62 protein-coding genes (1 of these 62 running past the window's edge) are annotated in these 57,671 nt (G+C 33.8%); 45 read left to right on the forward strand and 17 right to left on the reverse strand.

Annotated features, from left to right (window positions below; all coding sequences use genetic code 11):
* Nucleotides 1-302: 302 nt before the first annotated feature.
* From EC501_RS07190 to spoIIP, 7 genes are all read left to right on the forward strand, one after another.
* On the forward strand, nucleotides 303-869 hold the full coding sequence (locus EC501_RS07190; RefSeq protein WP_122971623.1) for a DeoR family transcriptional regulator: 567 nt from the start codon (nucleotides 303-305) through the stop codon (nucleotides 867-869).
* Between the two features lie 43 nt (nucleotides 870-912).
* Nucleotides 913-2,286: a PepSY-associated TM helix domain-containing protein gene (locus tag EC501_RS07195; protein ID WP_122971624.1), complete on the forward strand. Its 1,374-nt coding sequence runs from the start codon at nucleotides 913-915 to the stop codon at nucleotides 2,284-2,286.
* Nucleotides 2,279-2,746, forward strand: coding sequence for a FixH family protein (locus EC501_RS07200; RefSeq protein WP_122971625.1), 468 nt, complete (start codon nucleotides 2,279-2,281; stop codon nucleotides 2,744-2,746). Before EC501_RS07195 ends, EC501_RS07200 begins: the two co-directional genes overlap by 8 nt.
* A gap of 249 nt (nucleotides 2,747-2,995) precedes the next feature.
* Nucleotides 2,996-3,685 carry a Dph6-related ATP pyrophosphatase gene (locus EC501_RS07205; protein ID WP_122971626.1) on the forward strand — a complete coding sequence of 230 codons (690 nt, stop codon included), beginning with the start codon at nucleotides 2,996-2,998 and terminating at the stop codon, nucleotides 3,683-3,685.
* 63 nt (nucleotides 3,686-3,748) lie between these two features.
* A complete protein-coding gene (locus EC501_RS18355) occupies nucleotides 3,749-3,901 on the forward strand; it encodes a hypothetical protein (RefSeq protein WP_158599677.1) in 153 nt (50 codons plus the stop codon).
* Nucleotides 3,902-4,107: 206 nt separating this feature from the next.
* Nucleotides 4,108-4,647 (forward strand): RNA polymerase sigma factor, encoded by a 540-nt coding sequence (locus tag EC501_RS07210; RefSeq protein WP_122971627.1) that lies wholly within the window; start codon nucleotides 4,108-4,110, stop codon nucleotides 4,645-4,647.
* Entirely contained in the window at nucleotides 4,637-5,530 is an 894-nt protein-coding gene (gene spoIIP, locus EC501_RS07215; protein ID WP_122971628.1) for a stage II sporulation protein P, read from the forward strand. The genes EC501_RS07210 and spoIIP overlap by 11 nt, the downstream gene beginning before the upstream one ends.
* A gap of 1,130 nt (nucleotides 5,531-6,660) precedes the next feature.
* Here the strand turns inward: spoIIP and EC501_RS07220 are convergent.
* Both EC501_RS07220 and EC501_RS07225 read right to left on the reverse strand, forming a co-directional pair.
* Nucleotides 6,661-7,146, reverse strand: coding sequence for an NUDIX hydrolase (locus EC501_RS07220; protein ID WP_122971629.1), 486 nt, complete (start codon nucleotides 7,144-7,146; stop codon nucleotides 6,661-6,663).
* A gap of 102 nt (nucleotides 7,147-7,248) precedes the next feature.
* Nucleotides 7,249-7,431, reverse strand: coding sequence for a hypothetical protein (locus tag EC501_RS07225; protein ID WP_122971630.1), 183 nt, complete (start codon nucleotides 7,429-7,431; stop codon nucleotides 7,249-7,251).
* Between the two features lie 500 nt (nucleotides 7,432-7,931).
* Here EC501_RS07225 and thrS point away from each other — a divergent pair, with 500 nt between their 5' ends.
* The 4 genes from thrS (at nucleotide 7,932) to EC501_RS07245 (ending at nucleotide 11,747) form a co-directional block, all read left to right on the forward strand.
* Nucleotides 7,932-9,860, forward strand: a complete 1,929-nt coding sequence (gene thrS, locus EC501_RS07230; protein ID WP_122971631.1) for a threonine--tRNA ligase — start codon at nucleotides 7,932-7,934, stop codon at nucleotides 9,858-9,860.
* 147 nt (nucleotides 9,861-10,007) lie between these two features.
* Nucleotides 10,008-10,472, forward strand: coding sequence for a hypothetical protein (locus EC501_RS07235; RefSeq protein WP_122971632.1), 465 nt, complete (start codon nucleotides 10,008-10,010; stop codon nucleotides 10,470-10,472).
* Between the two features lie 23 nt (nucleotides 10,473-10,495).
* A complete protein-coding gene (locus EC501_RS07240; RefSeq protein WP_122971633.1) occupies nucleotides 10,496-11,281 on the forward strand; it encodes a hypothetical protein in 786 nt (261 codons plus the stop codon).
* Between the two features lie 4 nt (nucleotides 11,282-11,285).
* Complete coding sequence (locus tag EC501_RS07245) at nucleotides 11,286-11,747, forward strand: hypothetical protein (RefSeq protein ID WP_122971634.1); 462 nt, start codon at nucleotides 11,286-11,288, stop codon at nucleotides 11,745-11,747.
* A 73-nt stretch (nucleotides 11,748-11,820) separates the two neighbouring features.
* On the opposite strand, the gene EC501_RS07250 is transcribed toward EC501_RS07245, so the two are convergent.
* On the reverse strand, nucleotides 11,821-12,579 hold the full coding sequence (locus EC501_RS07250) for an MBL fold metallo-hydrolase (protein ID WP_122971635.1): 759 nt from the start codon (nucleotides 12,577-12,579) through the stop codon (nucleotides 11,821-11,823).
* A gap of 127 nt (nucleotides 12,580-12,706) precedes the next feature.
* Here EC501_RS07250 and EC501_RS07255 point away from each other — a divergent pair, with 127 nt between their 5' ends.
* On the forward strand, nucleotides 12,707-13,117 hold the full coding sequence (locus tag EC501_RS07255; protein ID WP_122971636.1) for an Lrp/AsnC family transcriptional regulator: 411 nt from the start codon (nucleotides 12,707-12,709) through the stop codon (nucleotides 13,115-13,117).
* A 305-nt stretch (nucleotides 13,118-13,422) separates the two neighbouring features.
* Nucleotides 13,423-13,707, forward strand: coding sequence for a DinB family protein (locus EC501_RS18625; protein WP_241559295.1), 285 nt, complete (start codon nucleotides 13,423-13,425; stop codon nucleotides 13,705-13,707).
* A gap of 196 nt (nucleotides 13,708-13,903) precedes the next feature.
* Here EC501_RS18625 and EC501_RS07270 read toward each other — a convergent pair whose 3' ends face one another.
* Nucleotides 13,904-14,956, reverse strand: a complete 1,053-nt coding sequence (locus tag EC501_RS07270; RefSeq protein WP_122971638.1) for an alkene reductase — start codon at nucleotides 14,954-14,956, stop codon at nucleotides 13,904-13,906.
* Nucleotides 14,957-15,113: 157 nt separating this feature from the next.
* On the opposite strand from EC501_RS07270, the gene EC501_RS07275 reads away from it, so the two are divergent.
* From EC501_RS07275 to EC501_RS07340, 14 genes are all read left to right on the forward strand, one after another.
* Entirely contained in the window at nucleotides 15,114-15,551 is a 438-nt protein-coding gene (locus EC501_RS07275; protein WP_122971639.1) for an Lrp/AsnC family transcriptional regulator, read from the forward strand.
* Between the two features lie 1,463 nt (nucleotides 15,552-17,014).
* Nucleotides 17,015-17,290, forward strand: coding sequence for a hypothetical protein (locus tag EC501_RS07280; RefSeq protein WP_122971640.1), 276 nt, complete (start codon nucleotides 17,015-17,017; stop codon nucleotides 17,288-17,290).
* Nucleotides 17,291-17,803: 513 nt separating this feature from the next.
* Nucleotides 17,804-18,325: a GNAT family N-acetyltransferase gene (locus EC501_RS07285; protein WP_122971641.1), complete on the forward strand. Its 522-nt coding sequence runs from the start codon at nucleotides 17,804-17,806 to the stop codon at nucleotides 18,323-18,325.
* A gap of 205 nt (nucleotides 18,326-18,530) precedes the next feature.
* Nucleotides 18,531-18,905, forward strand: coding sequence for an ORF6N domain-containing protein (locus EC501_RS07290; protein WP_122971642.1), 375 nt, complete (start codon nucleotides 18,531-18,533; stop codon nucleotides 18,903-18,905).
* A gap of 125 nt (nucleotides 18,906-19,030) precedes the next feature.
* Entirely contained in the window at nucleotides 19,031-19,453 is a 423-nt protein-coding gene (locus EC501_RS07295; RefSeq protein ID WP_122971643.1) for an ORF6N domain-containing protein, read from the forward strand.
* On the forward strand, nucleotides 19,450-20,229 hold the full coding sequence (locus tag EC501_RS07300; RefSeq protein WP_122971644.1) for a conserved phage C-terminal domain-containing protein: 780 nt from the start codon (nucleotides 19,450-19,452) through the stop codon (nucleotides 20,227-20,229). Before EC501_RS07295 ends, EC501_RS07300 begins: the two co-directional genes overlap by 4 nt.
* A gap of 44 nt (nucleotides 20,230-20,273) precedes the next feature.
* On the forward strand, nucleotides 20,274-21,575 hold the full coding sequence (locus EC501_RS07305; RefSeq protein WP_122971645.1) for a replicative DNA helicase: 1,302 nt from the start codon (nucleotides 20,274-20,276) through the stop codon (nucleotides 21,573-21,575).
* A gap of 6 nt (nucleotides 21,576-21,581) precedes the next feature.
* On the forward strand, nucleotides 21,582-22,064 hold the full coding sequence (locus EC501_RS07310; protein WP_122971646.1) for a hypothetical protein: 483 nt from the start codon (nucleotides 21,582-21,584) through the stop codon (nucleotides 22,062-22,064).
* A gap of 184 nt (nucleotides 22,065-22,248) precedes the next feature.
* Nucleotides 22,249-23,166, forward strand: coding sequence for a DNA adenine methylase (locus tag EC501_RS07315; protein ID WP_122971647.1), 918 nt, complete (start codon nucleotides 22,249-22,251; stop codon nucleotides 23,164-23,166).
* Nucleotides 23,167-23,316: 150 nt separating this feature from the next.
* Entirely contained in the window at nucleotides 23,317-26,553 is a 3,237-nt protein-coding gene (locus tag EC501_RS07320; RefSeq protein WP_158599678.1) for a sigma factor-like helix-turn-helix DNA-binding protein, read from the forward strand.
* Nucleotides 26,554-26,556: 3 nt separating this feature from the next.
* Complete coding sequence (locus tag EC501_RS07325) at nucleotides 26,557-28,599, forward strand: DEAD/DEAH box helicase family protein (protein ID WP_122971649.1); 2,043 nt, start codon at nucleotides 26,557-26,559, stop codon at nucleotides 28,597-28,599.
* The gene (locus tag EC501_RS07330; RefSeq protein ID WP_122971650.1) at nucleotides 28,583-28,765 is read left to right on the forward strand and encodes a hypothetical protein; all 183 of its coding nucleotides are present in this window, start codon (nucleotides 28,583-28,585) and stop codon (nucleotides 28,763-28,765) included. The genes EC501_RS07325 and EC501_RS07330 overlap by 17 nt, the downstream gene beginning before the upstream one ends.
* 35 nt (nucleotides 28,766-28,800) lie before the next feature.
* The gene (locus EC501_RS07335; protein ID WP_122971651.1) at nucleotides 28,801-30,831 is read left to right on the forward strand and encodes an AAA family ATPase; all 2,031 of its coding nucleotides are present in this window, start codon (nucleotides 28,801-28,803) and stop codon (nucleotides 30,829-30,831) included.
* A 2-nt stretch (nucleotides 30,832-30,833) separates the two neighbouring features.
* Nucleotides 30,834-31,289 carry a hypothetical protein gene (locus tag EC501_RS07340; protein ID WP_122971652.1) on the forward strand — a complete coding sequence of 152 codons (456 nt, stop codon included), beginning with the start codon at nucleotides 30,834-30,836 and terminating at the stop codon, nucleotides 31,287-31,289.
* A 223-nt stretch (nucleotides 31,290-31,512) separates the two neighbouring features.
* On the opposite strand, the gene EC501_RS07345 is transcribed toward EC501_RS07340, so the two are convergent.
* On the reverse strand, nucleotides 31,513-32,799 hold the full coding sequence (locus tag EC501_RS07345) for a type II restriction enzyme (protein ID WP_122971653.1): 1,287 nt from the start codon (nucleotides 32,797-32,799) through the stop codon (nucleotides 31,513-31,515).
* A gap of 388 nt (nucleotides 32,800-33,187) precedes the next feature.
* Between EC501_RS07345 and EC501_RS07350 the strand changes: the two genes are divergently transcribed.
* Nucleotides 33,188-33,514, forward strand: a complete 327-nt coding sequence (locus tag EC501_RS07350; protein ID WP_122971654.1) for a hypothetical protein — start codon at nucleotides 33,188-33,190, stop codon at nucleotides 33,512-33,514.
* A 157-nt stretch (nucleotides 33,515-33,671) separates the two neighbouring features.
* Here EC501_RS07350 and EC501_RS07355 read toward each other — a convergent pair whose 3' ends face one another.
* A complete protein-coding gene (locus EC501_RS07355) occupies nucleotides 33,672-34,046 on the reverse strand; it encodes a GyrI-like domain-containing protein (protein ID WP_338322894.1) in 375 nt (124 codons plus the stop codon).
* Between the two features lie 242 nt (nucleotides 34,047-34,288).
* Here EC501_RS07355 and EC501_RS07360 point away from each other — a divergent pair, with 242 nt between their 5' ends.
* The 8 genes from EC501_RS07360 to EC501_RS07395 all read left to right on the forward strand — a co-directional run bounded on the left by EC501_RS07360 (nucleotide 34,289) and on the right by EC501_RS07395 (nucleotide 43,356).
* Entirely contained in the window at nucleotides 34,289-35,905 is a 1,617-nt protein-coding gene (locus EC501_RS07360) for a M20/M25/M40 family metallo-hydrolase (protein ID WP_122971656.1), read from the forward strand.
* Nucleotides 35,906-35,932: 27 nt separating this feature from the next.
* Nucleotides 35,933-36,442, forward strand: coding sequence for a GNAT family N-acetyltransferase (locus EC501_RS07365; protein ID WP_122971657.1), 510 nt, complete (start codon nucleotides 35,933-35,935; stop codon nucleotides 36,440-36,442).
* Nucleotides 36,443-36,664: 222 nt separating this feature from the next.
* On the forward strand, nucleotides 36,665-37,072 hold the full coding sequence (locus tag EC501_RS07370) for a DUF5412 domain-containing protein (protein ID WP_241559296.1): 408 nt from the start codon (nucleotides 36,665-36,667) through the stop codon (nucleotides 37,070-37,072).
* 30 nt (nucleotides 37,073-37,102) lie between these two features.
* Nucleotides 37,103-37,960, forward strand: a complete 858-nt coding sequence (locus EC501_RS07375) for a hypothetical protein (RefSeq protein ID WP_241559297.1) — start codon at nucleotides 37,103-37,105, stop codon at nucleotides 37,958-37,960.
* Between the two features lie 404 nt (nucleotides 37,961-38,364).
* The gene (locus EC501_RS07380) at nucleotides 38,365-39,867 is read left to right on the forward strand and encodes a malate:quinone oxidoreductase (RefSeq protein ID WP_122971658.1); all 1,503 of its coding nucleotides are present in this window, start codon (nucleotides 38,365-38,367) and stop codon (nucleotides 39,865-39,867) included.
* Between the two features lie 204 nt (nucleotides 39,868-40,071).
* Complete coding sequence (yfmT, locus tag EC501_RS07385) at nucleotides 40,072-41,526, forward strand: benzaldehyde dehydrogenase (RefSeq protein WP_122971659.1); 1,455 nt, start codon at nucleotides 40,072-40,074, stop codon at nucleotides 41,524-41,526.
* Nucleotides 41,527-41,546: 20 nt separating this feature from the next.
* Nucleotides 41,547-42,392: a methyl-accepting chemotaxis protein gene (locus tag EC501_RS07390; protein WP_122971660.1), complete on the forward strand. Its 846-nt coding sequence runs from the start codon at nucleotides 41,547-41,549 to the stop codon at nucleotides 42,390-42,392.
* A 190-nt stretch (nucleotides 42,393-42,582) separates the two neighbouring features.
* Nucleotides 42,583-43,356, forward strand: a complete 774-nt coding sequence (locus EC501_RS07395; protein ID WP_122971661.1) for a PH domain-containing protein — start codon at nucleotides 42,583-42,585, stop codon at nucleotides 43,354-43,356.
* A 135-nt stretch (nucleotides 43,357-43,491) separates the two neighbouring features.
* Here EC501_RS07395 and EC501_RS07400 read toward each other — a convergent pair whose 3' ends face one another.
* From EC501_RS07400 to EC501_RS07420, 5 genes are all read right to left on the reverse strand, one after another.
* On the reverse strand, nucleotides 43,492-44,967 hold the full coding sequence (locus tag EC501_RS07400; protein ID WP_122971662.1) for an MFS transporter: 1,476 nt from the start codon (nucleotides 44,965-44,967) through the stop codon (nucleotides 43,492-43,494).
* A gap of 197 nt (nucleotides 44,968-45,164) precedes the next feature.
* The gene (locus EC501_RS07405; RefSeq protein ID WP_122971663.1) at nucleotides 45,165-45,731 is read right to left on the reverse strand and encodes a DUF2812 domain-containing protein; all 567 of its coding nucleotides are present in this window, start codon (nucleotides 45,729-45,731) and stop codon (nucleotides 45,165-45,167) included.
* Complete coding sequence (locus tag EC501_RS07410; RefSeq protein ID WP_122971664.1) at nucleotides 45,718-46,035, reverse strand: PadR family transcriptional regulator; 318 nt, start codon at nucleotides 46,033-46,035, stop codon at nucleotides 45,718-45,720. Before EC501_RS07410 ends, EC501_RS07405 begins: the two co-directional genes overlap by 14 nt.
* 273 nt (nucleotides 46,036-46,308) lie before the next feature.
* Complete coding sequence (locus EC501_RS07415; RefSeq protein WP_122971665.1) at nucleotides 46,309-46,929, reverse strand: NAD(P)-dependent oxidoreductase; 621 nt, start codon at nucleotides 46,927-46,929, stop codon at nucleotides 46,309-46,311.
* Nucleotides 46,930-47,220: 291 nt separating this feature from the next.
* Nucleotides 47,221-47,805: a GNAT family N-acetyltransferase gene (locus EC501_RS07420; RefSeq protein ID WP_122971666.1), complete on the reverse strand. Its 585-nt coding sequence runs from the start codon at nucleotides 47,803-47,805 to the stop codon at nucleotides 47,221-47,223.
* A gap of 234 nt (nucleotides 47,806-48,039) precedes the next feature.
* On the opposite strand from EC501_RS07420, the gene EC501_RS07425 reads away from it, so the two are divergent.
* The 8 genes from EC501_RS07425 to EC501_RS07460 all read left to right on the forward strand — a co-directional run bounded on the left by EC501_RS07425 (nucleotide 48,040) and on the right by EC501_RS07460 (nucleotide 54,104).
* A complete protein-coding gene (locus EC501_RS07425) occupies nucleotides 48,040-48,918 on the forward strand; it encodes a DMT family transporter (protein WP_122971667.1) in 879 nt (292 codons plus the stop codon).
* 146 nt (nucleotides 48,919-49,064) lie between these two features.
* On the forward strand, nucleotides 49,065-49,949 hold the full coding sequence (locus EC501_RS07430; RefSeq protein WP_122971668.1) for a DMT family transporter: 885 nt from the start codon (nucleotides 49,065-49,067) through the stop codon (nucleotides 49,947-49,949).
* A 194-nt stretch (nucleotides 49,950-50,143) separates the two neighbouring features.
* Nucleotides 50,144-50,653: a YfiT family bacillithiol transferase gene (locus EC501_RS07435; RefSeq protein ID WP_122971669.1), complete on the forward strand. Its 510-nt coding sequence runs from the start codon at nucleotides 50,144-50,146 to the stop codon at nucleotides 50,651-50,653.
* Between the two features lie 247 nt (nucleotides 50,654-50,900).
* Nucleotides 50,901-51,365, forward strand: coding sequence for a DUF421 domain-containing protein (locus EC501_RS07440; RefSeq protein ID WP_122971670.1), 465 nt, complete (start codon nucleotides 50,901-50,903; stop codon nucleotides 51,363-51,365).
* Between the two features lie 242 nt (nucleotides 51,366-51,607).
* Nucleotides 51,608-52,234: a DUF3231 family protein gene (locus EC501_RS07445; protein ID WP_122971671.1), complete on the forward strand. Its 627-nt coding sequence runs from the start codon at nucleotides 51,608-51,610 to the stop codon at nucleotides 52,232-52,234.
* Nucleotides 52,235-52,666: 432 nt separating this feature from the next.
* A complete protein-coding gene (locus tag EC501_RS07450) occupies nucleotides 52,667-53,533 on the forward strand; it encodes a ubiquitin-activating E1 family protein (RefSeq protein ID WP_122971672.1) in 867 nt (288 codons plus the stop codon).
* The gene (locus EC501_RS07455) at nucleotides 53,520-53,843 is read left to right on the forward strand and encodes a hypothetical protein (RefSeq protein WP_122971673.1); all 324 of its coding nucleotides are present in this window, start codon (nucleotides 53,520-53,522) and stop codon (nucleotides 53,841-53,843) included. The genes EC501_RS07450 and EC501_RS07455 overlap by 14 nt, the downstream gene beginning before the upstream one ends.
* 102 nt (nucleotides 53,844-53,945) lie before the next feature.
* Complete coding sequence (locus EC501_RS07460) at nucleotides 53,946-54,104, forward strand: DpnD/PcfM family protein (protein ID WP_122971674.1); 159 nt, start codon at nucleotides 53,946-53,948, stop codon at nucleotides 54,102-54,104.
* A 76-nt stretch (nucleotides 54,105-54,180) separates the two neighbouring features.
* On the opposite strand, the gene EC501_RS07465 is transcribed toward EC501_RS07460, so the two are convergent.
* From EC501_RS07465 to EC501_RS07490, 6 genes are all read right to left on the reverse strand, one after another.
* Nucleotides 54,181-54,564 carry a hypothetical protein gene (locus EC501_RS07465; protein WP_122971675.1) on the reverse strand — a complete coding sequence of 128 codons (384 nt, stop codon included), beginning with the start codon at nucleotides 54,562-54,564 and terminating at the stop codon, nucleotides 54,181-54,183.
* A gap of 119 nt (nucleotides 54,565-54,683) precedes the next feature.
* Nucleotides 54,684-55,016: a hypothetical protein gene (locus EC501_RS07470; RefSeq protein ID WP_122971676.1), complete on the reverse strand. Its 333-nt coding sequence runs from the start codon at nucleotides 55,014-55,016 to the stop codon at nucleotides 54,684-54,686.
* Nucleotides 54,970-55,296, reverse strand: a complete 327-nt coding sequence (locus tag EC501_RS07475) for a hypothetical protein (RefSeq protein WP_122971677.1) — start codon at nucleotides 55,294-55,296, stop codon at nucleotides 54,970-54,972. The genes EC501_RS07470 and EC501_RS07475 overlap by 47 nt, the downstream gene beginning before the upstream one ends.
* A gap of 324 nt (nucleotides 55,297-55,620) precedes the next feature.
* A complete protein-coding gene (locus EC501_RS07480; RefSeq protein ID WP_148037808.1) occupies nucleotides 55,621-56,274 on the reverse strand; it encodes a hypothetical protein in 654 nt (217 codons plus the stop codon).
* 198 nt (nucleotides 56,275-56,472) lie between these two features.
* On the reverse strand, nucleotides 56,473-57,156 hold the full coding sequence (locus tag EC501_RS07485; RefSeq protein WP_122971679.1) for a hypothetical protein: 684 nt from the start codon (nucleotides 57,154-57,156) through the stop codon (nucleotides 56,473-56,475).
* A complete protein-coding gene (locus tag EC501_RS07490; RefSeq protein WP_122971680.1) occupies nucleotides 57,143-57,538 on the reverse strand; it encodes a hypothetical protein in 396 nt (131 codons plus the stop codon). Before EC501_RS07490 ends, EC501_RS07485 begins: the two co-directional genes overlap by 14 nt.
* Between EC501_RS07490 and EC501_RS07495 the strand changes: the two genes are divergently transcribed.
* Nucleotides 57,525-57,671: the beginning of a DUF3231 family protein gene (locus tag EC501_RS07495; RefSeq protein ID WP_206613374.1), read on the forward strand. It continues 234 nt past the right edge of the window; only the first 147 of its 381 coding nucleotides appear in the window; its start codon is at nucleotides 57,525-57,527; its stop codon lies off the right edge, out of view. The two genes, EC501_RS07490 and EC501_RS07495, sit on opposite strands and share 14 nt — an antisense overlap.

The following is a 57,671-nucleotide window of genomic DNA, read 5'->3' on the forward strand; positions in this document are numbered from 1 at the left end:
TCTACTGGATAACTAACTCTTGTTCCCATAGAAAAAACACCTCCACGTTGGATTTATAGGTTTAATACCCGTTTTTCAACGAAAGGTGTTTTTATTTGTCTCATTTTTTTAGGTCAGTGCGATGCGTAACGCGTTTGTTGTTAGGTTTTTTTATGTTTTAAGGTGTGTGAAAAAGGATATTTTATTGTAGATTTGTTAAAGTTCAACATTAATTCACAAAAATCATCACATATCCCATTAAATTCACTCTATAATGGTGATGAAGATATTGATATTACAATAAAAGTAGGTGTTGGAGATAAATGTTACCTATCAAAAGACAACAACAAATTTTAACATGGTTAGAACAAGAAGGAATATTGCGAGTTTCTGAAATTAGTGAAAGATTAGGAGTTTCAGAAATGACGGTTTACCGGGATATTAAACCTTTAATCGATGAACACAAGGTTTCTAAAACATCCAAAGGGATTACCCTTGTTGCACAAACTCCCAATTTATTAAATCGATGTGTGTATTGTTTGAAAGAACCGAATTCAAGAATGTCCGTGCAATTAATCAAAAAAAACCAACAAATTGAGCAAGCTTGTTGTCCCCATTGTGCTTTATTGCGATATAAAGATATCGAGCAGGACGTCTCTCAAATGATTTGTCGGGACTTTTTAAAGGATACGACGATCAGTGCAAAAACAGCTATCTATCTTTTGAATGCGGATATCCAACTGAATTGTTGCCAACCACAGGTCATTGTTTTTGAATCAAAGAAACAAGCAAAACAATTCCGAAAAGGGTTTGGTGGGACGATTTATAACTTTGATGAAGCCATTCAAGCAATAGTAGATGAAATGCACCCGAAAAATGGGTGCTGTTAAAGGACAAATCCAAAGATAGCACAAAAAGTAAGGAGGGCTAGGTATGGATGAAGCAACGAACAATGTAGCAGAAAAGAATGAAAAATCAATGAAAGCGGCCCTATATAAAACGGTATGGCGGTGGCATTTTTATGCCGGGATTATTTTTGCACCTTTTTTAATCATTCTCGCCGTTACCGGTTCGATTTATTTATTTAAGCCACAAATTGAACAAGTCATTTATAAAGATTACTACGAGGTGAACCCACAAGGGGAGAAAATATCCGCTTCTGCGCAAATAGAAGAAGTGAAAAGACTGCACCCGGATGCCGTCGTAACTCAATATCGTCTTGGAGAAAGCGAAGACCGTTCAAGTGAAGTGGGCATCATTTCCAACGATGAGTCGTTAACGGTTTTTATAGATCCGTATACGGGGAAGTCCCTTGGAGAGTTAAATAATGATGATCGAATTATGGATCGAATTGAAGAATTTCACGGGGAATTAATGGCAGGGACAATCGGAGATCGAATCGTAGAATTGGCAGCTTGCTGGGCGATTGTACTCATTGTGACGGGTCTTTTTTTATGGTTTCCTAGGAAGAAAAAGGACTTGTCTGGAGTACTGTTTCCAAGGTTGACGAAAGGGAAAAAGATTTTCAGAAGAGACATGCATGCGGTGCCTGCCTTTTGGATTACGGCAGGGATGTTATTTCTCATTATGACCGGATTACCTTGGTCCGGATTATGGGGTAGTCAATTTCAAACAATCGTTACGAATACAGGAGAAGGATATCCACCATCTGTTTGGATTGGTAATGCCCCAACTTCCAATGTGAAAACAAAGGAAATTGCAGATGTCCCGTGGGCAGCTGAAAATTTAGAAGTACCGAAGTCTGAAGTGGAAGGGTATGTACCGATTTCCATTGACGATGTAGTAGATGTCGCAAATCGAGTAGGGATGCATCCAAGTTATACGGTCATTTTCCCAAATGGCAAGGAAGGGGTATTCACATTATCCGCCTTTCCTCCAAAGGCACAGGATGAAGCAACGATTCATATCGACCAATATTCCGGTGCGGTGCTTGCTGATTATCGTTACGATAACTACGGTGTAATGGGGAAAATCATTGCGTGGGGAATCACATTACATAAAGGAACTCAATTTGGTTTGATCAATCAACTTATTAGTCTCGCAATTTGTTTAGGGATTATTTTCGTTGTCGTAAGTGGATTTTACCTTTGGTGGAAACGAAAACCGAAACATAGTTTAGGTGCTCCAAAAGCCATTAGTATGAAGAAAATGAAACTCTTCCTTCTATTGATGATTGGGCTCGGCATACTGTTTCCTTTAGTTGGTTTGTCTCTCATTGTTGTTTTCCTAGTAGATTGGCTCATTATTAAAAGAATTCCAAAAGTTAGGATGTTTTTCAATGCATAAGAAAAAAATGATATGGATGTTTCTTTTCATTGTTGTGCTTAGTGGATGTTCCCTGAAACCGGACGTTGCAAAGCTGTATAAAGAAGAATCACCCCTTCAATCAGAAATTATCATTCCTAACACATTTTCAGCCAATGAAAAAGAAACAATCAAAGTCATTCTGACGCAAAATGGGGAAAGAGTAGAAGGGGCAGACTTTGTTCATTTTGAAATATGGAAACAAGATGGAACGGTCACGTACTATATGGAAGAAGCTTATGATTTAGGAAACGGTGTTTATGGAATTAGTAAAGATTTTGATAGTGAAGGGCTCTATTTTGTGAAAGTACATGCTGGCAATAATGGATCGATTATCGTTCCACAAAAACAATTTGTCGTAGGTGAACTTTCTGAAAGTGAGCTGGACTTCTTGCAAAAAGGGCAACAAAGCCAAATCGAAGGACATGAACATCATCATTAATAGAAGAAGAGACAACTTTCACAAATAGAAAGTTGTCTCTTTTACTTATTTTTTCAAATGATAAGGTGAACGTATAAGAATGCCTCGTTCGTTGTGAAGGATATTACGTCACATTTTCCTTTATTTCCAAGTTTTTCCGACCGCTTAGGGTGAATCGTGATAAAATTTAACTATGCAGCGTGAAAATAGAAAAATGAAATATAAGATTGGCACATAAAAACTTCATGTGAATATAGGGGTGTGATGTAAGTGGTAGAATTAAAGGATTGGAAAAATAATGTTCACGGGCATCGGTTTATCGCTTCTTTTAGCGGAGGGAAGGATAGTACGTTAGCTCTGTTTAAAGCAATGAAAGCGGGAGAAGCAGTTGGACTTATTGTTATGATGGAGGAAGAAGGGAAACGGTCTAGATCCCATGGAATGCCTCCGGAAATCATCCGTGCACAAGCAAGTTCTATCGGTTTGCCTATCTATGCAGCAGCTGCAAGTTGGACAGATTATGAAAAGGTATTTATCGGTCTTTTAGAAAAGGCGAAAAAACAAGGAGCAGAACTGTTAGTAACGGGAGACATTGATATACCTGAACATGGCTGTTGGCATGAAAAGGTTACGAACGATGTTGGATTAAAGCTTGGAATGCCCTTATGGGAAATGGACCATCGTGCAGTTGTCGAAGAATTCATAGATTTGGGATTTGTATCGGTTGTTGTAACGGTTAATTTATCTCTTGGCATGCGAGAGGACGATTTAGGACGAACGTTTACGCATGAATTTGTGAAGGAGCTTGAAGCTCGTGGTATTGACCCTTGTGGAGAAGGGGGCGAGTTCCATACTACAGTAATAGATGGCCCCATTTTTAAACATCCGATTCCAGTCCGTAAATGTGACGTTATAAAGGACGGAGATTATGCTTTTTTACCTTTGGAGCTAGGTCAGTAGCTTAATAAAAGTGCAAAGCCTTTGGTAGTTAGACGTAACTATTGAAGTGTTGGGGGATTAAGGATGAAAATTAATAAAAGAAAAAAAACTAAGAAAAAGCGAGTTTATAGTGATACATTAATCGAAATGATTTTTGAAATGATTTTAGAAATCATTTGGAATGTCATATTGTTTTTACCAAGAATGGTGGCTCGTCTTATTTCGAATATATGGTAAAAGGGAGTTTAACTAGGTGGTAGCGTTTATCCGAGTAAAGGATAAACGCTTTTTTATTGTATAACTTGCAGGGGAGAAGATGGATTTATAAGTTTAGATAGGAATAATTGGTAATTAACTAGAAAGGTACATAAATAAAAAAACATTGTAACTTTTTAATGTCCTTAAACGAATAATACGTGAATGCATAATGAGGGGGGAAATGATTGGTCGATTTAAAAAACTTAGAGTCTAGTATCGTTAATATTTACAACAATTACTATTTAGACGTGTTTCGATTTCTTGTTTATTTTTCAGGCAATCAAAATGACGCCGAAGATTTAACACAGGAAGTTTTTATTCGTGTTTTAAAAAACCTACCCCATTTTAAAAGTGGAAGCAATCTAAAAACATGGATTTTTTCCATAGCAAAACATGTAGCAGTAGATCATTACAGGAAAAAGAAGTTTATTTCGATTTTTAAGGAAGGCTTTTTCACACAACTAGAATCAAAGGACAAGAGGCCAGATGAAGAGTTTGAAATTACTGAAATGGAACAGTTTATTCACGAGGCGATTTCCAAATTAAAACCTAACTATCGAGCGGTCGTAATACTTCGTGGTATTCATGAATTTTCCATAAAGGAAACTTCAGAAATTCTACGATGCAGTGAATCTAAAGTGAAAGTAGATTATCACAGAGCCTTGAGAGAGTTAAAAAGGAAACTAAATTTTGATGCAAAGGAGGTTTTGACAAATGCAAAATGATAAAGAAATATTTGATATGATCAAGGGAAATTATCCTCAATATCCAAGTGAAAACTTCATTACATCAACTGAAACAAAACTTAGACAAAAGGCAAGACGTATGAATCGAAATTGGAAAGTAAAAAGGATATCTGCCATATCAAGTGGGCTTTTATTTTTTACATTATCTTTATCATGGCTATTCTTATTTGATGGAAAAGAGACTCTAACAAATGTCCTTACTTCTAATGAAAATGAAATGTTGTCATCTGTAGTTAATGAAAAGGATCCTTTAGTATTTATTTATCACACACATAATACGGAAACCTATAATGTTAAAAATTCTAAAAAAGCTGAGGATACTTATAGTGAAACGAAGAATGTTACATTGGTTGGGGAAGAGTTAAGTAAAGCGTTGAAGGAAAATAACATTAGCAATATACATGATAATACGGATTTTTTAGGAATCTTAGAAGAACAAAACTTATCTTTTTCCAACGCTTATAATGTATCAAGGTTAAAATTACAAGAAATATTAAATGAATATAAAAGTATAAAAATGGTTTTGGATATACACAGAGATTCCCAAAAAAGGTCTTATACAACGGTAAACATTGACGGGAAAGATTATGCGAAGATTTCATTTTTTGTATCAAAAACTACTGATAATTATGAAGCGAATAAAGCCTTTGCAGAACGTCTTCATGAAAAGATAGAAAAATTATATCCTGGTTTATCCAAAGGAGTATTTGAAAAAGGAGAGAATCCTCGGAACACATACAATCAAGATCTTCATGAGAATTCTTTATCGTTAAACATAGGTGGACATGAAAATACATTTGAAGAAGCCTATAGGACTGCGGATGCTTTAGCTGAAGCGATTAAAGAAATTATTAACGAATAAATTTTTTCGATGGTTTTCCTATTTAAAAGGAAGCCATCTATTTTTATTATCATTGTAAATTCACAAAAATAGTAAGATAACTCTATGGAAAATACTTTTCTGAAGAATAATCAGATTTATGACTAAGTATAGGAATAGAAACATTCGTATACTAAGGTAAGTAATTTAATAGGGTTTTGTGGGCGGTCAGCACTTGTTTATCCTCTACTCTTTTAGGAGAGGAGGTGCTGTTATGACAATGACGAAAACCTAATCTACATCATCTCCGAAAGGGTTCGATTAGGAGGTGGATAGATTTATGAGTATAGATGCATTGTCGGTTACGATTGATGTGGCTGTTCTAGTAGTGATGATTCTTACATTGTCCTATGCGTTTACACAAAAAAAGTAAACCGCCCGCCTTCCCAAGCCAACGGTTTACTTTAACCATGGTGCTGATTGCCCTTAAAGCAATCTGTTAAATTGCTAGGACTACTTGATGGCACCCATCAAGTAGTCTTTTTAATGTACTCGTAAATTAACTAGATTATAACATGGCGAATAGCCATTTAGAAAAAATATCATTTTTGTGCATCGGAAACGGGATAAGAAACGTTCCATTTTATAAACAACGAAGTAGTATATTTTATCTAAATTGAGAATAATCTGATTTTTGATGAAGTATTATACTAGCAATAATGGTATAATAAGGTTAGCGATTTAATAGGGTTTTGTGGGCGGTCAGCACTCGTTTTTCCTCTACTCTTTGAGGAGAGGGGGTGTTGCTATGACAATGACTGAAACATGATCGATATCATTTCCGAAAGAGTAATCGATTAGGAGGTGATATCGATTGTTGAGTATAGAAGCGTTGTCTCTTACGATTGATGTGGCTGTTCTTGTAGTGATGATTCTTACATTGTCCTACACGTTCACACAAAAAAAGTAAACCGCCCGCCTACCAAGCATACGGTTTACTCTTTACTGTGATGCTGATTGCCCTTGAAGCAATCTGTTAAATTGCTAGGACTACTTGATGGCACTCATCGAGTAGTCTTTTTTAATGTACTCTTAATTTAATTAGATTATAACATGGGAATTTTAATTTGGAAAATAAAAGCATAAATCTTTAAACAGAATTTTAAAAAAATCTATTGGAATGTACAGTCCAAAATATGCTGATAAAGTATGTTCCACTCGTGATGGTAGGCGGAAATGTCTTGAGGGTTTATGAACATACGCTTTGAAGATTCAAATTTTCCTTCAAAAGGGAGCAGTTTTGTAATAGTCATTTTGTAAAACAGTTGGTAGCCAATTTTAGGATATGGGCTACTCTCTGTCCAAAAAAGATTTTCACTATGATCAACGATTATGTATCCTAACAATTGGCTTTCGCCTTCTACATAACCTTCTTCTAACACCTCTCGTTTAAGGCAATTTTCCGGTGATTCACCAGATTCGATATGTCCTCCTGGAAAATCCCATCCTCTCTTATTTAAATGAACTAATAATAAGTTGCCACCTTGAAAACAAAAGCCATGGACACTTGTGATTAGATGCCTTTGAGGAAGTACCTCACTTTTCTTCCATGTTAATTTAACCTTTGATTCTCCCCAATGGACATAAGTAGTTGTCATGTTTCCCCTCCAAATTGATATGGGATAATGGTTTGGTTTAATCTAGAAAATCAGTTTTGCATATGTATCATGAGCGCGGATAAAAAAATGATCTTGTTCAAACTAATGCTTTGCTTGCTTTTGTATTCGATAGGTTGAATAGATGGAAAAACCCATTAAAAGACCTGATATTATAGGAATTCCTGTTTTTAATTCCACATGCGCAGAAAAACTATAAACCATTAAATAAACCCCTATACCAAACAAAATAATGAAATTCAAAACGAGAAAGCCATTAGTTTTCATAATAATACCTCTTTTTCCCATTTATTAATAATTTAACCTATTCTCATCTTAAGTAATTTGTTTTATTTTTTCATCTATTAGGCATTAACTTTTCAAGGGGACCTTAAATGGCAGTATCATCAAACATGGTTTTTAGACAAATGAAATATATTTAGAATATTAAAAGTATTGACATATTGAACCGGATGATTTAAATTTGATACTAATTTTATTTTAAAAAGCGATGAAGAGGATACGAATCATTTTAGAGAAGATGAAAAGAGAGGGAAATCACCGGCTGAAAGTTTCCTAATTGGACGAAATGATTTACTACCTTAGAGCTGTGCTAGGAAACTAGTGACGTGTGCAGGCGTTATCTGCATTCAATGAGCTACTGATGCATTTGCATAGGTAGGAATTTGGGTGGAACCACGGGTAATCAACACATGCTCGTCCCTTAGTGGACAAGTATGTGTTTTTTATTTGCCTTAAAGGCAACAAATTAGAAAAGGAGTGTTAGGATGTCAAATCAACAAGTGTTAATTCAATTTCCAGATGGCAAACAAGCGCAGTTTGCAAAAGGTGTAACACTAACCGATATTGCAAAAGCAATTAGTCCGAGTTTAGTGAAAAAAGCCATTGTAGGAAATGTAAATGAAACCACATATGATTTGGCGAGACCGATTCTAACCGATGCTCAAATTGCTATTTATGAGGCACATTCAGTAAAAGGTATGGAAGTCATTCGCCATTCGACAGCCCACTTATTCGCACAGGCTATAAAACGTTTATATCCAGATGTTCATTTAGGGGTAGGTCCCGTTATAGAAAATGGGTTTTATTATGATATAGAGATGGCACATTCATTAGTGCCGGAAGATTTAATTGTTATCGAACGAGAAATGCAAAAAATAGTTAAGGAAAATCTTAAAATTGTTCGTAAAGAGGTCACAAGGGAGGAGGCAAATCAACTTTTTGTACATGATCCATTAAAGTTGGAATTACTAGATGCAATCCCATTGGATGAACCGATAACAGTGTATGAACAAGGAGAGTTTTACGATTTATGTAGAGGTCCACATGTACCTTCCACAAATAAATTACAGTATTTTAAATTAATGAATATTTCGGGTGCTTACTGGCGTGGAGATAGTCATAATCAAATGTTACAACGCATTTATGGTGTGGCATTTGCCAGTAAAGAAGAAATGCAAAATTATTTCAACTTCCTTGATGAGGCCGAAAAACGAAATCATCGAAAGTTAGGAAAACAACTCGAACTATTTATGTTTTCAGAAGAAGCTCCAGGTATGTCATTTTATTTAGCAAATGGACAGATTATACGCAATGAACTTGAATCATTTCTTCGGGATTTACAAACAGCATATGATTATAAAGAAGTTCGAACACCTTTGATGATGAATCAGCGATTATGGGAACAATCCGGACATTGGCAGCACTATAAAGAAAATATGTATTTTACACAAGTAGATGAACAAAAATTTGCTTTAAAGCTAATGAACTGTCCCGGTCATATGCTTATTTATAAAAATGATTTGCACTCTTATAGGGATTTACCGATTCGCATGGCTGAATTTGGACAAGTCCATCGTCATGAATTTAGTGGGGCATTAAATGGTTTGTTACGTGTTCGAACATTCTGTCAAGATGATGCACATATTTTTGTAACACCTGAACAAATTGAAGACGAAATCACGTTAGCATTAAAGATTATTGATCATGTATATCAAGTATTTGGGTTTGATTATGAAAGTGAGTTATCGACACGACCAGATGACTACATGGGTGATTTAGACTTATGGAACAAAGCTGAGCGGGCATTAGAAAATGTTTTAAACAATATAGGTTCAGCATATAAAATCAATGAAGGGGACGGTGCATTTTACGGACCGAAAATTGACATCCATATTAAAGACGCGATTAACCGTAGCCATCAATGTGCAACAGTACAACTTGATTTCCAACTCCCTGAAAAATTTGATTTAACTTATGTAAATGAACAAAACGAAAAAGTAAGACCTGTTGTCATTCATCGTGCAGTATTTGGTTCAATTGATCGATTCTTAGGTATTTTAATTGAACATTTTGGAGGAGCATTCCCACTCTGGTTAGCGCCAAAGCAGGTTGAGATAATGGGTGTTACCGAAGTGCATAATGAATACGCGACAAAAGTATATAAGCTCTTGCAAAAAGCAGGAATACGAGCTTCTATCGATAGTCGTCATGAAAAGCTTGGAAGAAAAATTCGAGATGCACAAATAAAGAAAGTCCCTTACTTGATTGTTTTAGGTGACCAAGAGCAAAAAGACCAAACAGTTACAGTTAGGGGATATAAGCAGAGCGTACAAAAAACAATGTCCGTAGAGGAATTTTTACACGAAATATTAAAAGAAATAGATGAAAAGTCTCTACCAATGAATATGCGTTAAAAATAGTAATCCTAATTATCAAAATAAGAACGCCTTAAACCCTCTTTCATTTTTTGAAAGAGGGTTATTGCATTTGAAAGAAAGGTGCGGAATACTTAATAAAGTTTTAGTAAAGAATAGTGTCTAAAGAGGTGATTCTTTTTTGCTATGATCGGACTTATAATTGCCGTTATCCTTTTAAACACGGTTGCGTTTATTACGGTTAAGCGACTAACTAAAAATCAAATCGTCCATATGTGGACATTTACCGTCTTATTTCAACTAATTGTTGATCTCTATTTAGGTACTAAATATAACGCTTATTGGTATTTTAGCGATAGTGAAATTGAATGGTCTGATTTACCAGTGCGAATTATGTTGACGCCGCCTTTTATACTCATGTTTTTAAATTTTTTCCCGTTTCGCACTTCTTTTTTAAAGCGTTTCCTTTATATTGTATTTTGGTCTATAGTATGTGTCATTTATGAAGCACTAGCTTTGCTTCCAGAACCTTGGGGCTATTTCCATTATGGATGGTGGAAATTAGTTTATTCAGTACCTATTTATCCGATTTTACTTATCATTGAGTTGGCTTTTTATAAATGGATTTGTAAATTGGAAAAAGCGTTATAAGATAACTAAGGGGTTGCAGCGGTATGAGGAATTTTACTAATAATAATACAGCCAGACGCTATAAAGCCCATGTCAGTTTAGTTGGAACTACCCAACTCCATTTGCGAAACCCTTATATTATTGCTTGGTGGTCAGCTGCTTTTCCTGGTTTTGGCCATCTTCTATTATCGAAATATTTGAGAGGCTATGCCCTCATTTTATGGGAACTTCTTGTGAACAATATGGCCCATTTAAATTATGGAATTATTTATTCTTTTACCGGGAATTTTAAAATGGCGAAGGAAGTGCTAGAACCAAGATGGCTCCTTTTGTATCTTCCCGTCTATATTTTTGGTATTTGGGACAGTTACCGGAGTGCAGTGGATATGAACAAAGTCTACTTATTAGCGGAAAGGGAAAATGCTAATTTTAATTCTTTTATTATTGGGGCTGTAGAAGTGAATTATTTAGATAAAAGAAGACCGAGTATGGCGATATTTTGGTCCTTTTTAACACCGGGATTAGGTCAATTGTATATCCATCGAGTAATTACAGCCACTTTTATGGTGTCGTTTATGATTGTCTTTGTCTACTTTTCCAATGTCCTTGTCGCGGTTCATTTCCTCTTCATGGGTGAAATTAGCAAAGCGACTGAAGCACTTAACCCACAATGGTTTTTATTTATTCCATCACAAATTGGCTTTGGCGTGTATGACGCATACGTAAATACAGTGGAAAATAATAAACTATTTGATAGTGAACAACGAACATTTTTGCGAAAAAATTACAACCAATATCGTATAAAAATACCAACATCTGCTGAGGTGTGATCCATTGCAAATAATTTCTACCTTTGAGCATTCCACATATCTTGAGTTAGCGATTACGGCTATAGAACAATTAGGGGTACACAAAAGTCAAATTCTTGCTGTCCCGCTTGTGAATCGCACCCAAGAAAGAAGATTATTTGATACACTTCATCGAGCTGATGGTATTAGTTTGTTTGATAAGGGAGCGGCAATCGGAACGGCATTTGGTGTAATTGGAGCATGTATCGGTTTTCAATTAGAGTGGGGGCCGATTTATTGGGGGTTAATCGGTGGAGCGGTTGGGTTTGTGACGGGCTTTTTGATCGATTTCATCCTTTATAAAGTAATTTATAAAAGAAAAAGGGTGCTAAAAGGGAAGCATTCAGAGGTCGTTTTAGTCATCAATTGTCCGAATGAACTAAGTGAAAAAGTGGAACAATTGCTTTGGGATCACCTTGCATTAGGAGTGGCTAAATTAGAAGATTAATTCCAGGGGGAATGAAAGTATATAAAAAGTGCACGAACCGTAAAAAACGAGTTGATGTGCACTTTTATTGTTCTTAAAATGAGTAAAATTCACCGTCATCTGGCACTAAAACGTTAGAGATGCTTTTTTCTTTAATGAATTGTTTTAATTCCTCCCGAGACAACGTCCAATGATTAACGGCTTCCATATGAACGGAAATAATTTTTGCATTAGGGGCAGCCTTATACACTTCATAAATATCATCTTTCCCCATAACGAGGGAACCGCCTTGCAGGAATTGATTATCTCCACCATTGACAACCAAGATGTCCGGTTCATGTGTTTCGATTACATCTTGAACCGCTTCATACCATACTGTATCTCCTGCAACGTATAAAGTTTTTTCCGTTACATGTTTGAAGACAACACCACACACTTGACCTGCAAGCTTTAAAATTTCTCCTCTGCCATGCTTGCCTTTTGTTTTTATTAATTGGATATCTTCAAAGACCGTATCCTCTTGTAAAACCTCGACATTTTGGAAACCAGCCTTTTGAATTTCCGTAGCATCTTCTTCATTTTGGGAAAAAATTTTGATGTCCTTTGGCAATGATTCCTTAGCTGCATCATCCCAATGGTCTAAATGTAGATGAGTGACAATAACCGCATCGATATTTTGAACGATCTTGTCGATGGTAGCAGGCAGCTCAACTATCGGATTTTTTTGATCTTGTCTTGGTGAATTAGGGAAAGGAGGGTAAGTTCCTTTTTCCGCTAACATAGGGTCGATTAAAAACCTTTTCCCTCCATATTCAACAACCATCGTTGCATTACGAATTTGATGTATATTCATATTCATTAACTCCTTTTTCGGGTATTCTTTAAACTGTGTATAGTTTAAACTATGACCTATTGATGGATACATAGAAAAAATAAAGTCTTTTGCCTGTTTGACTTTATTAATGAAAGGAGTTTGTGACATGTTAGATCGCACGGACAGGCTGATTTTAGAGGAACTATCTAAAAACAGTCGGCTCACTATGAAACAATTAGGGGAAAAAGTTCATTTAACAGGGCCGGCGGTTTCGGCAAGGGTGGTAAAGTTAGAAGATAGTGGCGTTATCGAAGGGTATACGGTTAAAGTGAACCAAGCGAAATTAGGCTGTCCAATCCATACTTTTATAACAATCATTACGCAAAATACGTATCATCAGCCTTACTTATCATTTATAAAAACGCAAGAACAATACATCTTGAATAACTATAAAATTAGTGGAGACGGTTGCTACCTTCTCGAATGTCGCTTCCCTTCAAACGAAGAATTGAATCAATTTTTGACCGCTTTAAATGAACATGCGAACTATAAATTATCCATTGTGATTGATAAATAACGAAAAGGGTGCATTTATAATAATGCACTCTTTTACTGTTGTTAGGGGAAGGAGAGTTGGTTGAGAGTCGAGAACTAGTATAGGGAAAGGGGGATGTGACGTTGGGACGTTATATCAGTATGTTTTTTCTAACGGTATTTACAGGGATACTACTTATGTTTTTAATTTTGTTGGTATTAGGTGATTTAGTTGGCGAAGTTGATATAGCTCTATGTATTCTATTCATTATTTTTGGTTCTTTTATCATCACCCAACTTTTTTACATAATCGAATTAATGAAGAAGGGCAGGAAATGAGGACTCATAATGAGGGAAGTACAATTATTTGAACAAATGAAATTGTGGCGTAAATGGACTCGGATAATACCTGAAGAGATTGCGGACCAAATTCCAGATGGTCATCATAACAATATCCGCTGGAATGTTGGTCATATTTTAGTAGGTTGGGATAATACAATGTTTCCTGCAGTTCACCTGGAAAGACAAATGCCTCTATCTTATCATTTGATGTTTCTGAGCGGGAGTAAACCAAATAATTGGACGGAGCAACCTCCTTCAATGGATGTGCTAATTAAACAGTTGGAACAATAAGTACATGCGATTGAACAAGCTTGTAAAGGACACCTGGACGAACCACTAAAAGAATTCTTTTTAGGTATGAAAACATTAGGGGACATAGTCGTTTTTCATATGAACCATGAAAGTTTGCACATGGGTTCGTTAAAAGTATGAAGCAAATGCTAATAAGCGTTGAACAAATGTAGTCCAACGCTCGGTTATAATCTTTTTAATTCAAGTATTTTAAATCAATTGCTGCTTCATAGGGTTTTAGAGGACGTTCTTCTTTTATTTTTTGAACGAAATCCGGATTTGCAAGTAGAGGACGTCCAAAGGCAGCGAGGTCAATAGTACCTTCCGCAATCGCTTTAGAAGCAGTCTGTGGATTTAAATTACCGACCCCAATGATTATGCCATCCCAATATTTTCTCACCAGTTGATGAAAGGTCATATCATCCGCCATTTTTTCGGTAAAATCATTTGTGGAAGGGTGTATAATTTGGAGTCCTACTTCGTGAAACACCTGAATAAAAGCCTTTATAGTCTCTTCAGGATTAGCCCATCTATAACCTGGAATATCATCTTTTATTTCGGAAAATCGTATAATGGTTTTATCTTTACCAACTTCATTGATAACCGCCATTAATAATTCTTTCATAAAAGATAAGCGATTTTGTAAATTGCCTCCGTACTCATCCGTTCGCTTATTCGTCATTTCACAATTAAATTGATCAATTAAGTAACCATGAGCCCCGTGGATTTCAACTCCATCAAAACCGGCCTTGATGGCGTTTCGAGCAGCTAATGCATATTCTTGAATAACTTCCTTGATATCCATTAAAGTCATTTCTTCTGGAGTATCATATGGTTTTCGCAATCGATGGACAAGTCCATCCGCCTTTATAGGAGAGGGTGCTTGTGGTGGCAATCCTCCAGTCAGTTCTCGATGTGTCAATCTTCCTACGTGCCAAAGTTGGGCAACAATCGTCCCACCTTCTTCATGAACAGCCTCCGTTACTTTCCGCCATGAATCCACTTGGCTGTTCGTATATAGCCCAGGTACACCAAAAGTTCCTTTTCCTCTAGGAGAAGGATTAATACCTTCTGTAATAATTAGCCCAATACCGTCTTTCGCTCTTTTCCGGTAGTAGTGGACAATATCTTCACCAACAGTACCTGTTTCATTATTAGCAAAGCTCCGTGTCATTGGTGCCATTACAATTTTTGTTTTCAAGTGCCAGTTACCAATCTGAGTTGAATTTAATAATTCATTGATCCCCATGTTGTTCTTACCCCTTTATAAAAGTATTAACTTCTTGGTTAATTTTATATAATTTAAAAAAGGAGTTATATAGAAAAATCCAGTTTATAAAGTGTTATTAGTTTGAAATTTATTTTATTTTGAGCATTTTACTTTGAATATAAAGGTGGTAAAGATAATGGATGAATTGGATAAAGAAATTCTTTTGATTTTACAGGAGAAAGGTCGAATTTCCATGACGGAACTTGGAAAAGAAGTAGCCCTCTCTCAGCCAGCGGTTACAGAGCGAGTGCGCAGAATGGAGGAAAAGGGAATTATTGATCATTATCGGGCGATTGTAAGAGCAGAAAAAATCAACAAACCGATATCAGCCTTTCTGTTATTCCATACGAAAAGCTGTGAAAACTTTGTAGAATTCTGCAATCAATCAAAGGATGTAGTGGAATTACATAGAATTAGTGGCCAATATAACTTTTTAGTAAAAGTAGTGACGGAAACCCTTCAATCCCTTGAAGTTGCCATAAACGAAATGGGGATATACGGAGATTCAACAACATTAATCGTACTATCTTCACCAATCGAAAATGATAAATTGATTCCAATAATAAAGAACTGAATAATGAACTGATTTTGTACTCACTGTTTATGCTAAGTGGTAAAATTTAGTTAACGTAGTTGCTTCTGTTTTACCTTTTGGATATTAAGAATAGTTGGTTTTATCTACTAAATCAAATACAGGTCCGATGTCTCTTTAACTCAAAACTGCTTATAGCATTATAGGTTTATCTTTCGAAATAGGGGGGATCTATTGAAAATTATTAAAATAATCTTGTTTATATCAGTTATAGCGATTTCATTATACGGTTTAACTACAGACGACTTTTCATATAGTCCTTTATCGGCAAGATGAAATAAGTCATATAAATCTTCTTCATCTTCTGTTGGTTTTGTGATAGGTTCAAATCTCTTTTCAAAAAATAGAGATCCTAGCAATTTATATTTTTGCTAGGATCTTTTTTTGCTTAAAAAATATAAAAGATTTTATGCAATATACCCCTGGTAATGGATCAATTAACATGCCCTGCTCACTGCAAAGGATAAACTCTCAAGCGAGAGTATTCGTATTTGTTAATCAATTGCCACTTGCTGCAACACGTGTTTAACACACTTCTGTGCTTTTAAGTGTTTATTGTACAACCCAAGTTTTAGTAGTTAAAGAACCTGATGAAAGTACAAATCTAACTCTATGGTTCCATGCAGATGCTCCACTTCTTTTAACATAAACTATTAATTCTTTTGTACCTGCTGTTGGTACAGGACTATATGTTATTTTATTAGAGATGGGCGTAGAAAAAGTTATCATCGCTGTAGCACCAGGAACATAGCTAGTATATGTTTTTATTGTATTTCCATATCTATTATATATTTTTTTAAATATGGTAACTTACCGGAATATTGATATGTCCCCTTTGTAAAATATCCAGAGGTAACTAGTGATGCAACGTAGCCTGTAACCATATTAAACCAACCTTGAGTCCAACCTTGAGTATAATATTCCCATCCTTCGTTCTCAAATAAGATAATTTTACCATCTTTGATTGTATATTCTACAGAATAAGGTGTAGCATAACCACTGCTATTTCTTATCCATAAACGATCCGTATCTATTCGAGCCGGGCTAGATATCGTACCACCACCAGTGTGTTGATATGCAGGTAACGAATAAGTTGAGAAGCCACCAGAATTTGTCGGGTCTGTTGATTGTAAATCTTCATTTTCATGTTTAAATGAATTAATATCTGTAGTAATTTCTTCTCCTGTTTCTACCCAGTTTGCTTCTGTGTTTGGTTCAACGTTTGTTTGTTCTTCAGCACTTGTTTGATGAGCAAATGCTAATAAAAAAATCTAAAAATTGAGATTTTAAAAAAATTATTCATATAAAATTACCCCTCTCTTTTTATTTAGTATATATTTAGTAAAATAGTAGGTAAACAATAAAATAGTTATATATTTCCATAAAATTAAATTATTGTAAAGATAGTGGAGTATAGAGATAGAGTGTTAGAAAGGAGAAAACTTATGAAAATTATTTTATTTGTAATTATTTTAGTGATTATATTAAATAAAGCACATGGCTTTATTTATATTAAAGGGCTTAAAAATAATTGGATAAAATACCTTTTATTTAGTTTTATAGCTAGTGTTATTTTAACGGGCTTACAATTTTATGTATTTGATCATTGGGGAAATATTAAGGAAAATATGGTAAGCGCTTTGATTATGAGTATTTGTCATTTTGCAATTTTTATTTTGTATCCAATTGTGAGAGATAAAGTGAATGCTTTGAGCGAATAATTTTTAAGACACCATAGAATAAAAAAAGCAACCAAATGGCTTACTATTTTTTTATCAAAATATGCAATTTTAATACAAATAGGAAGCTGGATAAAGGGTAACTTCCTCTATTAAAGAAGCCTTTACCGATTTTTCTTCTGTCATTTTTAAATTCATTGAAATATTATATAAGTTGGATTTTTCCATTCGAACCTCTTCTTTGTAAAGCTAATAAATAGTTAAATATTCTTTAGTATCTATTTTATTAGGAATTTCTATAGATATTAAATCTGCTATTTTTTAACCCCGTTCTTATTTGGAACGGGGTTATGCTCGAGTTTTAAAAATAAATTTCTTTATATATTTAGGCTTGTACTGTTACATTTTCAACAATATAACTTTTTTTGTAGAGACGTTGAATAGATTGATTAATATTGTTTTCTCATTTTCAATCACTTTGGTAGTATTCTTTAAAGGTTATTTCTCCCTTTATATCGAAACAAGTATTATCGGAAATTAATTTGGGGGATTGAAATGTACATAACAACAGAGAGACTAATTATACGTAATTTTGAAATCGAGGATTGGCAAGATGTCTACGAATATATTTCGGATCACAATGTGATGAAATATATTCCTGAAGGTGTCTTTACGGGAGAAGAGACGAAAGAATTTATCAATCAAAACATGGGGGATACAGCTGAGAAATTTGCGGTTGTATTAAGAGATGAGAAAGTGGTCATTGGGCACATCGCATTTTTTAAATATTTTGGGGAGCATACATATGAAATTGGGTGGGTGTTTAATCCGAAGTATTACAATAAAGGGTATGCCTCAGAAGCAGCCCAAGCCGTTTTAAAATTTGGTTTTGAAGAAATGAAGTTACATAGAATAATTGCAACATGCCAACCAGAAAATATCCCTTCCTACCGAGTAATGGAGAAGATTGGCATGCGAAGGGAAGGCTATTTTAAAAAATGCATTCCATCGGGAAATGAATGGTGGGACGAATATTATTACGCGATGCTAGATGAAGAATGGGAAAGGAATAAGTGAACTAACAAGAGTTGACGATCATAAATTGAGCGTTAGCTTTTTTATTGCGTTTATCTTACCTAACACAAGATGCCAAAAGCACTTGTCGTTAGGTTTTTTTATTCGCTTAAAAAATTTTTTTAGACAACTTGTCTCCTTTTATGGTTGATAACGGTATTTATATAAGTGAAGACAATTTTACCTCAAGCCAAAGGAGAGATGAAAAATGACATTGAATCTGGAATATCACAAAGAACCCGTTTTTTTAACAAAAGAAGTGGCCGAGATGTACAAAACCACTCCAAGGCATATTGAGAATAACTTCTTGCAACATGAAGGGCGATTTGAAGAGGGAGAGCATTACTATTTAATTGAAAATGAAGAATTCAACATTTTTAAAACGGTGTATCCAAAAGCCGTAAACGAATGGGAAAATCACGTTTATTTATGGACGGAGGAGGGATTGTTTAAACATGCCCAATTAATGAAAGGTATTCAAGCATGGGAAGTGTTTAACTATTATATATCCTATTATTTTAAAGATTCAAAGGAAGTAAAAGATGCCCTCAGCACTATTCAAAAAGCAGCTGATCAAATATAAAAAGAACGCTTCCTTTATTGTTTAGCAAAGGAATTGTATAGCTATGATGTTCCATTTGAGTAAATCGAGATTCATATAAATTAAATAAAATCATTTCACTCAAAAACTAAAGGAGAGAGGAAATCATGATGATGAATATTCGATATAACGAACAACCCGTCTTACTAACAAAAGAAGTAGCAAAATTATATAGCGTTCAACAAAAGGAAATCGGGAAAAATTTTTTGGAACACATTGAGCGATTTGAGGAAGGGGAACATTTCTATTTATTAGAAGATGAGGAATTGGAGATGTTTATAAAAGAATATCCAAAAGCGGTGAGTCAACAAGAGGATTATGTGTTTTTATGGACGGATAAAGGACTCTATGAACATGCACGATTATTAAATGGAAAAAATGTATGGAGAGCTTATTGTGAATATATTTATCACAATTTTGAATATTGGGAGAAAGTACAACGGTTTATTCGTATTGTTCAAAACGCAGCCAGTTTTATAGAAACCCATCCATATAGCAATGAATTAATGAGGGGGTGTAATAGGAAGTGAAGCTACTTTTAAATGAGTCACCACTTCTCGTATTACCGACTCTCGCAGTTAAACTTGGCCTGAATGAAGCAATTGTATTGCAACAACTGCACTTTCGGTTGTTGCAATCCCCTTTAAAATATGACGGATTTACTTGGTACCATCATACGTATACGAAATGGCGGGAGCAGTTTCCTTTTTGGTCCGAAAAGACGATTAGTAGAGCATTTTTAAGTCTTGAAAGAAAGCGGATAATCGTTTCATCTCAAGCTTACAATGCCATGAAAGTAAATAAAACAAAATGGTATCGCATTGACTATGACGTCCTTTCCCATATTTTAGAAAGGCAAATTGACCTTCCCACTGAGACAGTCTGTGAGGAACAAAAGGAACAATTTGGGTGTAACGAAGAAACCAAAATGGCTGATTCAGTTAAAAAAGAAAGAAATAAGGAGAAACAACAAAAGACTAATCTCGAAATCATCACCGGGATTATTCATTATTTAAATGCCAAAGCCCATAAGGAATTTCGTGTAAATAATCAAGCAACGAAAAGATTAATTAATGCTAGATTACAAGAAGGTTATACCGTTGAAGACTTTAAAAAAGTGATCGATGTGAAGGTGAGTCAATGGTTAAACAATAAAGAAATGAGGTCTTATTTGAGGCCAAGCACATTGTTTAGTCCTACAAACTTTGAAAATTACTTAAATGAAGCAAGGGATATACCTAGTCCAGTTAAGAGAACAATTCAACCGATAGTACTAGATTATAATGCCGGTGAAGAAGACGAATAGGACAAGCTAAAGTCGGCTTGTCCTATTAAGAAAGGGGGATTCCAATGGCATCGGAAATAAGTACAGAGCTTATGGAAAAAAGTTTACTTGGTACGATGCTAAAGGAAAATTACTTAATAATAGATGGCGATATACAACCAGAACTATTTCAATCCCAAATCCATCGTTCCATTTATATGTCTATGCAGCAATTAGCCAGAAAGCATCAACCTGTTGACTATATTACATTATTAACAACGGTTAATCCGGAAGAAGTAGGGGGAGCTAACTTCTTAGCTAGTTTACAAACCTATGCCGATTTAGAGAAGTTCGATGTTTATTTAGATTTATTAAAAGAAGAGTGGAGGGAAAAGGAAAAACACAATCTTTTACTGCAAGCATCGATTCACAATTGGTCAGTAGAAGAAATTCAAAAGTCCTTTGATAATCTTCAAATGGAGACAGTGACAGTCGACACAGATATAAACAATGTAATCGCTAAAATGGCAGAACGACCATACATACCAATGAAAGAATCCCGTGTAGTTCCTACAAATTTAAAGGAATTAGAAAAGTTAATTGTAGGCTTTAGACAAGGAGAACTAACGATTATTGCTGGCAGACCTTCTATGGGAAAAACAGATGTCATGAATTATTTTGCTTTAACTGCAGGTTTCGCCGGTTTTCTACCTATTATTTTCTCCCTAGAAATGAGTAAAGGGATGTTGATTGACCGGCTTATCGCGGCTTGTGGAAAAATCAGTCGATTGAAAATGAGAGACCCCTATCAATATTTTTCTGAAAAACAGCGGGAACGATGGATTTCGATTTTAACGGATTTAAGTCAAACGAATATTCAAATCGATGATCGGGCGGGCCTAACCGTAAACCAAATGCGGGCACAAGTAAGAAGACTCATTCATACCTACCCAGAAAGAAAGCCGATCATTTTTATCGATTACTTACAAATCATTCATTCAAGTAATCCAAATGGAAACCCTACAACGATTATTGGACAAATTAGTTGGGAACTTAAGCAAATGGCAAAAGAATTTGATTGTCCGGTTGTTTGTTTAGCCCAGTTGAACCGAAGTGTTGAGTCCCGCCAAAATAAACGCCCCTTTATGAGCGATTTGCGAGATTCGGGAAATATTGAACAGGATGCGGATGTGGTGATCTTGTTATATCGGGATTCCTATTATGAGCAAATGACGGAAATGTTAGGGACAGAAACAAGGGGTGAAGGGGCAGAGGCATTTAATAGTGGAAACGAAAAATTGGAACTCATTGTCGCGAAAAATCGAAATGGCCCGACAGGAACGGTTTTTGTCAATTACAACAAAATGACAGGTCAAATGAAGGAGTAATGCAAGTTGTTGGAGAAGGAGAGAACGATTCAAACGTTATTTGATGAAGCCATTCAATTCGATGAACCATACACAGCCCATTACATTTATTTTGCAGTGTTGAAAGGCAAGGTGACGATGCAAGACAAAGCAGAAAAACTATTTAACCTTTCTTTCACTAAATCAGAAATGGAAGATTTCAGGTTACTAAGAGATTCCGACACCCTTAACATGCGTCCCATCAAAATATTTGCAATTCAACGTTCTGCCAATACGTATGCATTCTACTTTGCCAAATGCTTAGGGGACGCGCGGAAACTCCATCACCAACTGTACGGTGTATGGGAGAATAAAATAACCATCGCCTATAACCAAATGATCGACAAATCCATTTACTTTCCCTATTCAAACGAAACAAAAACTTTTCGACAGTTGTTGAAGGAGACTGTGGTGTTTCCTAGGTGGGTGTGTGAGATGGAGGGGAGGGGAAAATGCAATATTTGTAATTAAATATTTGTTATCGTTTTTTACTATATTTCTTCATGATAATAACTTAAAATAAGTAATATGCTAGCTTAGATATCTCGTAATATACTCTTTCGCTATTTATGATAAATATTTGATATTTATAATATTAAGCTTTTGAATTATAGAATTAGCATTAAATTAACGTACTGCAATTGAGGAGAAAAAAATGAATAACCCATACGAAGCAGGGCCATTTGTAAAATGGGCAGGCGGAAAATCAAGACTTATAGATAGTATTTTACATAAAATTTCCAATCATATTAATCTAGATGAAATGGAGCATTATATTGAACCATTCGTTGGTGGAGGGGCAATGTTCTTTTATTTGGCATATCACTATAACTTTACAAAGATGACGATTATTGATATTAATTTAGAATTAATTAATTCGTATCGTTCAATAAAAGAAGATCCAATTCATTTGATTCGACATTTGGATATATTACAAGATAAATATAATTCTTTACATACATTAGAGGAAAAAGAACTATTATACTATAATATTAGACAAGTATATAACAATTACCAGGATAAAAATGAACTAAAGGAAAAGGTTGATTTTGAAAGAGCAGCTCAATTCATCTTTTTAAATAAATCATGTTTTAATGGGCTATATCGTGTAAATCGTAAAGGAGAGTATAATGTACCTTTTGGAAAGAAAGAAAGAATTAATATCTACAATCAAAGAAATATTCTAAATGTTAATGAAGTGCTTAAAAGAACAACGATTATTCATGGAGATTATACTCAAACCTTTGACCATATCCAAGAACAAGAAAATACATTTGTGTATTTTGATCCACCTTATAGACCAATTACAAGTTCATCTGCTTTTACAGCTTATGCTGAAAGTGGTTTTAATGATGATGATCAGTCAAATCTAGCTAATCTATGTAAGGAATTACATCTACGAGATGTCCATTTTGCAGTAAGTAATTCAGATCCACATAACTCAGATCCAACAGATATGTTTTTTGATAATTTATATGAGGAATTTAATATCTACCGTATTAGAGCTAATAGACAGATTGCAGCAGATTCAAGGAGTAGAAGTGCTATATCTGAAATATTAGTGGTAAAATAATGTAGACGTCCCTTATTAATTAAGGGACGTTATTTGTTATATAAAAAGAAAGATATATAATAAAAAATTCACCTTGATCTAGTACAATAATATCCCCTATTATTGGGATAGAAGTAATAGTTAAATAAAAAACGCAAGGGAATGAGCAATTTGATAAATCAGATAACGGATTTTTTACTTATTCCTTCATATTATAAAAAAGCAAAAAAACAATTTGATTTTGAGAGTTGGGCATTAAAGGATTTTTTTGCTGAAGAGGATTCTCTTGAATTCTTACGTTTTTTGTATAGGGAGGATACACAAAAGTTTTATATTACTAGGGATGAATTATTAATGAGGGGGATATCTTTTAGAGAAGAATATCAAAATAATTTTTTTCCTAAATTAATGTATCAAATACAGAATGTAATTTTTATAGAAGAAAATCAAGAGTTATTTAAAAAAATAAATTTTAAATCTATTGGTTTGGGTAATTTTATTGAACAATATCATGTTTCTTCAGATTTATTCTTCCATTTGATGCCTTTTGAGGGCATATGTAATTTTGCAAAGGATTTTTCACCAACCATAATTAAAACTTTATTTGTGGATGCTGGTTTTAATATCCTATCATTAGAAGAATTGGACAATGTAATGAAAGATAAATCTTTTCTTAATAGAAATGAGAAACATCAATTAGATTTTGATTATTCAATAGAAAATACATTCTCTGAGGAAAAATTCACATATTTTAGAAATTACTGTAATCAAATGAATGTTGTGCTATTTTCTGAACTAACTCTTGACTTTATAACCGAATTTGCAAATAAAGATAATATAAGAAACGATATTGTAAGAGAACTAATAAAAAAATACGAATATAAAAAATTAGAACTTGCAAAAAGTAATATAGAGATAGTGAATGGAAATAATGTAAAAGAAGATAAACAACAGCTAGAAATTACCATGTTAAAAGAGATTGAAGATAATATTTCAACTTTTCAAAAAAATGAATTTAGAAATTTTTTAGAAAGAAATGGATGTTCATATTTTGAATTAATAAATAGTATTTATGAGGATGAAACTTTTGATTACTCTGACAACCAGTTGCCCCTATATAAAATAAAATTTTTAAACAATTCTATAATAAAGAATATAAAAGCTAAGTATGAAGAAAAACTAGAGTTGGAATTTGAAAATATAAGAACGGCTTTGGTTAATAATGAAAAATTTAAGTATATTGCTGAATCAAAAATTAAAGATGTTCAAGATATCTTTAATTTAAAAGTAGAAGATACAATTGAAACAAATTTACGGATAATTGATACATTCAATGATAAAAAGCATTGTAATATTTTGAAAAATATAAATAATGTCCTAAAATCATTCAGAATGCCCAAAGAACATATTGAGGAACTTGTTTCACAATTAAAGCCTAATAGAATACCCATTATAAAAGGTAGACAATTAGGTCTTACATTAGAACAAATTGGGGAACAGTATGAAATTACACGTGAACGAGTAAGACAAATTATTAAAAAAGTTAATTTAAAGTTAAGTGCAAAAAATTCAATCATTAAAATTTCAGTATTCTTCCAATATTATACACAACATTGTATAACTATTACTGCGGAAGAATTTGCTAAGCATTTAGATATTGAAGCAAACAGTAGTAATTATGTTATATTGAAAGAATTACTTTCAATAGATGAGAAAATTTTTTATATTGAAAAATTAGATCTCTATATATTAAGAGAGCAATTTGACTATTATATTGAAAGATTAAATTCTTTAAATTTAAATAGAGCTATTATACCTTTTAATGAAATAAAAGTCATATTCGAGGAAAACATTCAGTTAAAAATCATAAGTAATCTTATAGAAAAATTAATGAGTATTCATGGTTATATTAAAGGAAAGGAAGCCTATATACGGCAATCTCTATCATTAACTTCCAGAATTAATTATTTATTTAGAAATGTCATTAAAGAACCTTTAGTTATGAATGATGAAGGCTACTCATATTTTAATAGTCTTATGAATGAATACTTCCCTCAAGAATTTACTAGTAGTAAAAGGGCTATTACTGCAAGAATTAGTGATGCTGAAGATACTATTTTAGTAGATAACAATACTTATTATTATCATGATGGGTCATTAATTGATAATAAATTTGTTGAAACAATTAAAAATATTCTTAATAGACATTTAGAAAAAATGAATTTTGTAGACCCTCGGATGATTTATCAAGAAAATTTACCATTAATGGAAGAGTATAAAATTTTCAGTCATGTACATTTATACAGTATTATAAATTTATATTTAGATGAATACTTTGATCACAGTCATGGTAATTCACTTTACATATATAAGAAAAATGAAAAAGTACTTGATGCTGAAAGTATTTTAATTGAATATTTGAATGCAAATAGTGGTGAGGCAATCCGTGAGAGTGTATTAGAAGATCTAAAATGGAAAAATTTTAAATTAGATCAACTATTAGAGCGTATTGATTCAATTATACAAGTAGAAGATCGGAAATTATGTTTAATAAGCAAATTTGAATTTACTGATGAAGAAATTCAAAAGTTAAAAGAATATGTTGATATACAATTTCAAAACGGCTATGCGTTTGCATTTGACCTTCGTTTTAATATGAAAAATGAAATTATAAATATATTAAATTCTAGAAATTTATTAGCTGATGAATATTCTTTTATGTCAATTTTAAAATGGTTAAATCCAAATTTAAGAGGTTACCCAAAGTTATTGTATCTAAAAGATAGCCCTATACAAACTATTGAGCAGATCATAAGTATTAATTTTCCAGATACCATAACTAGAAAACAAATTCAGGATTTTATTATAAGTTATGGATATTCAGAACAAACGGTATATAAAGTTATGTTTGAATTAATAGATAAGAACTATTTTTATCAGTACACTGGATTAGAATTTATTAATGCAAATCAATTGAACTTTACAGATAGCATTATCCTCAGCCTGAAAACATACCTAGATGAGCAATTCAGAAACAAAGTATATTTATCAGCTTTAGATTTAGTAGGTATAAATAGCATAGCCCCTATTTATCACCAAGGTTGGTCTTATCACTTGATTTATGAATTAGCTCCAAAAGTAGGATATCGTCAAATTCCTACAAATAGTGATTATAGATATAACAAATTAGCTTTAGTAAAAGAGTCTTCCAATATATCTAATTTTGAAGAATTAGTATATTACATAGTGAAAAATGAATATACTGGACGAAATCATGAAGAGGATTTTGCTGAATTTTTGATGAGGAAAAATTTAATAAATAATCCTAAGAGACTACCAAGCGAGATTTATGAGAGTGCATTGTTTATGTTTGATAGATTTGGTTTCTTTAATTTAAAGGAGAAATAACAAATGGGATTAAACGACTTAAATTTGCAATTTACATACCGTTCTGATAATGACAAAATGCATAGAGATTTTTATGAACCATGCTTAAAACAGAGTATAAAGTACGATCGTGCAGCTGGTTATTTTTCTAGTAGTATACTTAAAGAATTAGCTAGAGGATTCGAACATTTTTTATTTTTCGGAGGCAAAATTCGAATAGTTTCAAATGTACATTTGTCTGAAGAAGACATTGAAGCAATAGACAAAGGATATAAACTAAAATCCAGTGTGATTGAAGAAAATTTACTTCGTGAAATTTATATAAGTAAAGAAGCATTAGAGGATGATACTTTAAATGTATTAGCTTGGTTAATAGCAGAGGGACAATTAGAAATAAAAATAGCACATCCTAACAATAACAGTTTATATCATGAAAAGTTTGGAATATTCACAGATAAGAATGAAATAAGTGTTGCTTTTATTGGTTCAGCAAACGAAACGTTAGGCGGAGTTGTTTCAAATTTTGAGAAGATTGATGTTTATTATGGTGAATATGATATTCATAGAATTAAACGTATGAAAGAAGACTTTGAAAACCTGTGGGCAAATGAAACGAATGGTTTAACTGTTATACCGTTTCCTGAATCAGTTCGTAGAGAAATATTAAAGTGTAAAAAAAGACGTCCTGAACCTGAAGATGAAGAAATAATTATTGAACCTCGTCAATATCAAATAGATGCTATCAATGCTCTTGAAAGTAATAATTGGCAAGGTATTCTTGAAATGGCAACTGGAACTGGAAAAACTATAACTAGTTTGCTAGCTGCAATGAAATATTATAGTAAAGGTAAAAGGATTTTTTTAGTAATCTTTGCGCCTTTTGCACATTTAGTTGATCAATGGAAAACGGAATGTGAGCAATTGGGTTTTAAAAAAATAACTCTTTGTTATCAATCGCAACATAAATGGAGAGAAGAATTAGAGTCAACAATTCAAGACTACAATATCGGATTAATAGACCAACATGTAGTGATCACAACTTATAAAACAGCTACTCTGTCTCCGTTCAAAGATATTATTGTGAAAATTGGAGATAGTGGTTTCTTAATTGCTGATGAATGTCATTATATAGGTTCAAGGTCATTCTATAATATGTTTTTTAATCAATTTAGTGCAAGAATAGGGTTGTCTGCTACTCCAAATAGGTGGTGGGATGAACAAGGTACCGCTTTTATGAAAAGTATTTTTGGAGAAGTTGTTTTCGAATATACTCTAGAACAAGCGATTGATGATGGAAAATTAACCCAATATGAATATAACCCTCATATTGTATCATTAACAGAGTCAGAGTTAGAAAGGTATAAAAAGCTAACATTTCGAATTATAACTTTATTTAATACCCCAGATGTTGAAGAAGAAAAGATTCAAAAATTAAATAGAGAACGAGCGTTGATTTTAGCAAAAGCCTATAATAAAATACCACATTTAATTGGGTTATTAGAAAAAAAGGGGATTAAAAATATATCCCACACCCTTGTATATGTTGCTCAAGGGCAGGTGGATAGTATGACTAGTTTACTATATGAGTTAGGTTTAAGAGTACATCGTTTTGACTCGCATGTACCTAATGCTAAAAGAAAACAAATACTTGAAGCTTTCGATCGTGGAGAAATTCAAGTATTAGTAGCTATTAAATGCTTAGATGAAGGTGTCGATGTTCCAAGTACCAAAGTAGCTTACTTTTTGGCAAGCACTTCAAATCCTAGAGAGTTTGTACAACGGCGAGGTAGGATTTTGAGAACTTATAATGGGAAAATATTGTCGGAAATTCATGATTTTATTGTATTACCCGATGGAGTAGATGATGAAACATTTAGTATGATAGCTAAAAAAGAGTTGCCAAGGTTTGCTGAATTTAGTAGTTCAGCAATTAACGGAGCCCAATCTAAAAGAATTATAAATGAAGTACTGGATTATTATAATTTAAGCTATTTAATGGATAAGAAGCCTTGGGAAGTTTATGAAGAATTAAAGGAGGAGTATGATAAGGATGGCGGTATTGAATAATGAATTATTAAATCGATTAAATACGTTAAAACCTCAAAATAAAGAATTACTAAAAGAGTTTTTACTTAGAATTAACCGAGCTCAAACATCTGCAGAACGAACTGATGCTGTTGCTCAATTACGGGCAAGAATCAGAGAATATGTAGCCGAAGAAATGAAGAATTAATATTAGAATTTTTAAACCAATGGAGGAAATATGAAATGAAAATTTTAGATATGGAATTAAATAATTTCCGCCAGTATTTAGGAGAACAAAGAATTGAATTTGCCGCAGATAAACAAAATATCACGATAGTTTATGGTGAAAATGGGAAAGGTAAAACGGGAATTTTCCGTGCATTAATGTTTGCACTTTTTGGACATACACATATACAGCAAGATAACCCGAAAGAACCTATACATTTAGTAAATTTAAAAAAACTTGAGGAAATGCCCGGAGTACCGGTAGAAGCAAGTGTAAAAGTTCGTTTTCTTAATCATGATAAAACATATGAAATAAAACGTTCGGTGATAGGTATGAAATCTGGAGTTCAAATTTCTCAAAGAGATGGTGATATTAGTTTTGTAGAAATTGATTCACAAGGTAATTATTCTCCCAATCCTAAAACAAACCAACATGAAGTAAACCAGATTATAAATTCTATCCTTGATGAAGATGTAAAAGACTTCTTCTTATTTGACGGTGAAAAAATTGATACTCTTGCAAAAACTAATGAAACCGTTAAAAAAGAAGTTAAAAAAGCTATATTTAAATTACTTCAAATTGATAATGTTGAAGAGGCAAGGGCGTTATTAAATAATCTTAAAATTAATGAACGGCGAAAAGTAATTAATGAAACATCTGATACAAATGTAAAACAAAAAAATGATGAGATTGAGCAATTACATGCAGATTTAAAAAAACAGAAAGTATATCTTGAAAAACATGAATTAAATCTTATTGAAAATAACAAATTAATTGGAGAACTTGAATTTCAGTTAGCTCAAAATGAAGATATTGCTAGAGTCCAAGAACGTTTAGCAAGTGCTGTTAGAACATCTAATAGTATTAAGGATCACATTAATAATATTAGTGAGAATATATTGGATTTTGTATTCTCAAAAGCACCTTATTTATTAATGAATAATGCTTTCTATAATGTGAAAAATTATTTAGAGACAACAATTGCTGAAAATAATACAAATGTACCTGTAGAAGTTTTACGAGAGTCTGCTAGTACGGGAGTATGTCTATGCTGTAATAATGATCTGAAACTACATAAGGAAAACATGGCATATATCGAGACGTTAATAAAGAATTATGTTCGTTCAGAATCTAATACTTTTTCGAATAATATTTTAGGGATGATTTCTAGTTGTTTTGAAGATGCAAATAAAAATGAAGAAGAAGCATTAAAACTATTAAAACTCTATAGAGATAAAGAAAATGAATTACGTGAGATAGAAAATGATATATATGAATTAAAAAAAGAGCTTGGAGAAAAAGCAAGTAAAGAACTAAATTTAGAAAAAACAGCAAAGGCATTAGATGCTCAAAAACTTGAATCTGATTCTATAAAAGAATCAATTGGGAAAACTAAGGGTGAAATTGAGCTGTTAGAGAAAAATATCTTAAAAGCCGAAGATGAACTAAGTAAATTAATGAGAACGATTAGTAATAATAGAATTGAAGAACGTGTTATAAAAATGATAGAAAGTTTAACAGAAGATATCGAAGCTATTGCAACAGATTTTAGTTCTGCTATGCGTGATCAGTTACGCGATGCTACAACTGAAATATTTAAGATACTGATAGATCGAAAAGACATTAATTTAATTAAAGAGATCAATATAAACAGTAAATATGAAATTGAAATAATTAATTTTGATGGTGTGGAAATTACACAAGATATTTCTCAGGGTCAACGTCAAATTGTTGCGCTATCATTTATTACAGCATTAGCAAGAGTGGCAGCTGGAGATGGTAAAATTATTGATTTTCCTTTGTTTATGGATTCACCATTCAATCGATTAAGTGGAATGAATCGTGATCATCTAATTGAAAACATACCAAATTTAACCAGCCAATGGATCTTGTTACTAACTGATACTGAGTTAACCAAGAGCGAAGAACGTGTTTTTAAAAACGGAAATCACTTAGGTAAATGGTATAGAATAAATCAAATTGAAACATATCATTCAGTTATTGAACCAGTGTTACTTACTGAAACGATGTCAACGAGAGGAGAGTAATAATGGATTTTTTCAGTAAAGATCAGAGTTTCCATACAAGTTCCAAATATGAACCCATTTATCAATTTTTTAATACAAAGTATAAGATAGGTTATAAAGATTTGTTTCTCGTTTGTGCTGCTATTGGAGCTAAAAATGATAAGCGTACACAACCTTTGGATCAAAAAGGACGTGAATTTCGTTCATCGTTTTTTTCAGATAAAGAACGAAAATTAGTCTATTCAATAATTTTAAATGATGAGGAGAAGGGAAAAAACTTAGAATCATTTTCTAATAGTGAATTCCCCAAAGTAGCCCGTAAACTACTTCAAGAATATGCAGAAGGTGGGATGGACTTACTTATTGAAAAGGTATTCAAAGAAAAATGGAATGGACATTCTTTAGATGATGACCACGATCGATATGAAATTGATTTACTAAAATATATCTTGGCAGATTATAAAGAAGTACCATTTTAAATATACATTTTTCGAATTCCTTGCTACAGATACTTGTAAAATAGTGATGATTTAAATGGCTCGTATTTTTAATCATGCAGTTTATGTATAATTATTGATCTAATGTTAAATTCTATTTTTTTTCAATTGATTCTCCCAATAGATAAACGCATAATTGTCTATCTATTGGGAGTCTACAATTCTAATTGAAGAATATAATTTGTTTTTAATTTAATTCTAAAATCTATGAATAGATATTTGGTAAAGAATCAATCCATTCTAACCAATTTAAAACAGTAGATGCACGTCTTAAATAAGTAGAAGGAGAATTTATATTATATAGATTACAAGACTTTAAAATAGAAGAAATATGTTCGTTAGAAAGAGAGGGATTCTTTTTAAATGCCTTATATACTTCAAAAAAAGGTCGATGTTCTAAAATAGATTCTGCTAAAAGTAAATATTTTTCTCGTGGTGCTTGGGACATTATAAGATTTCCTTTTTTTGATAATCTATACATTTTCCCAGAATAAGTAGGATATTTTTCAATTAATCCTAAGTATATTGCTGCATTAGTATAATAATCAGATTGTCTCGGATTGAAAGCATAATACCTTGTTATATCTTCTGCATTTAAATCACGCTCTCTCAAAATGCTAAGAAGATCGATGATTTTCGAAAATGAATTAGCTTGCGGAAAAGGTATTTCAGGTTCTGGAACAAAATTAACAATCATCATTAAATCATTGATATCTTCTTTTGTTATAGAACCCGTATTTATACGGTAGTTTTTTTGTTTCACTAAACGGATAGAATTATAGTTGTTTAAATTGATAAATTCATATTCAAAAAAATTAAAAATATCATTTGAAAAAGTAATGAATATAGTGCGTACATTTTTGTTAATTTTAGATGTCCAGTAACGGTAAGGAAAATACATTTGACTAATTAAAAAATCATCTAATCTAGAATTTTTTGCATTAATAATTAGAAAATCTTCTTCAGATTCGAATCCTCCTTGTATATCCATATCGATATCTTTTACGAATAACGGTATTTCCGGACCATTTGAAGTTTTAATAGTATAATTGAATTCTTCTGAAGTAATTCTTCCGAAGATTGTTGGTATTACTTTCATTTCGATAAAATCTTCAATCATCCCCGTAACAAATGCACAACTTAAGACAGAATCATCAGAGTATATATTAGTAGGATCAATCGATTCCAGGTTTCTTGGAATAGGTACTAGAGTTGTTTCGATTTCATCATTATATGTAATATTTTGATAGGCACTAAAATTACCAATTACATAATCGGTACTAGAGTTAGGTAATATACTTAGTTTGTTTTGTTTAAACAATAAAGGTAATCCTGTAGCGTGGTTGAAGGTCGTCATTAAAATAGGATCTCCTAATTCACGAATCTGTTCGGCTGTGATAATATATGAACCCTCAATTTTTACTTTTTCAGTTATGTTATATTTAATGAATAATTGATTCCATGCATCGTCAATATTATATAAATTAACCAAAGTTTTCCTCCTAAGTTTATAATTTTATGTTCTTTTTAATATTATTTAGTTTATAAGGTTTCTTTTTGCTAATTATTTTATACAATTTCAAAATGTACAGTATTGATTTCAATTATAATAAATGTTTTAGTGCTTTTTAAGCTGCAACTGGAATTTATAGTTTAAATTTTAACTCATTTTTATACAATAAGCATCTCTTACTAGTCTGGTTCTAACTATTAACTTTTACTTATTTTAATACTATAAGGTGATGTTTATATTGGTGGATATTTGCATGTTATGATAAATTTTCCTTTGTGTATATCGAATAAGAAGTAAAAATTAAATCCTTTAGAATTGAAATGTGGCAATTTAAATGATTTGGTATAGAAAAATTGGAGTGTTTAATATGAGTATTGAAGAATTATTAAAAAGCATGAATATTGGAGTAGAATTTAAGAAAATAAAATCTTCAAGTAAAATACTTGCCGTTACAAAAAAGGGTATAAAATATTCCCTTGGTAAAAATGGAAACTCAAAAACTGTAACCTTCAAAGAATTAAAAGAAGCAATTGATGAACTAGAGGGTACGGGATGCATTTCAAGAGAATGGTATTCAAAGAAGTTTCCTATTCAATCGAAATCAGCTCCATGTAATTACAGTACTATTGGCGGGTTATTAATGCATGTTTCTTATGTTTCGTATGACAAGGGGAAATATTTAAAGGTGGAATAAATTGACCTTAAAAAAGGTTTCTACAAAAATATTCATACTAGATAGTCAGAAAGGTGAATTTAAGTCTAATTAAATTCACCTTTGTTTATTTTAGTGTATAAACTCTTCTATTACTTGAAATTTTATGTTGAAACAACCTACATTTTAAACAGTTAAATCATTTAATCGCTATAAAAACCTCAATTTCTCCATTAGGATAATATTTCTCAAAATCGTAAGTGTACGCTGTGTTCAGTGTACCTGATTCCTCACGTTCCCAGATGGTTTTCCAAGTGTTTAAAGTGCCTTGTTCATCTGCTGTGTCTACATTAAAGATTTCATATTTTGCGTTATTCGGTATTTCGAGGGAAGGTTGGTTTTGGCTATCTTCTAGTGCAATACTTAATGTGTAATCACCTTTATAGTTACTCTCGTAGGTATGATAGACACCGTAGACAATACTATCTTGCCCCGTTAGACGACTAGATGCGTCCTTCCACAATCCTGAAATCTTTTGTAGCAAAAGATCATCATTAAAATTATTCGTTCGCACACTATTGATTACTGTTAATTTCATTAGGTTTTTCATTCCAAATTAAGTTTTTCAAATCTAATTTGCACAAATAAAATAAGAACATATGTTTCCTTTTTGTTATAATTGAAAATATCACTGGCATAAATACCAAAATTTACCTCGAGTAAATCTTTTATTTTCTTCTTCCCAAAGGTATTTCCATACTATTTGTTTAACTATTACTATAGCCGAATTGAATTAACAGAGGGGAGGAACTGTCTATGAAATGGGATACGCCGGAGAAGTTAAAAGGTTTATTATGTGAACTTGTGAGCTGGGAGAGCCAGACGTTGACAAAAGGAGAACAAGAATTTTCTAAAAAACTATATGCGAAGTTTCAGCTCCTTCCGTACTTCCAAGAAAATCGTGACTATTTACAAACAGTTGAGGTGGAAGGGGGAAGACAGGTAGTATCTGCATTGTATAGGCATCCAAAGGCAAAAAAGACTGTGGTGCTCATTAGCCATTTTGATACAGTTCAAATCGAAGAGTATGGTGCACTCATGCCCCTGGCTACTTTGCCAGTAGAGTTAACTCAAGCATTTAAAGAGGCAAAGGGGATGTTAAATGAACAGGCGCAAAAGGATTTGGATACAGGGGATTACTTATTTGGTCGCGGTGTCATGGATATGAAAATGGGACTTGCCCTTCATATGCAAGTGCTGGAGCGTGCCATTGAAGAACAATGGAATATGAACTTGCTTTTAATAACGGTGCCCGATGAAGAGGTAAACTCAGCTGGAATGCGTCAAGCCGCAAAGCATATTGCAGAAGTATCCAATCATTATGATCTTGACATTAGCCTCTTTTTAAATAGTGAACCTTCTTTTTCCCAAGACCCTTATGACTTGCAAGAATATATTTATACCGGGTCCATCGGTAAGGTGATGCCAGCTGCGTTATTTTACGGAAAGGAAACCCATGTGGGAGAGCCTTTAAAAGGTCTAAGTGCCCCTTTTATGAGCGCCTTTTTAGCAACTGAAATGGAATGGAACGAGGCCTTTGTTGAAACTGTTTATGGTGAGCAAACACCATTACCTGTTGCATTAAAACTACGTGATTTGAAGGAGCAGTATTCTACCCAAACGCCTTACCGGGCAGTGGCGATGTACAACGTTTTTTTAATGAAGCGAAGTGCTGCCGAAATTTTAGATTTATTTGAACAAGTGACAGTCCGGGCAATGGAGAAGTGTCAAGCCCGCTATGATGAAGTGTGTGCAAAAATGAACGTCCATCCGATCGGTCAAATACGTACGATTCGTTATAGTGAACTACTAAACTATGCAAAGCAAAAGCTTGGTGACGATGAAGTAGAACAATTAATAGAAGAAATAATCGCGAAAGCAGATTTAGATGAACGGGACCAATCTTTTTTCATTGCAGATAAACTAATGATTCATTGCCAGGAATTAGCGCCGGCAGTTGTTGTGCTATTCGTTCCACCATTTTATCCTGCGGTTAATTCGAGTGATCATACGTTAGCAAAAAAAGCGATTGATTTCGTATTACAGGCATCGAAGCCTTATGAAATTCCATTGCAGCAAGTACATTATTTTAATGGTATTAGTGATTTAAGCTATTGCCAACTAAGCGAGGATACGGGTTGGCAAGCATATGAAGTGAATACGCCCGTTTGGAAACGCACATACGATATTCCTTTTGACCACATTGCAACATTCAATGCCCCTGTGCTAAATGTCGGGCCATATGGGAAGGACGCCCATCAAATTTCAGAGCGGCTCCATATGAAAAGTGCTTTCTATGAAATGCCTGACTTAATTTATCAACTTTTAAGATTTGTTGAGAAGGAAACAGCAAATGAAATAGATGAAACATGAAGTGTAAAGAAGAAGTGGAGGGTCAACATGAACATTCGTATATTAAAACAAGAAGATGCACAAGTCTATCAATCTTTGCGTTTAAGAGCATTGCAAACAAATCCGGAAGCCTTTGGGTCGACTTATGAGCGGGAAGTGGCCTTTACACAGGAAATGGTGGAAGAACGTATTCGGGCAACAGAAGATAGTTACGGACTAGGGGCATTTGATGAAAAGGGTGAGTTGCTCGGCGTTGTACGATTTGTGCGAGAGACGGGTATGAAAGAAAAACATAAAGGAACGATTTATGGGATGTATGTAGCACCTGAGACGCGCGGTCAAGGAGTCGGTAAGGCGCTACTACAGGAAGTCATTTCACGAGCGAAGGATTTTGAAGGGGTGGAACAAATTCGTCTACAAGTTGTCTCAACCAATGAATCCGCCAAAAAACTTTATCAGTCTCTCGGATTTGAAACGTACGGAGTGGAACCAAGGGCACTGCTCCATAACGGTCAATATCTCGATGAGGATATGATGGTGTTGTTTTTAAATAAATAACCCTCCAAACCCCAGCGGAACCTATGTCTCCCTGGGGTTTTTTAGCTCCATTAAAACTGCGTTTGTTATTTATTGTTAAAATAGCCAAATTCCGAAACTTACCAACTTCCTACAACGTCTCTATACGCAAATAGAACTAATACTTTTTCTTTACTTACTACTCCCTTTTTCATGCCCGAAAATACGGCCGATGCATAAACTACATAACGAAAGGTGATAGGCGTGACAGCAAAGAAGAACGCAAACCAAACAAAAAAACGAATCTTAAAACGGGTGCTCCTCGTATTACTTACTATCTGTTTGCTAATAGCGGGGATAATTGGATATGGGGTTTACTGGCTTTTCTTTGATTGGAGCCGTTTTAAACAAGATTTCATCACAGAATCCACATCTCCTCAAGGCACTTATACTATTCATGCTTATCGATCAGACTCAGGGGCGACGATTTCCTATGCGGTTCTTGGAGAACTCATCTTTAATAAAGAAGAGAGGAAATCGAAAAAAATTTATTGGCAATATCGGGAAGAGGACGCAGAAATCGAATGGATCGATGATGATACGGTTCGCATTAACGATGTGACATTAGAACTACCTGAACAATCTTATGATTATCGAAAAGGAATCAACTAGTCGAAAAAAGAATGATAGGAATGAATTCATATGGAAAAGATAACTGTACATAAGTGGATGGAATACGATTCACAATTCAACTTTGTAGGTGGTCAAATCGCCCATGATGGAACATTATTGCTCATTGAAAGTAGTTTGGAAGAATTGGATTTTTTCAATCGCCCGGTCCCTAAAAATGATTGGACGATTCGCATTATAAACGGAGAAACGATTGAAACGGTGATATTACCTCATGTGCCACTCATGCCGACGGAAGTTGATTTATTTTCTGATGGGACACTTTTACTTGTTCAAGGGCGCTGTGTAAAAGATGGTGATTACGTTGAAAGAAATGCCCGCAGATACAATCAAAACGGTCAATTAATCGACGCCTTTACATTAGGAGATGGCATCAATCAAGTTCAAATCGATGAGAAGGACACAATTTGGGTCAGCTATTTTGATGAAGGCGTATTTGGTAATTTTGGCTGGGAAGAACCGATGGGAAGTGACGGACTCATTGCTTACACTCAGAATGGAGAAAAATTTTGGGGTGCCCAACACTATGACATTTGTGATTGTTATGCGATGAATGTCGTGAGCTCAAAGGAAGTTTACTTCTATTATTATGATGATTTTTGGTTCGTTCAGCTGTCCGATCTGAAAGAAGTCCAACGAAACCGTATAGAAGGTAGCCCGATGATCCATCAATTTTTAGTCGATGAAGAAGGAATCATCGGCCAATTAGATCAGTCTACGCTTATCCGTTATCGTTTAAAGGGGAAAACCTTTGCTTCCAAAGACAAAGTTCAGTTTGTCGATGAAACGGGTAAACGGGTATTAGGCCACACATTCATGCGCGGGAACTATTTGTACATTTGTGGGAAAGATGGAATCTATCGAAAATAAATCTCCTTGTTTAAAAATTTTTTCAACTTCTAAAAAAATTTTAATCCCTTCCTAAATAAACCGCTTTCAATAAGGAATGAATCTATACGAGAAATTCAATTACGTTAAGTAGCATATAACCGTAAATGTGATGGAACCCCTTCCGCAAAACCCGTCTAAATCTTTGGTTTTTAAGCGTTCTTTGGAGATAGTGGAAGGAATTTTCTCTTACTTATTTGACATAAAAGGAGTATTATTATTGTTAGATAATAGTAGATATTTTAACCATAATATTTATAATAGACTATGGTATGATTATAATAAATACAGAAAAGGTGAGTCTCTAGGTTTCCTAGGAATTGTAACACCAAAGCGAAAGCGCCTACATCTTTTTTGCAAATATAGGGGAGATAAGGAAGGTTATTATGAGTACTAGATATGAAAAAACAGACGTTATCTTAATTGGTGCCGGAGTCATGAGCGCGACTTTGGGAGCTTTACTTAAAGAGTTAGCACCAGATTGGGAAATTAAAGTGTTCGAAGCACTGGATAAACCAGGTGAAGAAAGCTCGAACGAATGGAATAATGCGGGAACAGGGCACTCTGCATTATGTGAGCTTAACTATACTACTGAAAAACCAGATGGTTCTATCGATATTGCAAAAGCGATTAAAATTAATGAGCAGTTCCAACTTTCTAGACAATTTTGGTCTTACCTTGTAAAAAGTAACTTAATTAGCAATCCGCAAGACTTCATTATGCCAATCCCACACATGAGCTTAGTAATGGGAGATAAAAATGTAGAGTTCTTGAAAAAACGTTTTGAAGCACTTTCGAACAATCCGTTATTCCAAGGCATGGAATATTCTGAGGATCCAGAAAAACTAAAACAATGGATTCCACTTATTATGGAAGGTCGTAATACAGACGAACCGATTGCTGCAACGAAAATCGACTCTGGTACGGACGTAAACTTCGGTAATTTAACTCGTATGTTATTTGATCACTTACAAAACCAAAACGTAGAAGTAAACTACAGACATTCGGTTTCAGATCTTAAACGTACAAAAGACGGTATGTGGGAAGTAAAAGTACACGATCTTGACGGTTGCCGTATGGAATACCATAAAGCAAAATTCGTCTTCATCGGTGCTGGTGGCGGAAGCTTACCATTACTACAAATGACAGGTATTCCTGAGTCAAAACATATCGGTGGTTTCCCTGTAAGTGGATTATTCATGGTATGTAACAACCAAGAAATCGTAGAACAACACCATGCGAAAGTTTACGGTAAAGCAAAAGTGGGTGCACCACCAATGTCTGTTCCGCATCTTGATACTCGTTATATTGATAACAAAAAATCATTATTATTCGGACCATTTGCAGGCTTCTCTCCGAAGTTCTTAAAAACAGGTTCTTATATGGATTTAATCGCATCTGTAAAACCTAACAACGTATTTACAATGTTAGCAGCAGGTATGAAAGAAATGTCTCTAACAAAATACTTGATCCAACAAGTATTGTTATCAAACGAACAACGTTTAGAAGAGTTACGAGAGTTTATTCCAAATGCGAAACTGGAAGATTGGGATATTGTAGTAGCTGGTCAACGTGTTCAAGTTATTAAAGATACAGAAGCTGGCGGTAAAGGTACACTTCAATTCGGTACAGAAGTTGTAACAGCTGCGGACGGTTCAGTAGCTGCATTACTTGGAGCTTCTCCGGGCGCATCAACAGCTGTTCACGTAATGCTTGAAGTAATCGAAAAATGCTTCCCTCAACACGTGAAACAATGGGAGCCAAAAATTAAAGAAATGATTCCTACTTACGGCGTTTCTTTAACTGACAAACCAGAGTTAATCCAAGAGGTTCAATCATCTACTGCAGAAGTACTTGGTTTAAACGATAAAGAATTATCTCATAGCTAATTTGATATAAACGATACAAATCACCTCAACTCTATCATTTCGATAGGGATGGGGTGATTTTTTGTTTTGTTCTTATGCTAAAAGAACTATCCTTTCGGTATAGCATAGGGCTAAATATCAATCGTTTTTTCCTCTTTTAGTAAAGTATTTTCTACTTATGTCGATATTCTTATTGAAAAACATACTCATTCGGGAGGTTTTAACATGGACATTCAACAGCTTGGCAAACAGTTTATTGCAGGTGAATGGAGAGACGGGCAAAGTAGTCGAACGCTCAACAATATTAATCCGTACAACGATGAAATCATTACAACTTACAAGATCGCAAATGTTGACGATATCGATGGAGCTTACAAAGCCGCTGCAAAGGCAAAGTTAAAGTGGGATAAAGTAAACCCGTATAAAAAACGGGATATTCTTGAAAAGGCTGTTCAGTATATCGAAGATCATGAAGAAGAGATTACGGCCATTATTATGGACGAACTAGGGGGAACAAGACTAAAAGCAGCCTTTGAAATTGGTCTTGTTAAGAACATTATTAAAGAAGCGGCTACGTTCCCATTAAGAATGGAAGGCAAAATTTTACCGTCTACAATCGATGATGTGGAAAATCGCTTATATCGAATTCCTGCTGGAGTAGTAGGCGTCATTAGTCCATTTAACTTCCCATTTTTCCTATCGATGAAATCTGTTGCCCCAGCCCTTGGTGCAGGTAATGGTGTCGTGTTAAAACCCCATGAAGATACACCAATTATGGGCGGAACATTAATTGGGAAAATTTTTGAAGAAGTGGGAGTTCCTAAAGGGTTAATCAACGTCGTAGTAACGGATATTAACGAAATTGGCGATGCCTTTGTAGAACACCCAATTCCTCGAATTATTTCCTTTACGGGTTCAACCCAAGTAGGAAGTTACATCGGACAGCTAGCTGTGAAAAACTTTAAAAAGCCTTTACTCGAATTAGGCGGGAACAGTGCCTTTATTATATTAGAAGATGCTGATCTAGAATATGCGGTCAATGCAGCTACATTCAGCCGATTTACTCATCAGGGGCAAATTTGTATGTCCGCTAACCGAATTCTTGTTCAACAATCTATTTATAACGAGTTCATTGAAAGATACGCGAAAAAAGTTGCTTCGTTGAAAGTAGGCGATCCAAAAGATCCGGAAACAATTATCGGACCAATTATTAACGACCGCCAAGTGAACAATCTCGTTGCTTTAGTGGAAAAAGGAATGGCAGAAGGGGCAACACTACTTCTTAAAGGAAAAGTGAATGGAAGATTGCTAGAGCCAACGATTTTAACGGATGTAACGCCGGATATGACGGTAGCTCAAGAAGAGTTATTCGGACCAGTCGTATGTGTCATTCCATTTGAAACGGAAGAAGAGGCAATTGAAATTGCCAACAATACCCGTTTTGGTTTAAGTGGTGCAATCCATACGTCCAACGTTGAGCGGGGAGTGGAAATGGCGAAGAAAGTACATACCGGAATGATCCATGTTAATGATTTAACAATCAATGACGAACCAAACGTTGCCTTTGGTGGAGAGAAACAATCCGGTTTAGGCCGTTTAAACGGTGAATGGAGTCTAGAAGAATTTACGACTTTAAAATGGATTTCGGTGAACTACGGTCAAAGAGTTTTACCATATTAAGAGGAAAAGAGTGAAAATTGATGTCACAACATGAATTAATTAATGCCTTTTTAAAAGTAGCACCATTGTTAAATGACCTTATTCAAGACGATATTACGGTAGGGATTTATGATACTGAAAAACTTCTGTTAAATATTCCTGGAAAAACATTCTCGTTAAATGTAACCCCTGGTGATCCATTAGTAGAAGGGGATATTGTAACAGATGCAATTCGAACAAACTCTAGTTTATCGGCGATTGTTCCGAAAGAGTTATTCGGATTCCCATTAGTTGCTCGTGCCATTCCATTGCGAGATGAGAGAGGGAAAGTCATCGGCGGAGTTGGTATCGGAACAAGTTTAGAAAAGGCGAACAAGCTATTTGAAATGGCGGAAAGCTTCTCTGCCATCGTTGAACAAACGGCTGCATCGATTGAAGATATTAGTGATTCGGTTACCCAACTCTCAGGTCGTGTAACAGACATTACGGGACAAATGAAAGACGTTAGCTCAAGTGCTGTACAAATTAGTGAAATCTCTGCCGTTGTAAAAGGAATTTCTGACCAAAGTAACTTGTTAGGGTTAAATGCGGCGATTGAAGCAGCAAGAGCAGGGGAAGTCGGAAAAGGCTTTTCCGTAGTAGCCGATGAAATCCGTAAACTTGCTACCTATTCAAAGGAAAATGTAAATCAAATTAACGTTATTACAAAAGATATCCACGAACTTTTAACAACGTTGAATCAAGCCTTTTCCGAGATTAATTCATTAACAGATACTCAATCAGGCTCAATTCAAGAATTTTCCGCTACAATCCAAGAAATTAACAGAAAAGCTTTAGAACTAGCCCAATTAGCAGAAGACTCGCTATATGGGGATAGTAAGAAGTAAACCTTTAATTAACCTATAAACATTCAATCCTATTGATTGTTTATAGGTTTTTTGTTTTCGCTTATTTTGGACATTCTAAATGACCTAAACGTAAGTGGTAATGTATGACTATTTATTCTCAAAATATGATACCTATGATAGACTTAAATTGAATATTTTAACAGAATAAAAATTTAGAGGAGATGTTTTGATGGGGTTCTTTGACTTAAAGGCTATTTGTGGGGTATGTAATGAAGAAGTAGGGTTAAATCGGTTTAAAATTAAGAAATCCGATGCTTGGATCTGTCCGAGTTGCTTAAAAAAAGCTGGTGGTGTTACGGTTGTTAATTTAAATAAAATCACAGCAGAAGAAATCCAAAACATTATCCAAGAAAAAGAAGACAAACTAGGCGACGATCCAATGTCACGAGCTGAAAATATGTACCAATATTGTAAAGACAATAATTTCGGCTCAGGATTTACAGATAAGTGGGGAGTTAAACATTTTAAAGTATTACAAGACAATCTTTTACGGGGCGAAAAGGTATTAATGACGTTTATAGGATTACATAATTATATATCAGCTACCAAACACGACAGTAACTACGCCTATGCTATTACGAATAAAAGAATCCTTTTTGGTCAGAAGTCTTTAACTGGAGAGAAATTCAAAGCTGTTCAGTTCGACAAAATCAATGACATTACTTTTGAAAAAGGGTTAGTGTTCGGGATACTAACAATCGATACGCCTCAAGAAAAATTTAATGTTGGATTAGATGCCGGTTGTGCAACTTCTATTAATAACAAAATTCACGAGGTATTCGATAACTTAAAATCTGCCAGTTCTCAAGGAAATATTCCACAGCCTACAAACCCATCCATTTCTGCTGCAGATGAGATTTTAAAATTTAAAGAGTTATTAGATGCAGGTATTCTTACACAAGAAGAATTTGAAGCAAAGAAGAAACAACTATTAGGAATATAATTCATAGATAGCCATCCTAAGTCAGTAAAAGTTAATGGCATGTTATCAAAAAAGCATTGATCCATAAAGGATGAATGCTTTTTTACCTAATATAAGCATACCCCCGTCCTAAATTGTAGAACGGGGGTTATGCTGCTACTTCTCATCTTCTGAACGATTTTCAATACGCTCATCTAGTTCTTTCTTTTCATCGTGCCACCATAATGCTTCTTCTGGTTCTTCTAAAATTTCTTTTATTTCAATTTTCTCTTCAACCGCTGGCGGTGAACCTCGAAGAGCCTTACCGGAAGTCTCTTTTAGAAAGATGGTTACTACAATAATTCCGACAATCGATGCAAAAATGAGATAGTAGGCAGGTATCATTTCATTCATCGTTTTGCTAATTAACCAAGAAATAAGTAATGGTGTCGTACCACCGAACAATGATGCGGAAATATTAAATGTAATCGCCAGTGCCCCATTGCGTACATTCGTAAAAAATAGGGAAGGTAATAACGCTGGCATGGTCCCTTGAAAAGAAGAGGAAAATATGCCGAGAATCATTAATCCTAAAAATACAAGTATGGTGTTATCACTAGCAATCAAATTAAAGGCAGGTATACTTAAAAGGATCAACCCAATTAAACCGCCTTGAATGATTTTCTTTGCTCCAATCCGGTCACTAAAATAACCCATTAATAGAACTATTGGAATCATTATCACCATCACAATGACAATTAACAAAAGTCCTTCTGTTTCTCCATAGCCAAGAACAGCCGTTAAATGGGACGGCATGTAAGATAAAACGGTATAGTTTACAACGATATAAAAGAAAACAACGAACATACCGATCAGGATAGCTCTCCAATGGAACAGTAAAATATCCTTTACAGATACATCTTCATCTTCTGATTTTTCTTCCTTCATTGCCTCAAAAGCAGGGGTTTCTTCTAAATTATTTCGCAAATAAAAGCCAATTAACCCAATTGGGGCAGATAAGAAGAAGGGAATACGCCAACCCCAATCTAACATGGTTTCTTCCCCTAAAATATAGGTGAGTAATGTAACCAGGCCAGCTCCTGCGATATAGCCAACTAAGGTACCGACCTCAAGAGCACTAGACATAAATCCTCTTTTCTTATCAGGAGTGGATTCGGCAATAAATGTCATAGCCCCTGAATACTCACCACCCGATGAAAATCCTTGAACTAAACGAGCGATGAGTAAAAGGACAGTAGCAGTGTAGCCAATCGATGCATGACTTGGGATTAAACCAATACTTAACGTAGCCAGAGCCATCATGATTAAGGTGATGGCTAAAACCTTTTTACGGCCTAACCGGTCCCCAAGCATCCCAAAGAAAATGCCACCAAGTGGGCGAGCAACAAAGGCAACGGCAAAGGTTGCAAAAGAAAATACTAATTGCATAGGACCGCTTACTTCAGGGAAAAATACTTGTCCAATTGTTGCAGCGAGATAAGAGTAAATACCAAAATCAAACCATTCCATTCCATTACCAACAGCAGTTGCTACAACGGCCTTCCGTGCTGATTTCGTGTCAACGATGGTAATTTCTTCTTTCTTCAACTTTGGTTTCGATTTTTGGCTATATTCGTTTTTGTTATCAGCCAATCGAAAAGCCTCCTTGTTGATTTATTGGTACTTATCTTAAAATGTCCAAAATTTATTGATTTATATCTTTTCATATTTCCTCAGTTTGAGAAAAATAAAAAACGCTTTTCCTATTTTTAGAAAAGCGCATCATGGGTAGTTTATTTTATCTTCGGCTACTTCTTTGAATCAAAAAAGTTCGAAATGAACTCCTCGGATTATTCTTTTAACATTGAATATTTACGATATGCTTTATAAAAACTGAAACCAAAGAAAACGAGCATAAGGGCAGGAAGCAATCTTAAAAGGGCAAATGGAGTTTCAAATAACAATGCTTTCCAGAATAAGGAACCTTCCATGCTCCAAAGACCTTCTGTTAAATATAAACCTGAATCTTTAAAAAGCAAATAAGAGACAAACAATAACAGTACACATAAACTAGATGAATAACCCATCAATCTTTTATAATAATTACTCTTCGATTGGCGTTCCGAGAAGATTTCATTTTGATTATCGTCTTCTTTTTGCCAATATTGAATGCCACCAAGCCAGGAGCCATTTATATAATGCCAACCGAAATCTTCATATATTCCTTTGTACTCTTCGTACTTTTTCTTTGATAAATAATCTTGATAATCCAGTCGCATCACATATTTTTTGTCGGTTTTTTCGAAAGTATATACTCCGAATCCGCTAGTATTTGTACATCGATAACCTTTTTGTAATTGCTCGTTCAGCCATTGTTCCTCTTTTTCGATATCAAAAAATATCTTATATCTCTTCATTTGATGCACTTCCTTCATACAGAGATAAAATATGCAATAACCTGTTTTGTTCCATTTTCAAAATCGCTCTTCCTTCCTCTGTTATCATATAAACTTTTCTCCGGCCTTCCTCTCCAACAGGTTCAATCCAACCATGCTTACTTAAGTTCTCAATCGCACCATATAATGTACCAGCTGCTAAAATAACAGATCCGTTACTCATCGTTTCTATCTTTTGCATGACGGCATAGCCATGGAGTGGCTCACGCAAAGCTAATAAAATATAATGCATCGTTTCAGACAATGGTAATAATTTATGTTTCATCTTCTCATCCTTTATTCAGTTCGACTATATAGTTCAACTTAATAAGAATATAATACAGTTCAACTGAATAGTCAACAAATTTCAAAAATAATTAAAGAAACTAAAGTAAAAAGCTTGATAGCAAGGGGAAATCAAGCTAAAAAGCCGCTTTCCTTATGGAACGGAAAGCGACTTGCCCTATAACGGAAAAAAGCGATTTTCTTTAATGAAAATCGCATCCGATTGTGGAATATATTTACTTAAAAGTAACCCTTTAATGGAATAACTACGATATTAGTAGGCGATACCTACACGCGTTTTTATATAATCGTTACTTTGTATTTGGCTAAATGCAAATTCTGCTGTATCCGGGACTGAAATTTTACTACCACCCTCCGGTAAAAAATGGCGTTCTATTCGATAGTTACCTAATCTTTCTCCATCCGGCAAATATGTAGGACAGACGATTGTCCATTCGAGGTTTGATTGTTGGAGCATATCGTACACTTTATTATGTTCTTCGGCAGCACGTACGGACTTTTGTTTTGATTCACTTGACTGATAACGCAATAATTTTGGGCTAATTCTACTTTGCAGGATTCCGGCAGTTCCTATAGTGATAATTCGTTTTATACCTTCTTTTTCCATAGCTTCTATAATAAGTGGCATACTTTCTGATAAAGTGTTTCCTCCATCAGTATTGAGTGCACTAATAATGACATCAATCCCATGCATCGCACGTATGATATCATTTTTATTTAAAACATTACCTTGAATTATAGTTAAATTTTCTTGATTTGTTTGAATCTTCTCTGGAGTGCGAACTAGTACAGTAACCTGATGTCCGTCATGAAGGGCATAAGAAACTATTTGACTTCCAACTCGTCCAGTTCCACCTAAAATTAATATATTCACTAGTGAACCTCCTTGTATGAATCCGAACATAACACTGAGCTACTATTACTAAAGTATATTATATAATTTCACAATCCCTTTATAAATGAGGAAAGAAATCTAACTTTATTTAAAATTATCCTTTCCGTTATAAAAATATTTTTTTCGGAAATTCAAGCAAAGACATTATATGTAGGTGGAAGGGCGGATTCAGGAAGGGGAATTACTAAAGGAATGTAAAGTTGTAGGCCTATTGTAAATGAAAATAACCAGAGCAGTACAGGCTACTCTGGTTTCTTGGTGGTGGGTATCTTATTTTCTAAATGAATCAACAGATAAAGTTTTACACATATGTTCATATTGATGGCCACTAATGACTAAATCAGCAACTTTCTTGTATCCTAAATTAGCATATAATTTTTTCGCTTTCGGATTCGCCATATCAACATTAAGACCAATCGTATGATAACCGGCATCTAACGCCGTTTTACTCATTTCGTTCAGTAAAGCAGAGCCAATCCCCATTCCTCTAAATTTTCCGTTTACGACGACGGAATCGATATACCATTCATCTGGAAGTGTCTCTTTATCGACAAACAAATTTTCATTAGGATCAAAACCGTTTTTACTTAATACATTTCTAAATGGCTCATCAATGATCGATTCGTCTTCTGCGGGATAGCCAAAAATAATCCCAGCAATTTCGCCATTTACCTCATATACTAAGCCTCTTTTAAAACCAAATCGATATGTAGGGTCGGCAACGGATTCTGCTACCATTTCAAGTAATTTATTTTTAGAAATTTTCTTAAGTAAAGGTAACTCCATATCCTCAAAGATTACCCATAACAGTTTTGCAATTTCCATACGATCGTTTTGGGTGGCCATTCTAATCATTCATATCCAACCTTCCATATTTTCACTATTCAATTGTTAAGTCTAACCCTTTTATATTTCTAGGGCAAACGGTGGGCCTACTCGTTGCATGGGTTAGTTTGTTAGGGTGTAAATTTTTTCCTTGTCTTCTTAAAGTTATTTCCATCTACATCAATATTTCGATTATAGTTGAAATATAGGGCTGTTATAATGAACAGACAGATTGGTCATTCAATGAAGTAGGGAGATAAAAAAATGAATACGTTCAAATTTACACTGTTAATACTTTTAACCACATTTTTAATGGGTTCTTCTTTTGCTGTCGTAAAGTTTGGTTTACCATACTCGTCCCCGTTGTTATTAGCAGCACTTCGCTTTACCCTTGCCGGACTTATTATGGCGGTAATTGTGTTTATTTTAAAAAGACCGCATCCGACATCTATCAAAAATTGGATGAAAATGTTTACGATTGGTGCTTTTCAAACGGCTGGTGTTATGGGGTGTATTTTTTTAAGTTTACGGACCATCACAGCGAGCGAATCTTCCATTCTTACATTCACGAACCCGTTGCTCGTTGTAGTATTGAGTACGATCTTTTTAAAAACAAAATATAGACTTTATCAATGGGTTGGTGTTCTTTTTGGATTAGTAGGGGTAAGTATTACAATGGGAGCACAAATAGATTTTAAGATTGGTATTCTCTATGGTATTCTTTCTGCCGTTTTTTGGGCAATTGCTACTTTGTTAGCGAATAAATGGGGAATCCATTTCGATACGTGGGTTTTATCCGCCTATCAAATGCTTTTTGGTGGATTACTGCTTTTACTTAGCAGCTTTATGTTTGAAAAATCATTTTTTATTTTAAACAGTCATTCATTACTTATTTTATTATGGTTAAGTATTATGTCTTCAATTGTTCAATTTGCCGTCTGGTATTATCTTTTACAAAAAGGCGATCCTGGAAGAACGAGTGCTTATTTATTTTTAGCACCTTTCTTTGGTGTCATATCTGGCTGGTTACTATTAGGGGAGCCATTATACCCTTCCATTATCGTAGGCGGCATGTTTATTATTATTGGAATCTATCTTGTAAATAGCAATTTTCAGAAGAAAACCGTAGAAAATAAAATTTAATTATAGCCCCCTCATAATACTAGTCTGTCTAGTAAGGAGGGGGTTATTCGATTCTCCAAGGAGGAACGTTGTTACTAACATTTTGCATTTAAATTTTAATTATAGGAAAATAGTAAAGTATCATTTTTGGGGAAGGAATAAATAACGTGAAAAATAGTAATAGTAAAACGATCATTAGTCTAATTTCACTAGTCTGTATATGGGGATCGGTATGGCCGATTTATAAATATGCTTTACAGTTTTCGCCACCAGTATTATTTTCAGGAATCCGTTCAATAATCGCAGGATTGTTATTTGCTTTAATCCTACTACCACAATGGAGACAAATAAAATGGAGAGAAAATTGGTCCATTTATGTGATTTCGAGTATATTTAATGTCATTCTCTTTTATGGTATGCAGTCGATTGGGTTGCAATATTTACCGGCTGGCTTATACTCGGTCATTGTGTATTTCCAACCGGTGCTTGTTGTTGTGCTAGCATGGCCCTTCCTAAAAGAACCGCTTACTCGAAACAAAATGATCGGTGTGTTTATAGGATTTTTAGGGGTTGTGATGGTAAGTTTAGATGGAATTAGCGGGAAGGTTGCACCGATTGGATTTGTATTTGCGTTAATTACCGCTATTGGTTGGGCGATTGGCACCATTTATGTAAAAGTCAAGAGCAATGTCGTACATGGGTTTTGGTTAGTTGCTTTACAAAATATAATTGGTGGTTTTTGTATGTTGTTTTATGGTTTAGGAGCAGAAGACATTCGGACAATTGAATGGAACGCGTCATTTATCGTTTGTTTAATATACGGTGCAATTTTTGGTGTAGCTATAGCATTTGTTTTATATAATCGATTAATGAGTAAAGGAGAGGCGGGAAAAGTCAGCTCTTTCACATTTTTAGTCCCTTTAATTGCAGTGCTACTCGGTACGATTTTCTTAGATGAACCATTTACCATATCTTTAATTTTAGGAATGGCCCTCATCATACTAAGTATTTATTTAATTAATAAAAAGTCCCACGTTGTGACAGAAGAGTAATTAAAAAAGCTGATGAGTTATTTTTATAACCCATCAGCTTATATATTTTACTGACGAAAATCCAAGAAAATCAAAGGATTATATATCTCTTTTGAAGAAGTAACATAGAGAGATTGTTCTTCTTAATGTGAAATTAAGAACATAATGATGGGCAGTTGCAAACTTCATTTAATAAGTGGAAAAGGGGATTGAAAATGGACGTAAAATACCCGATTGGACAATTGCAGGTTCCTGAAAAAGTGACACTAGAAAATGTTCGAGAATGGCTAAAGGAAATTGAATCTTATACGATTCGATTAAGGGAAACGGTTAGCTCATTAAGTGAAGAGGAATTCAACAAAACGTATCGTGATGGAAGCTGGACAGTTCGTCAACTTGTTCATCACATTGCAGATTCTCAACTGAATATGTATCAACGTTTGAAGCTGGCTTTAACAGATGACAATCCAATAGTACCAGCTTTTGATGAAGAGAAATGGGCTATACAACCAGATACAAAGCTCCCTGTACTAAGTTCGATTAAAATGCTAGAAGGTATAAATGAGCGCATCGTATCTTTAGGACAAAGTTTAACGGAAGAGCAATTAGATCGAGCTTTTACCCACCAAAAAAACGGTAAAATAACCGTCGCAACAAAAGTTGCAAAATTAGCTTGGCACGAAGAGCATCACTTAGCCCATATAAAAATTGCATTATCAAAATAGTACACTATGTTGAAATTGGCTTATTGAACTTCGATAAGCCGATTTTTTTATTTTAACGTTTATGTTCAATTTAAATAAACGTGCATAACGCTTTCCTAGAGGAAGGAAAGGGTTTTTTTATTGACGGCAAGATTGTGGAAATTAGTAATTATGCCCATTTTAATTACAATAAACGTAAAGTTTATCAAATAAATTAAGGAGGTATATAAATAAAAAATAAATTTCGATATTTTGAAAGGGGAAATCTATGGATAAAATGAGTCAGATTTTAGTTGAATTTCCGCTTGTACTCATTTTAATGTTTATCGTTTTTCGTTTTATGGGGAATAAGGAGTTAAATCAATCAACTCCAATTGACTTTGCGTTTATGGTACTGATGACAAGTATCGGATGGGACGTAACGCTTAACCAAGATTATCCTTTATGGTTTACAATCGTACTTTTTATTCTATTAGTAGTAACCATTTATCTATTTGATTGGATCACAACGAAGTCAAAAAGGGCAGAAAAAATGTTTATCGGGGAGCCTCTCCTTTTAATAAAGCATGGTGAAATCAATAAGGAGGCTTTAGAAAAAGAAAGAATGTCCGAAGATGAACTACTTGCACTTTTACGATTAAAAGGCTTTTTTGTACTTGATGACGTCGAACTATGCTATCTCGAGTTTAATGGAGATATATCGGTGAAAGAAAAAATTAGTAAATTTACTTGAGGGTAAGCATATTTAATCACTTATAACTATTAATAATCTATGAACAATTTGGCGCAATTCTTTAAGAAATGTGCCTCTTCCAGTGTATTGGAGATTGTAAATACATATTCATTTTTCTACTCTTTAGTTGTATAACCAACATGTAAATACAAATACTATTTTCAGTGAAAAATGCGGAAAATAGGAGTGTATCATCTTATGATTGAAAAACCGAAAATGAGTTCCTCTGAGCTTGGAGCACTATGGATGACTTATCAAAAAAATCAATGATTTTGCGTATATTGGAATATTTTATCGAGAAATCGGATGATCAAAGAGCAAAGGATCTCATGTCGGATCTCTGGAATCAACTTCACCCAATCATTATGGAAATGAAGACTACGCTTGAAAATGAAGGGGCAGTTATTCCAGAAGGTTTTACTAAAGAGGATGTAAATTTAGACGCACCAAAGTTATGGGACAATGGTTTTGACATTATGCTTTGCCGAGTACTGAAGGAAATCAGCATGGGGATGTACGTACTCCACTTAACAATGGCATACCGTCAAGACATTATCAAACTTTACAAGAAAATGTCTGAAGTAACGGAAAACTTTTATGGCCATTTTACACAGTATTTGCTTGATAAAAACCTTTATACACGCCCGACTTTTGTTGTGATGCCAACATCAACCAATTATATATCGGGTGAGGATTACTTAAAAGGTACCAACATTTTTGGGAATAAGCGTACATTAAATACAGTTGAGTTTGGGAATTTATATCGTATGATTGAAACAAATATAACGGGTATCTTCATTTCTCATACAACCGCCAGTGTGTTTGCATATAGGGCAACATTCACGATAGTATTCATACCAACCTTTTAACTTTGTACGTCTTAAAGTGCTAGACATTTTTTCCTCTCCCTTCAGATACTTCCGAAAATGCAAAAAAAATAGCCTACGGAACAATTTAAAGGGCATAAAATACCCAAGTAATTGTCCATAGACTATTTGTGTTCTTCCCTAACGTTATTGCAAAAGCAATAAGTTTAAAAAATAAATACATAATATATAATTTTAGATTACTTGATTAATCCTAGGCTTTCAAGAAAGAAGTATAAATTTTTTGGAATAAATTTGTTGGCTTTGTACTAGGAACTTCACTTTTAAGGCTCTATAATATTTGCGTCGATATAACGGAATTGGCTGGGATAACTTAGACCCACATAATGTCTTTGCTCCACCCTCTTATGAGCTACCAACATTTGATGAATCTAAAATCAAATTTGCTTATAAAGAAGGAGTTGTAAGCCTAGTATGATTAGTCTAGTACGTCCTTTTAGTAATGAAACTATTCCCTTTATCGTACAAGTTGGTGTTGGAGGTACAGGCAGTAATGTAGTACAACTTGTTTCTCAAATGTTATCAATTACAGGCAAGCACCATGTCTACGTATTGACTGACCCCGATTTAATTGAAGAGAAAAATAAAGGCAACCAATTATTTATCGACGGAGAAGAAGGTTTACCAAAGGCAGAAGTATTAGCTGAAAGGTATTCGCAGTCATTTGGATTAAACCTCTGGTCTTATACTAATCACTATATTGAGAGTGTCGAAGCGTTAAAAAGTTTATTTCAAGTTGATTATACTAACGCGTTAGAAGCCACTTCATATTACTTACCCATTCTAGTTGGTTGCGTAGATAATAACTACTCAAGAAAAATTATGAATCAATTTTTCGATAGTGTGCCTACATGTATCTATTTAGATGCTGGTAATGAATCAGTTGAGGTTCCTTCAGATTGGCAAACGAGACCTATCGAACAATGGAATGAAGCAGAAAAAGAAGCTTATTACAATAGCGGTTATAGCGGACAAGTTGTTGTTGGAGTGAAAATTGACAACAAAGTTCTACAAGAACCTGTTGTGAAAATGTTTCCTGATATTTTAGAGGATACAGATACGATTGCTCCAAGTGAGTTATCTTGCGCGGAATTATCAGCAAGTGAGCCACAACGACTAATCACAAATAAATTTGCAGCATTATCAATTGCTAACGTGATCCAAGAGGTATTGTTTGAGAAAACCATTACTCATCATATGACATTGTTCCATGCAAAAAAAGGATATATGCGAAGCATAAAAAAACAAGAATGTGAGGACTTATTAAATGGACAAATTTAAGGTTAATCAAAAAGTCTATTACGCAATGAAAGAACTTGAATCTTGGGTTGGTGTAGATAAACACCGGAGTGAAAAGGTATTAAAAATCGCTGAACTACTAGCGTATGGATATGAAGTTGAGCATACCTCTGAAGAACAACTGATTAATTGGTTTAAAAACTCTAAAGAGAAATTAGATAAATTAGAAGTAATGAGTGTTGATCATTTTGATGAAGATTCTCGAAAAGAACACTTTACAACTCTTGATTATCACCGTGTAGAGGTTGCAACTTTAAGTGCTGTTTTAAACATGCTAAAAATTAATGTCTAGGAAGCAATTAATCGTTATTCCTGATTAAACCTTATTCATAGTGGAAATATGCAGATAATAGCTACAAAAGCTTAATGTTCAGTTAAGAACGGAGGAATTAAAATGAAATTAGTAATAAGAGAAACACTTGAAAGAATTATAGATTTAGAAGGATATGAAAGTAAAGAAGAAGCATTAGCGGAATTAAAACGTGCTTATAAAAACGAAGAAGTTGTTTTAGATTCGGACGATTTTGTTCATGTTGAATTTGAAGCATGTTGAGGTGAAAAATGAGGACTGCAATAATGCAGTCCTTTTTATTTAAATTGGTGATTTTCGACTACTCTCTAAATAATCATTACTCTACCGGAACCGCTGGAATTATTTTATCTGCTCTAGGAATTGGAGTAGGATAAGGACTACCAACCTCAGCAGAACTATCATAAGAAGGTGTTGTTTCATGGATATACTTTAGTGCTTCTTTATATTGTTTTCTTTGCAGCTCTTCAAATTGATTTGGAGACATATTTGATACACTTTTATAAAATTTTTCTTTATCTTCATCTGAAACATACATTTTTATTCCATATTCATTACTAAGCTTTTCTAAAATTTTCACATATGGAATAATGGCCAAATCAATATCATTATTGTTGTCTTTTGTTTTTGCATTAGGAGTAGAAGTTGAACAAAATACAGATACTAGCAAAAGGGCTAATGAAATATTCAATATTTTCTTCATGTTTTATCTCCTTTTTATTACTCATTATAAATCATTTTAATAAAAATTAAACAAATTAATTCGAAATATCTGGAAAATTTTAAAAACAGACATACTTAAAGCATGTCTGTTTTTAATTGTTAATTCGCGTAGAATGTTAAATTTGCAGTTAAAGCATAAGCAAGCGCAACTCCATTTGCATCTTCTGGATGACCATAAAGTGTGACTTTACAACTTTTTCTATCACTACTTAAACTATGAAATTTTCTATCAACTTCCCAATGAAAACCGGAATGAGACCAAGTTGTACCATATGAATTAATACTTTGATATGTGAAAGTTCCTGGGTTTCCTGTAGAGCTAAAAACAGTTGATTTTAAATAAGCTGAAGTGTTGTAACTTAAAGATTTGTATTGTGTAATATTTTCAGTTATAGATAAAGGAGTAACTATTGGGTTTTGAATTAGTATCATTGAGATCTTGTTTTAAGTATTCTTGATACTGTTCTCTTTGTTTTTTCTCAAATTCTTCAATACTCATATTCTTTACTCTGTCATAAAAATAATCTTTCTTTTCCGGATTAATATAAAATTCCACTCCATATTCCTTTGAAAGTTTATTTAGTATTTCTTCATACTCACTTAAGGGTGCTGTTTGCGTTTCAATTTGGCTTGCGGATGCATATGAATTTAAAGATAGAGAAACGCCTATCCCCATGAATAGTGCAAATACTAATTTAAAAACGTGTTTCATATAAACAACCTCCAAGTAAAAAATTTACCCTAAAATGGTATTAATTGTATTTTAATGTAAAATTTTTAATTTTCAATATTGTAATAATTACTATTATTCAAAGACTAGGTACAAGGAGAAAGGTTAAAATATCTCAACTTATAACAATACTTTCTAAACCATTTGATTTTTTGATTCAATAGTAACGATTAGAAAAGTTAAAATATGATATTCTTCAGCAATTGAGCACTAATTTTGAATAAATTTAAACCCCGTTCTTATTTAGACCGGGGTTTTTGTTTGTATGAATTTTAAAATTAGATTATTTTACTATTATTTAATAATTTATTTAGCTTGTACTGCTACATTTTCAATAACATAAGTATTTGTTGTAGAGACGTTGAAATGATTGATGAATATTGTTTTTTCATTATCCGCAACTTTAGTAGTATTCTTTAAAATATTCATAATTAACGAGATAATTTCATTTTTTTCAGCTGCAGCGATTAAATCGGATAACATGATTTCAGCTAAAAGAGAATCACCATCCTTTTTAAATGGATTGAATTGAACTCTTCCTAACCACTGGTTATTTAAAATTGAACCTGCCCATCCATATAACTCGTACGTTAATGATTCATCATTGGGCTTTTGATACATATACACTTGTGGAGTTAAAAAATGTAATCCTTCAAAAGACGTTAATTCATTTTTATGCTCTCGGATAATATTCTCTTCATATTTATGAATATAAGCATAACATCCACCGTAGTATGCAATTTCGTTAAATGAATTGGTAATAACCTCATATAAATCCTGATCCATTGCAGTTAATACATCAATTGCGAATTCATTACATATTTTCACATTTAATACTTCAGGATGTTCCTTGAATAATGTACGAATTATATTGGGCATTTCCTGAATTACTTCTTCATAAGTAATGGGTTCTTTTGGAGTTTCTAACAAGTCTTCATTTTCTTTCATTGTTTCATTCATTACAAGATATCCTTGTAAAAACATTAGATTAAACATCCTATCCAAATCATCAAAAATCCAAGAGTTTCTCTCATTATTTTCAAGATTCATCGTACATTTTTTATAATAATATATGAAAATGTTATCTATATCATTTTGAAACTCAGGTTCTTGAAACTTTTCTTTTAAAATTTTAGTGTATTTTTTTACAAGATCCACTTAATGTTCCTCGCTTTCATCTTCATAACTAATTGTTGGTACATCATCTACTAATAACCATTGGCCATCTTCCAACTTAACAGTATTTTCATAATATATAGAGCTGTTATCTTCTAAAGTATATTTACGAAAAAATACAGCTTCGTCAGCAATATCATTTTTTTCAGAAGTTGTTGTTACATACGATTTTAATTTGCTATTTAAATTATCAGTGAACAATTGTTGTATAGTGCTAAACATGTCAATACGAGCATCTTCATCTTCTGGTAACTGTTCAATAAAATATTCATGTAAATGGGGTGTTATTAAGTCCAATAATTCTTCGCTATCAATAGCCCCGGAATGATAATTGAAAAATACTTCTGAAATAAATGCACTAAATTCATTAATATCAGTGTATTTATCTTTCTTTTCGATTTCGATTTTTTCTAACTCTTCGACATTCACATTATCTTCGATATTTTCTACAGCATCTTCAGGTTTAACAGTCTCCATTTCCTCCATCAACTTTTTTTGTTCTTCTGAAATCTCATCCTCTTTCTTTTCTGTTTTAGTACTTTCTTCTGCTTCCTTTATTTCTGGAATTGCATCCTCTAGACAACCGTTCAATATTGATAGAGAAAATAATAAGCCACTTGCAATAAGTGATGTTCTTATCAGCCCTTTTTTATTAACGGTACTCAAAATTAACCCTCCTTAAACCAAATCGCTCATTACTTAATAAATGAATCAGTTTCGTGTATTCGTTATCAGAAAGAAATTCGAGAAAGCGATATATTTCATAGTGCGGTCGCTTTAATTTCAAAGCTAAAACTACTATCTCCTTAATACCGTATAATGCAAACTGAAGGTTATTTGTAGTAATGGATATACCTGTATAATCTTCAAATAAATTTGCTAAAGTTAATGCAGCTTCATTTGAAAGATGTGAATTAGGAATTCGAATAAAGTTTTTCCTTTGCTCTGCAAACAAACTAATCCAAAGCATATAAACATTCATATTGAGTAGAGATGGTGAAATGGCAATAATTTTATTGTCAAATGTCCAATCATTGACTGGTTTCATCCAAACTACTGAGGACGAAGATGTTAAAAAGTATTTTATGCAAGGAATAGAGCTTTCCAAAAAAATTATAGGCGAAACTTCTAATTTTCTTCTTGAGGATAATATCCAACCGCCTGCAACACCTGGAGGAACC

The sequence above is a fragment of the Lysinibacillus halotolerans genome (assembly GCF_003711845.1).
GTDB lineage: Bacteria > Bacillota > Bacilli > Bacillales_A > Planococcaceae > Ureibacillus > Ureibacillus halotolerans.

Bases quoted from the DNA above. Each gene is read 5' to 3' on its own strand.
- EC501_RS07190 (WP_122971623.1), top strand. From the start codon at position 303: ATGTTACCTATCAAAAGACAACAACAAATTTTAACATGGTTAGAACAA.
- EC501_RS07195 (WP_122971624.1), top strand. From the start codon at position 913: ATGGATGAAGCAACGAACAATGTAGCAGAAAAGAATGAAAAATCAATG.
- EC501_RS07200 (WP_122971625.1), top strand. From the start codon at position 2,279: ATGCATAAGAAAAAAATGATATGGATGTTTCTTTTCATTGTTGTGCTT.
- EC501_RS18355 (WP_158599677.1), top strand. From the start codon at position 3,749: ATGAAAATTAATAAAAGAAAAAAAACTAAGAAAAAGCGAGTTTATAGT.
- spoIIP (WP_122971628.1), top strand. From the start codon at position 4,637: ATGCAAAATGATAAAGAAATATTTGATATGATCAAGGGAAATTATCCT.
- EC501_RS07220 (WP_122971629.1), bottom strand. From the start codon at position 7,146: ATGACAACTACTTATGTCCATTGGGGAGAATCAAAGGTTAAATTAACA.
- EC501_RS07225 (WP_122971630.1), bottom strand. From the start codon at position 7,431: ATGAAAACTAATGGCTTTCTCGTTTTGAATTTCATTATTTTGTTTGGT.
- thrS (WP_122971631.1), top strand. From the start codon at position 7,932: ATGTCAAATCAACAAGTGTTAATTCAATTTCCAGATGGCAAACAAGCG.
- EC501_RS07235 (WP_122971632.1), top strand. From the start codon at position 10,008: ATGATCGGACTTATAATTGCCGTTATCCTTTTAAACACGGTTGCGTTT.
- EC501_RS07240 (WP_122971633.1), top strand. From the start codon at position 10,496: ATGAGGAATTTTACTAATAATAATACAGCCAGACGCTATAAAGCCCAT.
- EC501_RS07250 (WP_122971635.1), bottom strand. From the start codon at position 12,579: ATGAATATACATCAAATTCGTAATGCAACGATGGTTGTTGAATATGGA.
- EC501_RS07255 (WP_122971636.1), top strand. From the start codon at position 12,707: ATGTTAGATCGCACGGACAGGCTGATTTTAGAGGAACTATCTAAAAAC.
- EC501_RS18625 (WP_241559295.1), top strand. From the start codon at position 13,423: ATGAGGGAAGTACAATTATTTGAACAAATGAAATTGTGGCGTAAATGG.
- EC501_RS07270 (WP_122971638.1), bottom strand. From the start codon at position 14,956: ATGGGGATCAATGAATTATTAAATTCAACTCAGATTGGTAACTGGCAC.
- EC501_RS07275 (WP_122971639.1), top strand. From the start codon at position 15,114: ATGGATGAATTGGATAAAGAAATTCTTTTGATTTTACAGGAGAAAGGT.
- EC501_RS07280 (WP_122971640.1), top strand. From the start codon at position 17,015: ATGAAAATTATTTTATTTGTAATTATTTTAGTGATTATATTAAATAAA.
- EC501_RS07285 (WP_122971641.1), top strand. From the start codon at position 17,804: ATGTACATAACAACAGAGAGACTAATTATACGTAATTTTGAAATCGAG.
- EC501_RS07290 (WP_122971642.1), top strand. From the start codon at position 18,531: ATGACATTGAATCTGGAATATCACAAAGAACCCGTTTTTTTAACAAAA.
- EC501_RS07295 (WP_122971643.1), top strand. From the start codon at position 19,031: ATGATGATGAATATTCGATATAACGAACAACCCGTCTTACTAACAAAA.
- EC501_RS07305 (WP_122971645.1), top strand. From the start codon at position 20,274: ATGGCATCGGAAATAAGTACAGAGCTTATGGAAAAAAGTTTACTTGGT.
- EC501_RS07315 (WP_122971647.1), top strand. From the start codon at position 22,249: ATGAATAACCCATACGAAGCAGGGCCATTTGTAAAATGGGCAGGCGGA.
- EC501_RS07325 (WP_122971649.1), top strand. From the start codon at position 26,557: ATGGGATTAAACGACTTAAATTTGCAATTTACATACCGTTCTGATAAT.
- EC501_RS07330 (WP_122971650.1), top strand. From the start codon at position 28,583: ATGGCGGTATTGAATAATGAATTATTAAATCGATTAAATACGTTAAAA.
- EC501_RS07335 (WP_122971651.1), top strand. From the start codon at position 28,801: ATGAAAATTTTAGATATGGAATTAAATAATTTCCGCCAGTATTTAGGA.
- EC501_RS07340 (WP_122971652.1), top strand. From the start codon at position 30,834: ATGGATTTTTTCAGTAAAGATCAGAGTTTCCATACAAGTTCCAAATAT.
- EC501_RS07350 (WP_122971654.1), top strand. From the start codon at position 33,188: ATGAGTATTGAAGAATTATTAAAAAGCATGAATATTGGAGTAGAATTT.
- EC501_RS07360 (WP_122971656.1), top strand. From the start codon at position 34,289: ATGAAATGGGATACGCCGGAGAAGTTAAAAGGTTTATTATGTGAACTT.
- EC501_RS07365 (WP_122971657.1), top strand. From the start codon at position 35,933: ATGAACATTCGTATATTAAAACAAGAAGATGCACAAGTCTATCAATCT.
- EC501_RS07375 (WP_241559297.1), top strand. From the start codon at position 37,103: ATGGAAAAGATAACTGTACATAAGTGGATGGAATACGATTCACAATTC.
- EC501_RS07380 (WP_122971658.1), top strand. From the start codon at position 38,365: ATGAGTACTAGATATGAAAAAACAGACGTTATCTTAATTGGTGCCGGA.
- yfmT (WP_122971659.1), top strand. From the start codon at position 40,072: ATGGACATTCAACAGCTTGGCAAACAGTTTATTGCAGGTGAATGGAGA.
- EC501_RS07390 (WP_122971660.1), top strand. From the start codon at position 41,547: ATGTCACAACATGAATTAATTAATGCCTTTTTAAAAGTAGCACCATTG.
- EC501_RS07395 (WP_122971661.1), top strand. From the start codon at position 42,583: ATGGGGTTCTTTGACTTAAAGGCTATTTGTGGGGTATGTAATGAAGAA.
- EC501_RS07405 (WP_122971663.1), bottom strand. From the start codon at position 45,731: ATGAAGAGATATAAGATATTTTTTGATATCGAAAAAGAGGAACAATGG.
- EC501_RS07410 (WP_122971664.1), bottom strand. From the start codon at position 46,035: ATGAAACATAAATTATTACCATTGTCTGAAACGATGCATTATATTTTA.
- EC501_RS07420 (WP_122971666.1), bottom strand. From the start codon at position 47,805: ATGATTAGAATGGCCACCCAAAACGATCGTATGGAAATTGCAAAACTG.
- EC501_RS07425 (WP_122971667.1), top strand. From the start codon at position 48,040: ATGAATACGTTCAAATTTACACTGTTAATACTTTTAACCACATTTTTA.
- EC501_RS07435 (WP_122971669.1), top strand. From the start codon at position 50,144: ATGGACGTAAAATACCCGATTGGACAATTGCAGGTTCCTGAAAAAGTG.
- EC501_RS07440 (WP_122971670.1), top strand. From the start codon at position 50,901: ATGGATAAAATGAGTCAGATTTTAGTTGAATTTCCGCTTGTACTCATT.
- EC501_RS07445 (WP_122971671.1), top strand. From the start codon at position 51,608: ATGGATGACTTATCAAAAAAATCAATGATTTTGCGTATATTGGAATAT.
- EC501_RS07450 (WP_122971672.1), top strand. From the start codon at position 52,667: ATGATTAGTCTAGTACGTCCTTTTAGTAATGAAACTATTCCCTTTATC.
- EC501_RS07455 (WP_122971673.1), top strand. From the start codon at position 53,520: ATGGACAAATTTAAGGTTAATCAAAAAGTCTATTACGCAATGAAAGAA.
- EC501_RS07460 (WP_122971674.1), top strand. From the start codon at position 53,946: ATGAAATTAGTAATAAGAGAAACACTTGAAAGAATTATAGATTTAGAA.
- EC501_RS07465 (WP_122971675.1), bottom strand. From the start codon at position 54,564: ATGAAGAAAATATTGAATATTTCATTAGCCCTTTTGCTAGTATCTGTA.
- EC501_RS07470 (WP_122971676.1), bottom strand. From the start codon at position 55,016: ATGATACTAATTCAAAACCCAATAGTTACTCCTTTATCTATAACTGAA.
- EC501_RS07475 (WP_122971677.1), bottom strand. From the start codon at position 55,296: ATGAAACACGTTTTTAAATTAGTATTTGCACTATTCATGGGGATAGGC.
- EC501_RS07480 (WP_148037808.1), bottom strand. From the start codon at position 56,274: ATGAATGAAACAATGAAAGAAAATGAAGACTTGTTAGAAACTCCAAAA.
- EC501_RS07490 (WP_122971680.1), bottom strand. From the start codon at position 57,538: ATGAAACCAGTCAATGATTGGACATTTGACAATAAAATTATTGCCATT.